Annotated in this window: 51 protein-coding genes (2 of these 51 only partly in view); 36 read left to right on the forward strand and 15 right to left on the reverse strand. The window is 71.5% G+C overall.

From position 1 onward, the window contains the following. Positions 1-371, reverse strand: partial view of an ATP-binding cassette domain-containing protein gene (locus tag IE140_RS08735; protein WP_150192943.1) — the 5' portion only. 460 nt of this gene lie to the left of the window's left edge; the window shows 371 of its 831 coding nt (coding positions 1-371); the start codon lies at positions 369-371; its stop codon lies beyond the left edge, outside the window. Positions 372-539: 168 nt separating this feature from the next. Between IE140_RS08735 and IE140_RS08740 the strand changes: the two genes are divergently transcribed. The 3 genes from IE140_RS08740 (at position 540) to IE140_RS08750 (ending at position 2,583) form a co-directional block, all read left to right on the forward strand. Beyond that, positions 540-1,067: an SAV_6107 family HEPN domain-containing protein gene (locus IE140_RS08740; RefSeq protein ID WP_032761626.1), complete on the forward strand. Its 528-nt coding sequence runs from the start codon at positions 540-542 to the stop codon at positions 1,065-1,067. 105 nt (positions 1,068-1,172) lie between these two features. Continuing rightward, on the forward strand, positions 1,173-1,931 hold the full coding sequence (locus IE140_RS08745; RefSeq protein ID WP_088574131.1) for a methyltransferase: 759 nt from the start codon (positions 1,173-1,175) through the stop codon (positions 1,929-1,931). A 247-nt stretch (positions 1,932-2,178) separates the two neighbouring features. Further along, positions 2,179-2,583, forward strand: coding sequence for an SCO2097 family morphological protein (locus tag IE140_RS08750; RefSeq protein ID WP_006123866.1), 405 nt, complete (start codon positions 2,179-2,181; stop codon positions 2,581-2,583). A 271-nt stretch (positions 2,584-2,854) separates the two neighbouring features. Here the strand turns inward: IE140_RS08750 and IE140_RS08755 are convergent, their stop codons facing one another. The 4 genes from IE140_RS08755 to IE140_RS08770 all read right to left on the reverse strand — a co-directional run bounded on the left by IE140_RS08755 (position 2,855) and on the right by IE140_RS08770 (position 8,494). Beyond that, positions 2,855-5,272 (reverse strand): transglutaminase TgpA family protein, encoded by a 2,418-nt coding sequence (locus tag IE140_RS08755; RefSeq protein ID WP_150192942.1) that lies wholly within the window; start codon positions 5,270-5,272, stop codon positions 2,855-2,857. Then, positions 5,269-6,636, reverse strand: coding sequence for a DUF58 domain-containing protein (locus tag IE140_RS08760; protein ID WP_093440794.1), 1,368 nt, complete (start codon positions 6,634-6,636; stop codon positions 5,269-5,271). The genes IE140_RS08755 and IE140_RS08760 overlap by 4 nt, the downstream gene beginning before the upstream one ends. Next, complete coding sequence (locus IE140_RS08765; RefSeq protein WP_032761623.1) at positions 6,636-7,679, reverse strand: AAA family ATPase; 1,044 nt, start codon at positions 7,677-7,679, stop codon at positions 6,636-6,638. The genes IE140_RS08760 and IE140_RS08765 overlap by 1 nt, the downstream gene beginning before the upstream one ends. Positions 7,680-7,930: 251 nt before the next feature. Beyond that, on the reverse strand, positions 7,931-8,494 hold the full coding sequence (locus IE140_RS08770) for a beta-class carbonic anhydrase (protein ID WP_032761621.1): 564 nt from the start codon (positions 8,492-8,494) through the stop codon (positions 7,931-7,933). 429 nt (positions 8,495-8,923) lie between these two features. Here IE140_RS08770 and rsmH point away from each other — a divergent pair, with 429 nt between their 5' ends. The 16 genes from rsmH (at position 8,924) to IE140_RS08850 (ending at position 26,939) form a co-directional block, all read left to right on the forward strand. Beyond that, positions 8,924-9,889, forward strand: coding sequence for a 16S rRNA (cytosine(1402)-N(4))-methyltransferase RsmH (gene rsmH / locus IE140_RS08775; RefSeq protein ID WP_032761620.1), 966 nt, complete (start codon positions 8,924-8,926; stop codon positions 9,887-9,889). Positions 9,890-9,926: 37 nt separating this feature from the next. Continuing rightward, the gene (gene ftsL / locus IE140_RS08780; RefSeq protein WP_189460242.1) at positions 9,927-10,493 is read left to right on the forward strand and encodes a cell division protein FtsL; all 567 of its coding nucleotides are present in this window, start codon (positions 9,927-9,929) and stop codon (positions 10,491-10,493) included. A gap of 4 nt (positions 10,494-10,497) precedes the next feature. After that, the gene (locus IE140_RS08785) at positions 10,498-12,486 is read left to right on the forward strand and encodes a peptidoglycan D,D-transpeptidase FtsI family protein (protein WP_189460244.1); all 1,989 of its coding nucleotides are present in this window, start codon (positions 10,498-10,500) and stop codon (positions 12,484-12,486) included. A 40-nt stretch (positions 12,487-12,526) separates the two neighbouring features. Further along, positions 12,527-14,242, forward strand: a complete 1,716-nt coding sequence (locus IE140_RS08790) for a UDP-N-acetylmuramoyl-L-alanyl-D-glutamate--2,6-diaminopimelate ligase (RefSeq protein WP_150197730.1) — start codon at positions 12,527-12,529, stop codon at positions 14,240-14,242. Between the two features lie 4 nt (positions 14,243-14,246). Further along, positions 14,247-15,668 (forward strand): UDP-N-acetylmuramoyl-tripeptide--D-alanyl-D-alanine ligase, encoded by a 1,422-nt coding sequence (locus IE140_RS08795; protein WP_010057887.1) that lies wholly within the window; start codon positions 14,247-14,249, stop codon positions 15,666-15,668. After that, positions 15,665-16,735, forward strand: coding sequence for a phospho-N-acetylmuramoyl-pentapeptide-transferase (gene mraY / locus IE140_RS08800; protein ID WP_032761615.1), 1,071 nt, complete (start codon positions 15,665-15,667; stop codon positions 16,733-16,735). Before IE140_RS08795 ends, mraY begins: the two co-directional genes overlap by 4 nt. Continuing rightward, positions 16,717-18,159, forward strand: coding sequence for a UDP-N-acetylmuramoyl-L-alanine--D-glutamate ligase (murD, locus tag IE140_RS08805; RefSeq protein WP_189460248.1), 1,443 nt, complete (start codon positions 16,717-16,719; stop codon positions 18,157-18,159). Before mraY ends, murD begins: the two co-directional genes overlap by 19 nt. Before the next feature lie 63 nt (positions 18,160-18,222). After that, on the forward strand, positions 18,223-19,683 hold the full coding sequence (gene ftsW / locus IE140_RS08810) for a putative lipid II flippase FtsW (protein ID WP_006123854.1): 1,461 nt from the start codon (positions 18,223-18,225) through the stop codon (positions 19,681-19,683). A 6-nt stretch (positions 19,684-19,689) separates the two neighbouring features. Then, positions 19,690-20,778 (forward strand): undecaprenyldiphospho-muramoylpentapeptide beta-N-acetylglucosaminyltransferase, encoded by a 1,089-nt coding sequence (gene murG, locus IE140_RS08815; RefSeq protein ID WP_032761613.1) that lies wholly within the window; start codon positions 19,690-19,692, stop codon positions 20,776-20,778. A 62-nt stretch (positions 20,779-20,840) separates the two neighbouring features. Next, positions 20,841-21,635, forward strand: a complete 795-nt coding sequence (locus IE140_RS08820; RefSeq protein WP_150194602.1) for a cell division protein FtsQ/DivIB — start codon at positions 20,841-20,843, stop codon at positions 21,633-21,635. Between the two features lie 276 nt (positions 21,636-21,911). Further along, positions 21,912-23,135, forward strand: a complete 1,224-nt coding sequence (ftsZ, locus tag IE140_RS08825; RefSeq protein ID WP_032761609.1) for a cell division protein FtsZ — start codon at positions 21,912-21,914, stop codon at positions 23,133-23,135. Further along, positions 23,132-23,875, forward strand: coding sequence for a peptidoglycan editing factor PgeF (pgeF, locus tag IE140_RS08830; protein WP_150194604.1), 744 nt, complete (start codon positions 23,132-23,134; stop codon positions 23,873-23,875). Before ftsZ ends, pgeF begins: the two co-directional genes overlap by 4 nt. 3 nt (positions 23,876-23,878) lie before the next feature. Further along, positions 23,879-24,598 (forward strand): YggS family pyridoxal phosphate-dependent enzyme, encoded by a 720-nt coding sequence (locus IE140_RS08835; protein WP_150194606.1) that lies wholly within the window; start codon positions 23,879-23,881, stop codon positions 24,596-24,598. Positions 24,599-24,723: 125 nt separating this feature from the next. Further along, on the forward strand, positions 24,724-25,365 hold the full coding sequence (locus tag IE140_RS08840) for a cell division protein SepF (protein WP_006123847.1): 642 nt from the start codon (positions 24,724-24,726) through the stop codon (positions 25,363-25,365). Positions 25,366-25,456: 91 nt separating this feature from the next. Continuing rightward, positions 25,457-25,741 (forward strand): YggT family protein, encoded by a 285-nt coding sequence (locus IE140_RS08845; RefSeq protein WP_006123846.1) that lies wholly within the window; start codon positions 25,457-25,459, stop codon positions 25,739-25,741. 49 nt (positions 25,742-25,790) lie between these two features. Next, positions 25,791-26,939 (forward strand): DivIVA domain-containing protein, encoded by a 1,149-nt coding sequence (locus tag IE140_RS08850; protein ID WP_032780336.1) that lies wholly within the window; start codon positions 25,791-25,793, stop codon positions 26,937-26,939. Between the two features lie 348 nt (positions 26,940-27,287). Here the strand turns inward: IE140_RS08850 and ileS are convergent, their stop codons facing one another. Next, positions 27,288-30,431, reverse strand: a complete 3,144-nt coding sequence (gene ileS / locus IE140_RS08855; RefSeq protein WP_150194608.1) for an isoleucine--tRNA ligase — start codon at positions 30,429-30,431, stop codon at positions 27,288-27,290. A 564-nt stretch (positions 30,432-30,995) separates the two neighbouring features. Here ileS and IE140_RS08860 point away from each other — a divergent pair. From IE140_RS08860 to IE140_RS08880, 5 genes are all read left to right on the forward strand, one after another. After that, on the forward strand, positions 30,996-31,676 hold the full coding sequence (locus IE140_RS08860; RefSeq protein WP_150194612.1) for a TraR/DksA family transcriptional regulator: 681 nt from the start codon (positions 30,996-30,998) through the stop codon (positions 31,674-31,676). Between the two features lie 59 nt (positions 31,677-31,735). After that, entirely contained in the window at positions 31,736-32,326 is a 591-nt protein-coding gene (gene lspA, locus IE140_RS08865) for a signal peptidase II (RefSeq protein ID WP_093442785.1), read from the forward strand. Positions 32,327-32,369: 43 nt separating this feature from the next. Then, positions 32,370-33,311: an RluA family pseudouridine synthase gene (locus tag IE140_RS08870; RefSeq protein WP_006123838.1), complete on the forward strand. Its 942-nt coding sequence runs from the start codon at positions 32,370-32,372 to the stop codon at positions 33,309-33,311. 38 nt (positions 33,312-33,349) lie between these two features. Next, positions 33,350-33,796: a GNAT family N-acetyltransferase gene (locus IE140_RS08875; protein WP_150194628.1), complete on the forward strand. Its 447-nt coding sequence runs from the start codon at positions 33,350-33,352 to the stop codon at positions 33,794-33,796. A gap of 130 nt (positions 33,797-33,926) precedes the next feature. Next, entirely contained in the window at positions 33,927-35,513 is a 1,587-nt protein-coding gene (locus IE140_RS08880) for a Na+/H+ antiporter (protein ID WP_109178216.1), read from the forward strand. 27 nt (positions 35,514-35,540) lie between these two features. On the opposite strand, the gene IE140_RS08885 is transcribed toward IE140_RS08880, so the two are convergent. Further along, entirely contained in the window at positions 35,541-36,704 is a 1,164-nt protein-coding gene (locus IE140_RS08885; RefSeq protein WP_150194614.1) for a mechanosensitive ion channel family protein, read from the reverse strand. A gap of 53 nt (positions 36,705-36,757) precedes the next feature. Between IE140_RS08885 and IE140_RS08890 the strand changes: the two genes are divergently transcribed. Further along, positions 36,758-37,336 (forward strand): dienelactone hydrolase family protein, encoded by a 579-nt coding sequence (locus tag IE140_RS08890; RefSeq protein WP_093442790.1) that lies wholly within the window; start codon positions 36,758-36,760, stop codon positions 37,334-37,336. 95 nt (positions 37,337-37,431) lie between these two features. On the opposite strand, the gene IE140_RS08895 is transcribed toward IE140_RS08890, so the two are convergent. The 3 genes from IE140_RS08895 to IE140_RS08905 form a co-directional block, all read right to left on the reverse strand. Beyond that, complete coding sequence (locus IE140_RS08895; protein WP_100560113.1) at positions 37,432-38,247, reverse strand: DsbA family protein; 816 nt, start codon at positions 38,245-38,247, stop codon at positions 37,432-37,434. A gap of 64 nt (positions 38,248-38,311) precedes the next feature. After that, a complete protein-coding gene (locus IE140_RS08900) occupies positions 38,312-39,040 on the reverse strand; it encodes a hypothetical protein (protein WP_109178214.1) in 729 nt (242 codons plus the stop codon). Between the two features lie 85 nt (positions 39,041-39,125). Next, positions 39,126-40,451 carry a DUF2252 domain-containing protein gene (locus tag IE140_RS08905; protein ID WP_093439041.1) on the reverse strand — a complete coding sequence of 442 codons (1,326 nt, stop codon included), beginning with the start codon at positions 40,449-40,451 and terminating at the stop codon, positions 39,126-39,128. 203 nt (positions 40,452-40,654) lie between these two features. Here IE140_RS08905 and dnaE point away from each other — a divergent pair, with 203 nt between their 5' ends. Next, complete coding sequence (gene dnaE / locus IE140_RS08910) at positions 40,655-44,191, forward strand: DNA polymerase III subunit alpha (RefSeq protein ID WP_150194616.1); 3,537 nt, start codon at positions 40,655-40,657, stop codon at positions 44,189-44,191. Between the two features lie 107 nt (positions 44,192-44,298). Here dnaE and IE140_RS08915 read toward each other — a convergent pair whose 3' ends face one another. After that, the gene (locus tag IE140_RS08915; RefSeq protein WP_032761592.1) at positions 44,299-44,478 is read right to left on the reverse strand and encodes a hypothetical protein; all 180 of its coding nucleotides are present in this window, start codon (positions 44,476-44,478) and stop codon (positions 44,299-44,301) included. Between the two features lie 303 nt (positions 44,479-44,781). Here IE140_RS08915 and IE140_RS08920 point away from each other — a divergent pair, with 303 nt between their 5' ends. The 4 genes from IE140_RS08920 to IE140_RS08935 all read left to right on the forward strand — a co-directional run bounded on the left by IE140_RS08920 (position 44,782) and on the right by IE140_RS08935 (position 48,995). After that, positions 44,782-46,044 (forward strand): NYN domain-containing protein, encoded by a 1,263-nt coding sequence (locus IE140_RS08920; RefSeq protein WP_176741705.1) that lies wholly within the window; start codon positions 44,782-44,784, stop codon positions 46,042-46,044. A gap of 138 nt (positions 46,045-46,182) precedes the next feature. Then, positions 46,183-47,166, forward strand: a complete 984-nt coding sequence (locus IE140_RS08925) for an ABC transporter ATP-binding protein (protein ID WP_032761590.1) — start codon at positions 46,183-46,185, stop codon at positions 47,164-47,166. A 160-nt stretch (positions 47,167-47,326) separates the two neighbouring features. Continuing rightward, a complete protein-coding gene (locus IE140_RS08930; RefSeq protein ID WP_093439038.1) occupies positions 47,327-48,169 on the forward strand; it encodes an ABC transporter permease in 843 nt (280 codons plus the stop codon). A 91-nt stretch (positions 48,170-48,260) separates the two neighbouring features. After that, on the forward strand, positions 48,261-48,995 hold the full coding sequence (locus IE140_RS08935; RefSeq protein WP_189460252.1) for an ABC transporter permease: 735 nt from the start codon (positions 48,261-48,263) through the stop codon (positions 48,993-48,995). A 126-nt stretch (positions 48,996-49,121) separates the two neighbouring features. Here IE140_RS08935 and ybaK read toward each other — a convergent pair whose 3' ends face one another. From ybaK to IE140_RS08955, 4 genes are all read right to left on the reverse strand, one after another. Further along, complete coding sequence (gene ybaK / locus IE140_RS08940; protein WP_150194619.1) at positions 49,122-49,622, reverse strand: Cys-tRNA(Pro) deacylase; 501 nt, start codon at positions 49,620-49,622, stop codon at positions 49,122-49,124. A 15-nt stretch (positions 49,623-49,637) separates the two neighbouring features. Then, positions 49,638-50,402, reverse strand: coding sequence for an LON peptidase substrate-binding domain-containing protein (locus tag IE140_RS08945; RefSeq protein ID WP_006123818.1), 765 nt, complete (start codon positions 50,400-50,402; stop codon positions 49,638-49,640). Positions 50,403-50,407: 5 nt separating this feature from the next. Continuing rightward, positions 50,408-51,445 carry a hypothetical protein gene (locus IE140_RS08950; protein WP_150194621.1) on the reverse strand — a complete coding sequence of 346 codons (1,038 nt, stop codon included), beginning with the start codon at positions 51,443-51,445 and terminating at the stop codon, positions 50,408-50,410. 256 nt (positions 51,446-51,701) lie between these two features. Beyond that, positions 51,702-53,303 (reverse strand): oxidoreductase, encoded by a 1,602-nt coding sequence (locus IE140_RS08955; protein WP_093439028.1) that lies wholly within the window; start codon positions 53,301-53,303, stop codon positions 51,702-51,704. A gap of 219 nt (positions 53,304-53,522) precedes the next feature. Between IE140_RS08955 and hisD the strand changes: the two genes are divergently transcribed. The 6 genes in view from hisD to priA are tightly spaced (at most 10 nt apart) and all read left to right on the forward strand, a layout consistent with a single transcriptional unit that may run on beyond the window. Then, positions 53,523-54,872 (forward strand): histidinol dehydrogenase, encoded by a 1,350-nt coding sequence (gene hisD / locus IE140_RS08960; protein ID WP_150194623.1) that lies wholly within the window; start codon positions 53,523-53,525, stop codon positions 54,870-54,872. Continuing rightward, the gene (locus tag IE140_RS08965; RefSeq protein ID WP_150194625.1) at positions 54,869-55,999 is read left to right on the forward strand and encodes a histidinol-phosphate transaminase; all 1,131 of its coding nucleotides are present in this window, start codon (positions 54,869-54,871) and stop codon (positions 55,997-55,999) included. Before hisD ends, IE140_RS08965 begins: the two co-directional genes overlap by 4 nt. Continuing rightward, positions 55,996-56,592 (forward strand): imidazoleglycerol-phosphate dehydratase HisB, encoded by a 597-nt coding sequence (hisB, locus tag IE140_RS08970; protein ID WP_003969740.1) that lies wholly within the window; start codon positions 55,996-55,998, stop codon positions 56,590-56,592. The genes IE140_RS08965 and hisB overlap by 4 nt, the downstream gene beginning before the upstream one ends. Beyond that, the gene (locus IE140_RS08975) at positions 56,589-56,756 is read left to right on the forward strand and encodes a CG2302 family histidine operon protein (RefSeq protein WP_010070421.1); all 168 of its coding nucleotides are present in this window, start codon (positions 56,589-56,591) and stop codon (positions 56,754-56,756) included. Before hisB ends, IE140_RS08975 begins: the two co-directional genes overlap by 4 nt. Positions 56,757-56,766: 10 nt before the next feature. Further along, positions 56,767-57,408: an imidazole glycerol phosphate synthase subunit HisH gene (gene hisH / locus IE140_RS08980; RefSeq protein ID WP_010070420.1), complete on the forward strand. Its 642-nt coding sequence runs from the start codon at positions 56,767-56,769 to the stop codon at positions 57,406-57,408. Continuing rightward, on the forward strand, positions 57,408-57,671 hold the 5' portion of the coding sequence (priA, locus tag IE140_RS08985) for a bifunctional 1-(5-phosphoribosyl)-5-((5-phosphoribosylamino)methylideneamino)imidazole-4-carboxamide isomerase/phosphoribosylanthranilate isomerase PriA (RefSeq protein WP_010064537.1). 462 nt of this gene lie beyond the right edge of the window; the window shows 264 of its 726 coding nt (coding positions 1-264); the start codon lies at positions 57,408-57,410; its stop codon lies off the right edge, out of view. Before hisH ends, priA begins: the two co-directional genes overlap by 1 nt.

Here is a 57,671-nt window from a genome sequence, read left to right on the forward strand (position 1 = left end):
GGGCGCAGCAGGGCGCGCAGGGGCGATCCGTAACGGCCCTGGAGGAGGGCGCGTTCGCCCAGGTGCTCGGCGACGGTGAAGGCGGGGTCCAGCTCACTGACGCCCGGCACCGGGCCCAGGGCGGCGATCCTGCGGACGGCGGCGGCCTGCTTCGGCAGACGCAGCCCGCCGGTCTCCGCGTTGCCCTCGGTGGTGCGCATCCGGCCGGTGAGGGCGAGCAGCAGACAGGTGCGGCCCGACCCCGACGGGCCCTCGATGGCCACCAGTTCCCCCGGCTCGGCACTGAACGTCACGTTCCGGAAGACCCGGCCGCGCGGTCCTTCCAGTCCGAAGTCCTCGGCGCTGACAGCCGCGCCGTGCGGGCTCTCCACAGAGACCCTCCCCTATTTGAACTGACCAGTCAGTGCAAAAAGGTAGTCCGAACTCGCGCTCGAAGCAAAACAGCAGGTCAGGGTCGACTTCGGGTCGATTGTCAGTGGTGCCCGCCACCATGGACACAGACGGCCACGGAGCCGTCACACGACGACAGGAGGTTCGTCATGGCCAGCTCGTCCGCAGCCGCCGCCCCGCGGCGCCGCGCAGGCAGCCCTGCCCCCTCACTGACCGGTCCGGCCGCCGATGTCCACCCCGTCCTGCGCCGCGCCGCGGCGCCGCCCGCCGCCCTGGATCTGCTCGCCAAGGCCCGCTCCGGCCTCGACGAGGCCGCCGTGCTCCACGAGCCCAACGAGCGGTACGCCACCGCCCACCTCGCCGCCCTGCGCATCGCGGCGGCCGTGCTGGCCGCCCGCGGGCGCCCCGAGACGAACAAGCGCCGCCGCGACCGGATCCGCAGCGCCTGGGAAGTCCTCCCGGAGATAGCCCCGGAGCTGACCGAATGGAGCGCCCTCTTCGCCTCGGGCGCCGACCGGCGGGCCCGCGCGGAGGCCGGTATGCCGGGAGCCGCCAGCGGGCGTGACGCCGACGATCTGCTGCGCGACGCGGCCATGTTCCTGCGCCTGGTGGAACGGCTCCTGGTGCTCCAGCCGATCCTTCCGCAGCCCCGCCCGGAGCGCCCGGGCGGCGGGTGAGCTGTCCAGGGGCGCGAGGCAATAGGGTGGTGACCGCTCGCATCACCACCCGCACTGTTCACGCTCCGCCGTACCCGGCGGCACCGTGCTGAGGAGTCATCTGCCGTGTCGGACCAGCCGCGCCCCCGCGCCTCCCTCCGTACCGCCGTGGTCTGGGAGGTCCTCAAGGAAGCTCTGGACCGTCAGGTCAAGGCGACCGGCAGGGACGCCCTGGACGTCCTGGACACCGGCGGCGGCACCGGCAACTTCGCCGTGCCCGCGGCCAGGCTCGGCCACCGGGTCACCGTCGTCGACCCCAGCCCCAACGCGCTCTTCGCGCTGGAGCGCCGCGCCGCCGAGGCCGGGGTCGCCGACCGGGTCCGGGGCGTCCAGGGCGACATCCTCGGCCTGTTCGACGTCGTCGAGCGCCACGGCTTCGACGCGGTGCTCTGCCACGGCGTCCTGGAGTACGTCGACGAGCCCGCCGAGGGCGTACGCAACGCGGTCGAGGCGCTGCGCCCCTCCGGCGCGCTCAGCCTGCTCGCCGCCGGTCTCGGCGGAGCCGTTCTGGCCCGCGCCCTCGCCGGACACTTCACCGAGGCCCGGCAGGCGCTCACCGACCCGGCGGGCCGCTGGGGCGAGGGTGACCCGGTGCCCCGCAGGTTCACCGCCGACCAGCTCTCCGACCTGGTCTCCGACGCCGGGATGGAGATCGCCGCGGTGCACGGGGTCCGGGTCTTCGCCGACCTCGTGCCGGGCGTCCTGGTGGACACCGAACCCGGCGCCGTGGAGGCGCTCCTCAAGCTCGAAGCGGCCGCCGCCGAGCAGCCCGCGTTCCACTCGGTCGCCACCCAGCTGCACGTTCTGGGCGAGAAGCGCCGCTGATCAGCAACGAAGCTGCGGACGGAGTGGGACTCAGGACCCCCGTACGAGGCGTAAGCCCCGTATGATCGGGTGACACCATCCGGCATGGCGGATCGGTCGTCGGGGAATCTACGCCTCAACAGCCGAGCCGACATAGCGGTCCGGACTGGCTGAACGCTAGAGGGCGGGTTTCACGGGGGCGAATCCCTGCCTATCCTGGAAGGGCCGCATACCGGTCGCCCCCGCGGCCGACGACGAGGAGGATCCCGTGCCGCTCTCGGAGCACGAGCAGCGCATGCTCGAGCAGATGGAGCGAGCGCTGTACGCCGAAGATCCCAAGTTCGCGACAGCGCTCGAGGGAAGCGGGCTGCGTACGTACACCCGCAAAAGGGTCTACCAGGCGGTCGCAGGCTTCCTGGTGGGTATCGCGCTCCTCATGGCCGGAATGGTCGCCCAGCAGATCTGGATCAGCGTGGTGGGGTTCCTCGTCATGCTCGGCTGTGCCGTGCTCGCGGTCACCGGCTGGCGCAAAGCGCCCAAGCCCGGTGAGCAGCAGCCGGCCGCCGCAGGTGGCGGGGACAGCGGCGCACGCCGCCGACCGAGACAACGCCGGTCGATGATGAACCGCATCGAGCAGCGGTGGCAGCGCCGCCGCGACGAACAGGGCCAGTAAGCAGTAGGCGTCGCCCTGTTCTTCCCACAGAACCGGGCGACGGCACCACGCAGGACACCGATGGGTGAGGGGCGGCCGCATTTCCGCGGCCGCCCCTCAGCCGTTGCCGGACGGCTCCCTGGGCGGTAGAGCCCGCTGAGCCTCCGCGGCAGGGCCGACAGAGCCACCGGCAGAGTCGGCACGGCCTCCCGGCGGAGCCGCGAAAGCCTCCGGTCCGGACCCCGCCGCGGGGTCCGGACCGGAGGCTTTCCAGTGCGGGGCTTGACCCGCCTCAGCCGTGCTGGCGCGTGAGGCGGCGCAGCCGGGCCGTCCAGCGACCGGCCCCGGCGCGGCTCGACCACCGCTCCGCGAGCGCCGTCCGGCGGTCGGCGACGGCCCACACCACCCGGACGGACGAGCGGGGCAGAAGCGTTGCCCGCAGCCGGGTGCCCCGGCCCGCCGTGGCCCGCAGTCCCGCCCGCACCGCGGCCGCGTCCTCCGCGAGACCGTCCGCCGGTCGTGGCTCGGGGGCGTACAGCACCTGCTCCACCGAGCCCGCGATCCGGTGCACCGCCTCGGCCGCGGTGGAGTCGAGCCGGCCCAGCCGCACGATCCGGGCCGCCGCCTTGCGGGGCGTCAGCGAGTCGTCCGGTGCGATGCCGTGATCCCAGGCCGTGTCCGTGATCTCCCGCCAGGCGGCCAGCGTCCGCGCGGCGGCGTCGGCGGGCGTCCGGCCCCCGGAGCCCAGCCGGCGGTTCCGCGCCCGGGTCCGCCACAGCAGCGGCGACAACGGCAGCGCGAGCACCAGGACCGCCGCGAGGACCACCAGCAGCACCGTCCCGAGCGGGGTGCCCCGATCGGTCGGCGCCGCCGCCCCCGCCTCCTGCGACGGCCCGCACCCGCCTTCCTGGCGCAGCTGCGGCGGGCAGCTGTCGTCGGCGGAGGGGAGGGCGGACGGCGCGGTGGAGGTGTCGGCGGAGGGCTCGGCCGCGTCGCTCGGGGTGCCCGTGGGAACCTCGGGCCGGGTCCACGAGGGCGTGCTGCCCCGGCTCGGGGTGGGCTCGAACCGGGTCCAGCCGACACCCTCGAAATACAGCTCGGGCCAGGCGTGCGCGTCACGCAGCCCGACCGAGATCGCCCCGTTCGACTTCATGGTGCCCGGGGTGAAACCCACCGCGACCCGGGCCGGGATGCCCAGCGTCCGGGCCATCGCGGCCATCGAGAACGAGAAGTGGACGCAGAAGCCCTCCTTGTCACGGAGGAACCGGGCGATGGCGGACGACCCCGTGCCCGAGGTGACCGTCGTGTCGTAGGTGAAGCCGCCCTCGGAGGCGAACCAGTCCTGGAGCTTCACGGCCTGTTCGTAGGCGTTGGCCGAGCCCTCCGTGACCTGCGCCGCGGTCTCGGCGACCACCTCCGGCAGCGAGCCGGGGAGCTGGGTGTACTCACGGAACAGCTCCTCGGGCGGCGAACCCGCGGTCGCGAGCTGCTGTGCCGTGGGCTCGACGACCAGGCTGCCGACCTCGTACTGCGCGCCGCGCGTCGTCTGCCCGTCGTCGCCGACCAGGGTGCGGCCCTCGGGCTCGAACCTCCAGCGGCCGTCGACACGGACCTCGCTCGCCGGGTAGGGGAGCGGCAGATACGTCTGCTGGTAGGAGCGCGAGGCGGAGATGTTCGTCCGGACCTCCGTGACCGAGACGTCCCCGCCGAGCCCCGCGGGCCGGGGGAGCCGGTCGGGCACGTCCGTCAGCCGCCGGGTGGAGGAACGCCACTCGCTGCCGTTGAACTCGTCCAGGGCCAGGATCCGGAGATAGAGGTTCTGCGGGTTCTCGATGTTGCTGCGGTACGTCATCACCTCCCGGTTCTCCGGCTGGTTGAGGTTGTTCTGCAACGAGACCAGCGGATTCACCGCGGAGATCGTGCCGCCGCCGCTGCCCTTGCCGTTCCCCGGGCCGTTGCCGCCGAGCAGACCGCTGTCCAGCGCGGGCAGGGCGAGGGGCGCCACCAGGGCGATGCCGAGCGCCAGCACGCCGATCCGCCGCCCGGTCCGCACGGGGGAGGACCCGCCGCCCGTACCGGACAGCCCTTCGGCCAGACCGCCCCTGGTCCGCGAAGCCCCGCCGAAGACACGGCCCCACTGGGAGAGCCGGTCCCGGCCCTCCGCCAGCAGGAGCAGCAGATAGCCGGAGGCGGCCGGCAGGAACCACACCCAGCCCGCCCCGCCGTCGGAGAGACCGGCGGCCACCGAATACAGGGCGAGGAGCGGCAGCCCCGCCGGGGCCGCGCTGCGGAAGGTCACCGCCATGGCGTCCACCAGGAGGCCGATCAGGATCACCCCGCCGACCACCATCAGCTCGATGCCGTCGGTCAGCGGTGCGGGGGCGGAGAACGTACCGACGTCCTCGCCGCCCGCCACCAGCAGCTCGCCGAGACGCATCACGGCCTGCGGTCCCGGCAGTACCCCCAGCAGGGCGTGGTCCCGCGCGAACACCAGCGTCAGCAGCACCAGCGTGACCAGCGCCTGGGCGGCGACGGTCAGCGTCCGGGCCAGCGGGACCCGGCGCGCGAGGGCGCCCACTCCGCTCTGGACGCCGAGCAGCACCGCCGCCTGCACCAGCCAGCCGGCCCCCTCCACCAGCGGGATCAGCGCCCCCGCCGCCAGCAGTGTCGCCGCATAGGCGCTCAGCGCCAGCCTGGCCCGCCCGCTCATGACCATCCCCCCGCGAAACCGTTCGAGCCGCCGCTCGGGGCGGACGGCGTGTCCGTGCGCATCCCGCCGGCCAGCTGCCACAGCTCGGGCAGCTCGTCACCCGGCTCCACCGGCACCGCCGTCCAGCCGGACTCGCGCAGCCGTCGCAGCCGGTCCTCGGCCGCGCCCGCCGCGCTCTCGTCGCCGGCCCACGCGGCGCTGTCCAGGACGAACGCGACCCCGGCCCCGGCGCGCTGCCGCATCCGGGCCGCGACCGCGGTCTGCTCCTCGTCCAGATCGCCGAAGAAGGCGATGAGCAGCCCCTCGTTGCCGCCGCGCAGCACGTCGTGGGCGCGGCTGAGACCCCCGCCGTCCGAGTGGCCGACGACGGCGAGCGTGTCGAGCATCAGTCCCGCCGAGTCCGCGGACTCCTGGGTCGAACCCGCGTATCCGTCGGTCCCCTCGCCGGGCACCGCGTTCCCGTCGTCGGTGAGCAGCCGGACGGCGAAGCCGCGCTCCAGCATGTGCACCAGGGCGGAGGCCGCCCCCGAGACCGCCCATTCGAACGCCGAGTCGGGCCCGGCGCCCTGGTAGCCGATCTGCCGGGTGTCCAGCAGGACCGTGCATCTGGCCCGCTGCGGCTGTTCCTCACGGCGCACCATCAGCTCGCCGTGCCGCGCGGTGGAGCGCCAGTGGACCCGGCGCAGATCGTCGCCGTGCCGGTAGCCGCGCGGAATGATGTCGTCCTCACCGGCGAGCGCGAGCGATCGCTGCCGCCCGTCGCCGTACCCGGAGGCCTCGCCCGCCAGTCGCAGCGCGGGCAGCGGCACCGTACGCGGGATGACGACGAGGGTGTCGTACGCACTGAAGGAACGCGTCAGCTCGCACATGCCGAAGGGGTCGCTGAGCCGCAGCTGCAACGGGCCCAGCGGATAGCGGCCGCGCAGATCGGAGCGGACCCGGTAGGACACCTCGCGCCGGCCGCCCGCCTCCACCCGGTCCAGGACGAAGCGGGGCCGCGGGCCCAGCACGTACGGCACGCGGTCCTGGAGCATCAGCAGACCGGTGGGCAGCCGCGAGACGTTCTCCATCCGCAGGTGCACCCGGGCCTCCGCGCCCGCGGGGACCCGGGACGGCGAGAGCCGCCGGGTGCCCGTGACCCGGTAGCGGGTGCGGTAGAGCACGGTCACACAGACCAGGGGCAGCACGGCGAGCAGCAGCCCGACCCGCAGCAGGTCGCCCTGGCCCAGGACGTACGCGCAGACGGCGGCGGCGAGACCGGCGGCCAGGAACGAGCGCCCCCGGGTGGTCAGTCCGCCCAGGGCCGCCCGGAGGCCGCCCCTCCGCCCGCCGTCCTCCACGGCGCCGGGCTCGCCGGCCGCCATCACAGCCGCCGTGCCCCGGGCTGCTGCTGGTGGTACAGCGGGCGGCCCGGCTCCCGCGCGGGCGGCGCGGTGCCGCCGGCCGAGGTCGGTACGGGGGTGCGCTGGATGATCTCCCCGACCACCTGCTCCGCCGTGCGGCGGTTCAGCTGGGCCTGGGCGGTGGGCAGCAGCCGGTGCGCCAGCACCGGCGTGGCCAGCGCCTGGACGTCGTCCGGCAGGGCGTAGTCGCGCCCGCTGAGCGCGGCGGACGCCTTCGCGGCGCGCAGCAGATGCAGCGTCGCGCGCGGGGAGGCGCCGAGCCGGAGGTCGGGGTGGGTACGGGTGGCCGCGACCAGCTCCACGGCGTACCGCCGCACGGCGTCGGCGACATGGACCGTACGGACGGCGTCGATCAGCTTCACGATGTCGTGGGCGTGGGCCACCGGCTGGAGATCGTCCAGCGGGGAGAGGCCCCCGTGCACATCGAGCATCTGGAGCTCGGCCTCCGGGCTCGGGTAGCCGATGGAGACCCGGGCCATGAAGCGGTCGCGCTGGGCCTCGGGCAGCGGGTAGGTGCCCTCCATCTCGACCGGGTTCTGCGTGGCGACCACCATGAACGGGTCGGGCAGCTCGTAGGTGTGCCCGTCGATGGTGACCTGACGTTCCTCCATCGACTCCAGCAGCGCCGACTGCGTCTTCGGCGAGGCGCGGTTGATCTCGTCGCCGATCACGATCTGGGCGAAGATCGCGCCCGGCTTGAACTCGAAGTCCCGCCGTTGCTGGTCGAAGATCGACACGCCGGTGATGTCCGAGGGCAGCAGGTCCGGCGTGAACTGGATCCGTCGCACCGAACAGTCGATGGACCGCGCCAGCGCCTTGGCCAGCATGGTCTTGCCGACCCCGGGCACGTCCTCGATGAGGAGATGCCCCTCGGCGAGCAGCACGGTCAGCGATAGCCGTACGACCTCGGGCTTGCCCTCGATCACACCCTCCACCGACCTGCGCACCCGCTCTGCGGTGGTGGTCAGATCAGTGAGGCTCGCTCGATCGTCATAGGTCGTCACCCGGCCCTCCTCGGCCCTTTTGCGCAGGGGCCGTCGCGCGTACCCGCGCGGCCCACCCCGAAAAATCGGACACTCCTCCGGAGGACCCGGGGGATGTCACACCCGCATTCTTGTTGCCGTTACCGCTTCGTGTCACTCGCCTGTGGATAAGTGGGTGTGAAAAGGCAGTGTCTGTCATGATTCCGGTGCCGCAGGGCACGGCGATGCGTGTGTGAGGTGCAGCGGAGGGCCGGGAAGCGACGGGAGTCCGTTCAGGAAACGGAGTCGATCTCCCGCAGCAGACCGGTGGTCACGTCGAAGACGAACCCGCGCACATCGTCGGTGTGCAGCAGGAACGGCGAGGTCCGCACCCGCTGCATCGACTGGCGCACATCCTGGTCGGCGTCCGTGTAGGCCTCCACGGCCCAGGCCGGACGCTGGCCCACCTCGCGCTCCAGGTCCTGCCGGAAGTCCTCGGTGAGGGACTCCAGACCGCAGTTGGTGTGGTGGATGAGAACGATGCTGCGGGTGCCGAGCGCCCGCTGGCTGATGGTGAGCGAGCGGATCACGTCCTCGGTGACCACGCCGCCCGCGTTGCGGATGGTGTGGCAGTCGCCGAGCTCCAGGCCGAGCGCGGCGTGCAGGTCGAGACGGGCGTCCATGCAGGCGACCACGGCGACCTGGAGGACGGGGCGGGCGTCCATGCCCGGGTCGCGGAAGTCCTTCGCGTACTCGGAGTTCAGCGCGACGAGGCGGTCGGTGACCTGGCCCCCCTCGCGGACCGCCGCAGCGGTGGACGTGACGGACTCGGCGGGGGAGTGAGCAGAAGTCGACATGGCTACGACGTTAGCCTTCCCACCTGGCCCGGGAGGGCTGTGAGAGCGGACAAAGAACGTCAACACGGCTTGTTGTGAGCTAACCCACAGGCCCCTGTGGACGCACCCGTTCGGGTGAGTTCACCGCATCCGGTCGGGTGGCGCGACGCGCTGCGCGGTTCGTTGATCGCGAATCGATCGAATGGCAGGGTGGACTAAAGTAACGCGAAGTCAACACCCGAATTCCCGCCCCACTGCCCCATCGCACCTCCCCGCACCTCCTGCATATTCCGTATTTCCCCCGTGATGTGCGGCGTACGTGCGACCCGGCCCTCTCCCGCTCTCGGTCGGCCGACGCCCCTTCCCCGGCGCCGGCGGGCCTCCCCTTCAGAGCGGGCGGGGACCAGGACGTACGTGCCGGCCGCGCGGGACAGAGCCTGAGAGGGCGCATTGAGCCAGACCCGACACGTCCCGGTGATGCTCCAGAGGTGTCTGGACCTGCTGGCCCCGGCTCTCCAGGACCCGGCCCACCCGGAGCCCGTGGTCGTCGACTGCACCCTCGGCCTCGGCGGCCACAGCGAGGCCCTGCTCGCCGCCTTCCCCACCGCCCGGCTGATCGCCCTCGACCGCGACAAGGAAGCCCTCCGCCTCTCCGGCGAACGGCTCGCCCCCTACGGCGACCGGGCCACCCTCGTCCACGCGGTCTACGACGAGCTCCCCGACGTCCTCGCCCGGCTCGGGATCCCGAAGGTCCAGGGCGTCCTGTTCGACCTCGGCGTCTCCTCCATGCAGCTGGACGAGGCCGACCGCGGCTTCGCCTACGCCCAGGACGCCCCCCTCGACATGCGCATGGACCAGTCCACCGGGATGGGCGCCGCCGAGGTGCTCAACACCTACCCGCCCGGCGAGCTCGTGCGGATCCTGCGCGCGTACGGCGAGGAGAAGCAGGCCAAGCGGATCGTCTCCGCGATCGTGCGCGAGCGCGAGAAGGAGCCGTTCAGCAACAGCGCCCGGCTCGTCGAGCTGATCCGCGACGCGCTGCCCCAGGCCGCCAAGCGCACCGGCGGCAACCCCGCCAAGCGGACCTTCCAGGCCCTGCGCATCGAGGTCAACGGCGAGCTGAGTGTCCTGGAGAGGGCCATTCCGGCCGCCGTCGACAGCCTCGCCGTCGGCGGCCGGATCGCGGTGCTCTCGTACCACTCGCTGGAGGACCGGCTGGTCAAGCAGGTCTTCGCGGCCGGCGCCGCCAACACCGCGCCCCCCGGTCTGCCCGTCGTCCCCGAGCGCTACCAGCCCCGGCTGAAGCAGCTCACCCGGGGCGCCGAGCTGCCCACCGAGGAGGAGGTCGCCGAGAACCGGCGCGCCGCCCCCGCCCGGCTGCGCGGCGCCCAGCGCATCCGCGAGGAGGAGCGATGAGCACCCGGGCCGGACGCCGCAGCGGGGGAGTCGCGGGGTGAGCAAACCGGCCGCACCGCTGAAGGGGCGGGCCGCCCGGCTCGCCCGGCTGATGCCGTCCACCGGGCCCAGCACCGCGGCCCGCACCCCCTTCGTCCTGCTGGTCGTCCTGCTCCTGGGCGGCGGACTCATCACCCTGCTCCTGCTGAACTCCGCCCTCAACGAGGGATCGTTCCGGCTCAGCGAGCTGAAGCGGGACACCACCGAGCTCACCGACGAGCAGCAGGCCCTCCAGCGCGACGTCGACAGCCGGTCCCAGCCCGACGCCCTGGAGAAGCGCGCCCGGGAGCTGGGCATGGTCCCCGGCGGCAGCCCCGCCTTCCTGAACCCCGACGGCACGGTCCGCGGCAGGCCGACGGAGGCGACCGCCCCGCCCAGCCCGAGCCCCAGCCCCAGCCCCACCCCGAGCCCCACCGCCTCACCCGACGCCGACGCCCCGGCGGCCGGACCCCCCGCCTCCGGTACGTCGGCCGGCCCCTCCGGCTCCCCCTCGCCCTCCGCATCCGTGCCCCAGCCCGACCCCGCGGCGGAGAACAGCCCGCCCCCGACGAGCCCCGGCAGGTGACGCAGTGCCGCCCAAGGAACCGCCGCGCCGCCGCGTACCCGGTCCGGCCCGCCCCCGTAACGGGGCATCCGGATCCGGCCGCCCCGGCGCGCGCCCACCGGCCCGCCGCCCCCGCCCCGCCCCGGGGAGCACCACCCGGCGCGGCACCGCACCCCGCTCCCTGCGCCTCGGCAGCCCGCGTCCCCGGCTGCGGCTCGTCAGCCTCGGGCTGACGCTGGTCATGCTGGCCTTCGTGGCCCGGCTGCTCCAGGTCCAGGCCGTCGACGCCAGCGCGTACGCGGCCAAGGCCGAGAAGAACCGCTACCAGGAGTACACGGTCGCCGCCGAGCGCGGCGAGATCACCGACCGCAACGGCGTCGCGCTCGCCACCAGCGTGGACGCGCACAACATCACGGCCGACCCCAAGCTCTTCACACCCGAGGAGAGCAAGGCGCCCGATGCCCCGCAGCAGGCCGCGGCGCTGCTCGCCCCGATCCTCGGCAAGGACGTCGACGAGCTGGTCGAGAAGCTCTCGGCGCCCAAGAGCCGCTACACCGTCCTCGCCTACCGGCAGACCCCCCAGGTCTGGAAGCAGATCAAGGACCTCAAGGCCGTCTTCGCCGAGAAGGCGTCCGAGGACAAGCTGAAGGGCGGGCCGGGAGCCAACGTCCTGGCCGGTGTCCTCCAGGAGCCGACCACCAAGCGGGTCTACCCCAACGGGGATCTCGCCGCCGGGATACTGGGCTTCGTCAGCGCCGACGGCAAGGGCGGCGGCGGCCTCGAATCGCAGCTGAACAAGGAACTCGCGGGCGAGGACGGCAAGATCCGCTACGCCCAGGCCGGCGGCCGTCGGGTCCCCACCGCGGGCGGCAGCGAGATCCCGGCCGTGCCCGGCTCCGACATCGAGCTGACCATCGACCGCGATATCCAGTGGGCCGCGCAGAAGGCCATCAGCGACCAGGTCGCCGAGTCCAAGGCCGACCGCGGCTACGTCATCGTGCAGAACACGCGGACCGGCGAGCTGCTGGCCATGGCCAACTCACCCGGCTACGACCCCAACGACCTCTCCCAGGCCACCTCGGCCCAGCTCGGCAACGCGGCCCTCCAGGACGTGTACGAGCCCGGCTCCACCAGCAAGGTCATGTCGATCGCGGCCGTGCTGGAGGAGGGGGCCGCGACCCCCGGCACCCATGTCACCGTCCCCAACCGGCTGCACCGGGGTGACCGGCTCTTCAAGGACGACGTCGACCACCCCACCTGGTACCTCACGCTCAACGGGGTCCTCGCCAAGTCCAGCAACATCGGCACCATCCTGGCGACCGGTCAGCTCGGCAGGACCCAGGCCGAGTCGAACCAGGTCCTCTACGACTACCTGCGGAAGTTCGGCCTCGGCAAGAAGACCGGGCTCGGCTACCCCGGCGAGTCACCCGGCCTGCTGGCCCACCCGAAGGACTGGTCGACCTCGCAGCAGTACACGATCCCCTTCGGCCAGGGCCTCTCCATCAACGCCGTCCAGGCCGCCTCCGTATACTCCACGGTCGCCAACGGAGGCGTACGGGTCGCCCCCACCCTCGTACGCGGAACCAAGGGGGCCGACGGCCGGTTCACCCCGGCCGAGGCCCCCGAGGAGAACCGGGTGGTCAGCGAGAAGACCGCCAAGACCCTGGCGACCATGCTGGAGTCCGTCGTCGACGACAGCGAGGGGACCGGAACCAAGGCCGCCATCCCCGGCTACCGGGTCGCGGGCAAGACCGGGACCGCCAACCGGGTCGACCCCGAACGCGGCGTCTACAAGGGCTACACCGCCTCCTTCGCGGGCTTCGCCCCCGCCGACAACCCGCAGGTCACCGTCTACTGCGCGATCCAGAACCCCACCAAGGGAAGCTACTTCGGCGGCCAGATCTGCGGCCCGATCTACAAGAAGGTCATGGAGTTCGCGCTCAAGACGCTCCAGACCCCACCGTCCGGCAGCGAGCCGCCCCGGCTGCCGGTGTCCTTCAAACCCGGCGAGTGAACACGGGGATGCGCGAGCATCTCCTCCAAGGGAACCCTCAGTGACAACGATCACCCCCGACCCCGGGAACCGGAACGAGAACCGCCGGAACCAGGGTCCCTCGCTTCGCGAGAGCCCGCACCGGCCCGGTACGCTCACCGCCGTGCCCCACGCTGATCAGTCCCAAACCTCTCAGAAGGACGCGCCTGTGACCTACCCGGGAGCGCCCCGACCGGACCGGCTCCGGCCCACCCCCCTCGGCGAGCTGGCCGACCGGCTCGGCGTCGAGACCGCCGGGAGCGGCGACGTCACCGGCATCACGCACGACTCACGGGCCGTGCGACCCGGAGACGTGTACGCGGCCCTGCCCGGCGCCCGTATGCACGGCGCCGACTTCGCGGCCCAGGCCGCGGGCCTGGGCGCCGTGGCCGTCCTCACCGACCCCGCAGGCGGCGATCGCGCCGCCGCCACCGGCCTCCCGGTCCTGGTCACCGAGAACCCGCGGGCCGTGATGGGCGAGCTGGCCGCCGACATCTACGGGCGGCCCGGCATCGGCCTGCTCCAGATCGGCATCACCGGAACCTCCGGCAAGACCACCACTGCGTACCTCGTCGAGGGCGGACTGCGCGCCGCCGGACGCCCCACCGGGCTGATCGGCACCGTCGAGATGCGGATCGGCGACGAGCGCATCAAGTCCGAGCGCACCACCCCCGAAGCCACCGACCTCCAGGCCCTCTTCGCCGTCATGCGCGAACGCGGTGTCGAGGCCGTCGCGATGGAGGTCTCCAGCCACGCCCTGGTGCTCGGCCGGGTCGACGGCTGTGTCTTCGACGTCGCCGTCTTCAACAACCTCAGCCCGGAGCACATGGAGTTCCACTCCGGCATGGAGGACTACTTCCAGGCCAAGGCCCAGCTCTTCACCCCCGAGCGCAGCCACCGCGGCGTGGTCAACTTCGACGACGAGTACGGCCGCAGGCTCATCACCGAGTCCGGCGTCCCCGTCACGACCTTCTCCGCCGAGGGCCACCCGGACGCCGACTGGCACGCCGAGGACGTCGAGGTCGGACCGCAGGACAGCACCTTCACCGCCGTCGGCCCCAAGGGCGAGCGGATCACCGCCCGCGCCCCGCTGCCCGGCCCGTTCAACGTCGCCAACACCCTCGCCGCGATCGTCACGCTGGCCGTCGCGGGCGTCGACCCGCAGATCGCCGCCGACGGCGTCGCCGCCGTCCCCGGGGTCCCGGGCCGGCTGGAGCGGGTGGACGCCGGACAGCCCTACCTCGCCGTCGTCGACTACGCGCACAAGACCGATGCCGTCGAGTCCGTCCTGCGCTCCCTGCGCAAGGTCACCGAGGGCAAGGTGCACATCGTCCTCGGCTGCGGCGGCGACCGCGACACCACCAAACGCGGCCCGATGGGCGCCGCCGCGGCCCGGCTCGCCGACACCGCCGTACTGACCTCCGACAACCCCCGCTCCGAGGACCCCCTCGCGATCCTCGCCGCGATGCTCTCCGGCGCCGCCGAGGTCCCCGTCCACGAACGCGGCGACGTGCTCGTCGACGCCGACCGGGCCGCCGCCATCGCCGCCGCCGTCGCCCGCGCCGAGCCGGGCGACACCGTCCTGGTGGCGGGCAAGGGCCACGAGCAGGGCCAGGACGTCCACGGAGTGGTCCGCGCCTTCGACGACCGCAAGGTCCTGCACGCAGCCATCGAACGGTCCCTGGCGCACCCCGGCGCCGACCGTGCCCCTCACCACGAGAACAACAGTCAGGGATGACCAAGTGATCACCCTTTCCCTCGCCGAGATCGCCGAAATCGTCGGCGGGCAGCCGCACGACATACCGGACCCGGCAGTCACCGTGACCGGACCCGTCGTCATCGACTCCCGCGAGGTCGCGCCCGGCAGCCTGTTCGCCGCGTTCGCCGGCGAGCGGGTCGACGGCCACGACTACGCCCAGCGCGCCGTCGAGGCGGGCGCGGCAGCCGTGCTGGCGGCCCGCCCCGTCGGCGTTCCGGCGATCGTCGTGGACGATGTCGTCGGCGCGCTCGGAGCCCTCGCCCGGGCCGCCGTGGAACGCCTCGGCACCAGCGTCGTCGCCCTCACCGGCTCGGCGGGCAAGACGTCCACCAAGGACCTGATCGCGCAGCTCCTCCAGCGCCACGGCCCGACCGTCTGGACGCCCGGCTCCCTCAACAACGAGATCGGGCTGCCGCTCACCGCGCTGAGCGCCACCGCCGAGACCGAGCACCTGGTCCTGGAGATGGGCGCCCGCGGCATCGGCCACATCCGCTACCTCACCGAGCTGACCCCGCCCCGGATCGGCCTGGTCCTCAACGTCGGCTCCGCCCACCTCGGCGAGTTCGGCAGCCGGGAGGCCATCGCCCAGGCCAAGGGCGAGATGGTCGAGGGCCTGCCCGAGGACGGCTGCGCCGTGCTCAACGCCGACGACCCGCTCGTCCGCGCCATGGCCTCGCGCACCAAGGCCCGCGTCCTGCTCTTCGGAGAAGCCCCCGAAGCGGACGTACGGGGCGAGAAGGTCCGGATGACCCCCGACGGGCGGCCCGCGTTCGAGCTCCACACACCCACCGGGTGCAGCGACGTGACCATGCGCCTGTACGGTGAGCACCACGTGTCGAACGCGCTCGCCGCGGCCGCCGTCGCCCATGAGTTGGGCATGTCCGTGACCGAGATCGCCGATGCGCTCTCGGAGGCGGGCACCCTCTCCCGCTGGCGCATGGAGGTCACCGAGCGCGGGGACGGTGTGACGGTTGTCAACGACGCCTACAACGCGAACCCCGAATCCATGAGAGCCGCACTGCGTGCGCTGGCCGCCATGGGCCAGGCCCGAGGGGCCGACGGGGGGCGCACCTGGGCGGTGCTCGGTCAGATGGCCGAGCTCGGTGACGCGTCGCTCGCCGAGCACGACGCGGTCGGACGGCTCGCCGTCCGGCTCAACGTCAGCAAGCTCGTCGCTGTCGGGGGGACAGAAGCCTCCTGGCTGCAACTGGGCGCATATAACGAGGGTTCGTGGGGTGAGGAGTCGGTGCACGTGTCCGACGCGCAGGCGGCCGTCGACCTGTTGCGCAGTGAACTGCGCCCGGGAGACGTCGTGCTGGTGAAGGCGTCCCGGTCGGTCGGCCTGGAGAAGGTCGCCCAGGCACTGCTGGAGAACTCGACCGAGGGCGAGGTCGCCGGCCGATGAGGCAGATCCTCTTCGCGGGGGCCATCGGGCTCTTCCTGACCCTGGTCGGTACCCCGCTGCTGATCAAGCTGCTGGCCCGCAAGGGCTACGGGCAGTTCATCCGGGACGACGGCCCGCGCACCCACGGCAGCAAGAAGGGCACGCCCACGATGGGCGGCATCGCCTTCATCCTGGCGACGATCATCGCGTACCTCCTCGCGAAGATCATCACGGGTGAGGACATCCGCTACTCCGGTGTCCTCGTGCTCTTCCTCATGGCGGGCATGGGCCTCGTCGGCTTCCTCGACGACTACATCAAGATCGTCAAGCAGCGTTCGCTGGGTCTGCGGGCCAAGGCGAAGATGGCCGGACAGCTGATCGTCGGCATCGCGTTCGCGGTGCTCTCGCTCCAGTTCCCCAACTCCATGAACCAGACCCCGGCCTCCACCCGGCTCTCGTTCGTCGAGGACTTCGGCTGGTCGATCGGCCCGGTGCTGTTCTGCGTCTGGGCGCTGTTCATGATCCTCGCCATGTCCAACGGCGTGAACCTCACCGACGGCCTCGACGGTCTGGCCACCGGCGCCTCGGTGATGGTCTTCGGCGCCTACACCTTCATCGGCCTCTGGCAGTTCCAGGAGTCCTGCGCCAACGCGGACAACCTGACCAACCCCAGCGCCTGTTTCGAGGTCCGCGACCCGCTCGACCTCGCCGTCGTCGCAGCGGCCCTGATGGGCGCCTGCTTCGGCTTCCTGTGGTGGAACACCTCACCCGCCAAGATCTTCATGGGCGACACCGGTTCGCTCGCCCTCGGCGGCGCGCTCGCGGGCCTCGCGATCCTGTCGCGCACCGAGTTCCTGCTCGCCATCCTCGGCGGCCTCTTCGTGATGATCACCATGTCCGTGGTCATCCAGGTCGGTTCGTTCAAGATGACCGGCAAGCGCGTGTTCCGCATGGCGCCGCTCCAGCACCACTTCGAACTCAAGGGCTGGTCCGAAGTCCTGGTCGTGGTCCGGTTCTGGATCATCCAGGGCATGTGCGTGATCGTCGGACTCGGCCTCTTCTACGCGGGATGGGCAGCCAAGAAGTGAGCACCGTGGACTGGCAGGGCAAGTACGTCACCGTCGCCGGGCTCGGCGTCAGCGGAATCCCCGCCGCCCGCGCCCTGCACGAGCGCGGCGCGCTCGTCACCGTCGTCAACGACGGCGACGACGAACGCGCCCGCGCGCAGGCGGCCGAACTGGAGGCGCTCGGCATCGCCGTGCGCCTCGGCGACGGCGCGACCCTGCCGCCGTCCACGGAACTCGTCGTCACCGCCCCCGGCTGGCAGCCGGACAAGCCGCTCTTCCTGGCTGCCGCCGAGGCGGGCGTCCCGGTCTGGGGCGACGTCGAACTGGCCTGGCGCCTGCGCGGCGACAACGGCAGGAAGGCCGCGCCCTGGCTCGCGGTCACCGGTACCAACGGCAAGACCACGACCGTGCGCATGCTGGCCTCCATCCTGGAGGCGGTGGGCCTGCGCACCGCGGCCGTCGGCAACATCGGCGTATCGCTGCTGGACGCGGTGCTCGGCGATACGGAGTACGACGTCCTCGCCGTCGAACTCTCCAGCTACCAGCTGCACTGGGCGCCCTCCCTGCGCGCCCACTCCGCCGCCGTCCTCAACCTGGCCCCCGACCACCTCGACTGGCACGGCTCGATGGAGGCGTACGCCGCCGACAAGGGCCGCGTCTACGAGGGCAACACCGTGGCCTGCGTCTACAACGTGGCCGACCCGGCCACCGAGGACCTGGTCCGCGAGGCCGACGTCGAAGAGGGCTGCCGCGCCATCGGCTTCACCCTCGGCGCCCCCGGCCCCTCGCAGCTCGGCGTGGTCGACGGGATCCTCGTCGACCGGGCGTTCGTCGCCAACCGCCAGAAGCAGGCGCAGGAACTGGCCGAGGTCTCCGACGTGGACCCGCCCGCCCCGCACAACATCGCCAACGCCCTCGCGGCCGCCGCCCTCGCCCGCGCCTTCGGCGTGGAGCCGGCCGCCGTACGGGACGGGCTGCGCGCGTTCCGGCCGGACGCCCACCGCATCGAACACGTGGCGGACATCGGCGAAGTCGCCTACGTGGACGACTCCAAGGCCACCAACACCCACGCCACCGAGGCCTCGCTGGCCGCCTACGACTCCATCGTCTGGATCGCGGGCGGCCTGGCCAAGGGCGCCACCTTCGACGAGCTGGTCATCGGCGCGGCGAAGCGGCTGCGCGGCGTCGTGCTGATGGGCGCCGACCGCGCGCTGATCCACGAAGCCCTCACGCGACACGCCCCGGAAGTCCCGGTGGTCGACCTCGACCGGACCGACACTGGGGCGATGTCCGAAGCGGTCGCGCGGGCCGCCGAGCTCGCCCGGCCGGGCGATACGGTACTGCTGGCCCCGGCCTGTGCCTCGATGGACATGTTCACCAACTACAACAAGCGGGGCGAGGCGTTCGCGGACGCGGTCCGCGCACGCGCCGACGAGAGCGCCTGACCGACCGGGCTCCGCGCCCGGGGTCAGGGGCCCCGGGCACGAGCAGTGGAGGGGACAGCGACAATGCCGGCCGACGAGAGATTCGCCGTACGGCGGGAGAGCGCGCGGGCCTCGGTACCCCGACCCCTCACCGCGGCGCCCGCCCCCGCCGGCGTACCCCTGCCCCCCGGGCTCGCCCTGCGCGGCCGGCTCGCCACCGGCGCCCGGCGGCCCGAGACGCCGCGCGGCTCCGGACGCGGTGGCTCCGGACGTGGCGGGTCCGGCTCCCGCACCCCGCGCTCCGGGCGCGGCGGCGGACCGCGCCGGGCCTACGAGCGTGCGCGGCGGGCCTGGGACCGCCCCCTGACCGCCTATTACGTGATCCTCGGCTCCAGCCTCCTGATCACCGTGCTGGGCCTGGTGATGGTGTACTCCGCCTCGATGATCAAGGCGCTGGACATCAGCAAGCCCGCGACGTACTTCTTCGGCAAGCAGTTCCTCGCCGCCGTCATCGGGGGCGGGCTGATGCTGATCGCCGCCAGGATGCCCGTCAAACTCCACCGCGGACTGGCCTACCCGATACTGATGGTCACCGTCTTCCTGATGATCCTGGTCCAGGTGCCGGGGATAGGGATGTCGGTCAACGGCAACCAGAACTGGCTCTACCTGGGTGGCCCGTTCCAGCTCCAGCCCAGCGAGTTCGGCAAACTGGCGCTGATCCTGTGGGGGGCGGACCTGCTGGCCCGCAAGCAGGACAAGCGGTTGCTGACGCAGTGGAAGCACATGCTCGTGCCGCTCGTCCCGGTCGCCTTCATGCTGCTCGGGCTCATCATGCTCGGCGGCGACATGGGAACAGCGATCATTCTCACGGCGATCCTGTTCGGACTGCTCTGGCTGGCCGGCGCCCCCACCCGCCTCTTCGCCGGGGTCCTCGGCTTCGCCGCCGTCCTGGCGTTCCTGCTGATCAGGACCAGCCCCAACCGGATGTCCCGGCTCGCCTGCATGGGCGTGAGCGAACCCGATCCGGAGGGCGGCTGCTGGCAGGCCGCCCACGGAATCTATGCTCTGGCGTCCGGCGGATGGTTCGGTTCCGGGCTGGGTGCGAGTGTGGAAAAATGGGGCCAACTCCCGGAACCCCACACCGACTTCATCTTCGCGATCACCGGTGAGGAACTGGGTCTGGCGGGGACGCTGTCCGTGCTCGCCCTCTTCGCGGCTCTAGGCTATGCGGGTATCCGCGTGGCCGGACGCACGGAGGACCCCTTCGTGAGGTATGCCGCGGGAGGCGTGACCACGTGGATCACGGCCCAGGCCGTGATCAACATCGGTGCGGTGCTCGGCCTGTTGCCGATCGCCGGGGTCCCGCTCCCGCTGTTCTCCTACGGGGGGTCGGCCCTGCTGCCGACGATGTTCGCGGTCGGGCTGATGATCGCCTTCGCACGGGAGGACCCCGCGGCGAAGGCGGCCCTGGCCATGCGGAGGCCCGGGGTGAGATGGAAGACGATGAGACGGCGCGTCAAGAAGCGTTCGTCCGGAGAGCGGTGAATTTCGGTGCATGTCGTACTCGCCGGCGGGGGGACCGCCGGACACATCGAGCCCGCGCTTGCCCTCGCAGACGCCCTGCGCAGGCAGGACCCGACCGTGGGAATCACTGCCCTCGGCACGGAACGCGGCCTCGAGACCAGGCTCGTACCCGAGCGGGGGTACGAGCTGGCGCTCATCCCCGCCGTACCGCTGCCCCGTAAGCCCACGCCCGAACTGATCACCGTCCCGGGCCGGCTGCGCGGCACGATCAAGGCCGCCGAGCAGGTCCTGGAGCGCACCAAGGCGGACTGCGTGGTCGGCTTCGGCGGCTATGTGGCCCTGCCCGGCTACCTGGCCGCCAAGCGGGCCGGGGTGCCGATCGTGGTCCACGAGGCCAACGCCCGCCCGGGCCTGGCCAACAAGATCGGCTCGCGGTACGCCCACGGGGTCGCCGTCTCCACCCCGGACAGCAAGCTGCGCGGCGCCCGCTACATCGGCATCCCGCTGCGCCGCACCATCGCCACCCTGGACCGCGCCCGGGTCCGCCCGGAGGCCCGCGCCTCCTTCGGCCTCGACCCCAACCTGCCCACGCTGCTGGTCTCCGGCGGCTCGCAGGGCGCGCGCCATCTCAACGAGGTGGTCCAGCGGGTCGCGCCGCTGCTCCAGCGCTCAGGGATCCAGATCCTCCATGTGGTGGGCCCGAAGAACGAATTGCCGCGAATCGACAACATGCCCGGGATGCCGCCGTACATCCCGGTACCGTACGTGGACAGGATGGACCTCGCGTACGCCGCGGCCGACATGATGCTCTGCCGCGCGGGCGCGATGACCGTCGCCGAACTCTCCGCCGTCGGGCTCCCCGCCGCCTACGTCCCGCTGCCCATCGGCAACGGCGAACAGCGGCTCAACGCCCAGCCGGTGGTCAACGCCGGCGGCGGTCTGCTGGTGGACGACGCGGCGCTCACCCCGGAGTGGGTGCAGTCCAACGTCCTGCCGGTGCTGTCGGACCCCCACCGGCTGTACGAAATGTCCCGTGCCGCCGCGGAGTTCGGCCGGCGCGACGCCGACGACCTGCTCGTCGGCATGGTGTACGAAGCGATTGCCGCGCGCCGTTAGGCGTACGGCGCGATGCGGTGCGGACCCGGGGCGGGCGTCCCGGGTCCGGCGAAGGAGCGAGCGTGGCCGGACCGACCACCGCCCAGCGCGGCGCACCCGGGCGGGCGGACACCTCCGCCCGCCCGCCGCACACCGGCCCCGAGGGGCCCCGGATCAGCCGTCGTCTGCTGCTGATCCTGATCGGCGCCGCGGCCGCCCTGCTCGCCGCGTTCGTGATCTGGGCGCTCTACGGCTCCTCCTGGCTCCGCGTCGAGAAGGTCACCACGAGCGGCGTCGAGGTTCTGACCCGCGAAGAAGTGGAAGCGGTTGCCGCGACACCGATCGGCGCCCCGCTGGTCTCCGTGGACACCGACGCGATGGAACGCCGGTTGCGCCAGAAGTTGCCTCGTATCGACAGAGTTGATGTCGTTCGGTCCTGGCCGGACGGCATCAGCCTTAAGGTGACGGAGCGAAAGCCGGTCGTTCTGGTCGAAAAGGGCGGGAAGTTCGTGGAAGTGGACGCCAAGGGCGTGCGCTACGCCACCGTGGACAGGGCCCCGAGAGGTGTGCCCCTGCTGGAACTGAAGCCCGAACCGTCCGCGAGCCTTCGCCGCTTCGGAAGTGACCGTCTGTTGCGGGAAGCGGTCCGGGTCGCCGGCGACCTTCCGGCGGCCGTCGCCAAGGACACCGAGGTCGTCCGGGTCGCCTCGTTCGACGCGATCTCCCTGCAGCTCACCCGGGACCGCGAGGTGATCTGGGGCAGCGGCGAGAACGGCACGGCGAAGGCGCTCATCCTCGCCGCGCTCATGAAGGCGGCGCCCAAAGCGGGACAGTTCGACGTAAGCGCTCCCACCGCCCCGGCGGTATCGGGGAGTTGACGGGCATTTGTGCTGGCCAGCACCCTGGTTGGTCAGCGCTACGGGTGATCACATAGGGTGAAAAGAAAAACGGGAGGTTCGGCGTGTTCGTTGAACGTGCGCCACTTGTCGACTTAGTGTCCTGTTCGGAAGAGTCCAGGAAGCAGACACACTGGTAACCCTAAACTTCAGCGTTAGGGTTTGGGTCGGCGTTCGGACCGTCCCCATCGACATCAGTCGTCGCCGCGGGGCCACCGCAGAGCGACGACACGTAACTCGAGGCGAGAGGCCTTCGACGTGGCAGCACCGCAGAACTACCTCGCAGTCATCAAGGTCATCGGTGTCGGCGGCGGTGGTGTCAATGCCATCAACCGAATGATCGAGGTCGGTCTCAAGGGCGTCGAGTTCATCGCGATCAACACGGACGCACAAGCCCTGTTGATGAGCGACGCCGACGTCAAGCTCGACGTCGGCCGCGAACTCACCCGGGGCCTCGGCGCCGGGGCGAACCCGGCCGTCGGTCGTAAGGCGGCAGAGGACCACCGTGAGGAGATCGAGGAGGTCCTCAAGGGGGCCGACATGGTCTTCGTCACCGCCGGAGAAGGCGGCGGCACCGGCACCGGCGGCGCACCCGTCGTCGCCAACATCGCCCGCTCGCTCGGCGCCCTGACGATCGGCGTGGTCACCCGCCCGTTCACCTTCGAGGGCCGGCGGCGCGCGAACCAGGCGGAGGACGGCATCGCCGAACTCCGCGAAGAGGTCGACACCCTCATCGTCATCCCCAACGACCGCCTGCTGTCCATCTCGGACCGCCAGGTCAGCGTGCTCGACGCGTTCAAGTCGGCCGACCAGGTGCTGCTCTCGGGTGTCCAGGGCATCACCGACCTCATCACCACGCCGGGTCTGATCAACCTCGACTTCGCCGACGTCAAGTCGGTCATGTCCGAGGCCGGATCGGCGCTCATGGGCATCGGCTCGGCGCGCGGCGACGACCGCGCGGTGGCGGCGGCGGAGATGGCTATTTCCTCGCCTCTCCTGGAAGCCTCCATCGACGGCGCCCGCGGCGTCCTGCTCTCCATCTCCGGCGGCAGCGACCTCGGTCTCTTCGAGATCAACGAGGCCGCCCAGCTGGTGAGCGAGGCGGCCCACCCCGAGGCCAACATCATCTTCGGCGCCGTCATCGACGACGCCCTGGGCGACGAGGTCCGGGTCACCGTGATCGCCGCGGGCTTCGACGGCGGACAGCCGCCGGCCCGCCGGGAGAACGTCCTCGGCGCGAACAGCACCAAGCGCGAGGAACCGGCCGCCCCGGTCAGGTCCGCCCCCGAGCCCGCGCGCCCGGCCGGCGGACTCGGGTCCGTACCTCCGCGCGAGGAGAGCCCGGCCCCGGCCGAGCCCGCCCCCGCGTCGGCTTCGAGCGAGAGCGCGCTCCCGCCCGTCTCCCCGCCGCACGTCCCGCCGGCCCGTCCCTACCAGGACACCCAGGCCGAAGAGCTGGACGTACCGGACTTCTTGAAGTGATAGATCAGCACCAGGCGGCAACCGTCACGGGCAGCGCTCATTTCGCCTTCACCGACCGGTGGGGCGGAGTGAGCGCCGCTCCGTACGGCGAACTCAACCTCGGCGGCGCGGTCGGAGACGACCCCGCCGCCGTCGGCGCGAACCGGGAGCGTGCAGCGAGCGACCTCGGCATCGACCCGGCGCTCGTCGTCTGGATGAACCAGGTGCACGGCCGGGACGTCGCGGTGGTGGACGGACCCTGGGGTGCGGACACGGAGATTCCGGCCGTCGACGCGGTGGTGACCGCCCGGCGCGGGCTGCCGCTCGCGGTCCTCACCGCGGACTGCACCCCCGTTCTCCTCGCCGACCCGGTCGCCGGAGTCGTCGGGGCGGCGCACGCCGGGCGGCCGGGGCTGGTCGCCGGAGTCGTACCGGCTGCGGTCGAGACCATGATCGCGCTCGGCGCACACCCCTCCCGGATCATCGCCCACACCGGACCGGCCGTCTGCGGACGGTGCTACGAGGTGCCGGAGGCGATGCGGGCCGAGGTGGCCGAGGCCGTTCCCGGCACCTGGTCCGAGACCAGCTGGGGAACGCCTGCGGTGGACGTCACCGGCGGAGTGCACGCCCAGCTCGCCGCTCTCGGAGTGACCGACCGGCACCGTTCGCCGGTCTGCACCCGTGAATCGGGCGACCACTTCTCGTACCGTCGCGACCGCACCACCGGGCGGCTCGCCGGATATGTCTGGTTGGACGGATAGGGCATGACGGACCGTAAGGCTCAACTCGCGGCGAATCTCGCACAGGTGGAGGAAAGGATCGCCTCCGCCTGTGCCGCCGCAGGGCGCAAGCGGGAGGAAGTGACCCTGATCGTGGTCACCAAGACCTACCCCGCGAGCGATGTGCGGATCCTGCGTCAACTCGGTGTGCGCCATGTCGCGGAGAATCGTGACCAGGACGCGGCCCCCAAAGCCACCGCTTGTGCGGATCTTTCGCTGACATGGCACTTTGTCGGACAATTGCAGACGAACAAGGTTCGCTCTGTGACCAGTTATGCCGATGTGGTGCAGTCGGTGGACCGCGCCAAGCTGGTCACCGCTCTCTCCGCCGCCGCGGTGCGCGGGGAGCGCGAGCTCGGCTGTCTGATCCAGGTCGCCCTGGACGCGGAGAGCGGCGAGCGCGGTGAGCGCGGCGGTGTCGCGCCGGACGGGGTCGAGGAGTTGGCAGCCGCGATCGACTCGGCTCCCGGGCTCCGGCTCGACGGGCTGATGACCGTGGCGCCGCTGGCCGGGGAGTACGCCGGCCGGCAACGGGCCGCGTTCGACCGGCTGATGGAAATCTCATCCCGCCTGCGCGCCGGTCATCCGGCTGCGAACATGGTCTCCGCAGGTATGAGCGGGGATCTGGAGGACGCGGTGGCGGCCGGAGCGACACATGTACGCGTCGGTACGGCGGTACTCGGAGTCCGACCCCGGCTCGGGTAACGTCGCGAAGCAAGTCGGACCACAGCAGAAAATATGGTCATTCCCACTTCTAGCGGGCAGACCACAGTGGATCGCTGGCACTTGGTGACGAATGCCGATCCACCACAGAGCGGAGGACTCGGAGCATGGCCGGCGCGATGCGCAAGATGGCGGTCTACCTCGGCCTCGTGGAGGACGATGGGTACGACGGTCCGGGGTTCGACCCCGACGACGAATTCGAACCTGAGCCGGAGCCCGAGCGCGACCGGCGGCGGCACCAGCCCCCGCACCAGGTGGACCGGGACCGGGAGCGCGACCGTGAGCGGGAGCGCGAAAGGGACGAACCGGTGCGAGTAGTGCAGCCGCCCGCCCAACGTGAGCCGGTTCAGCTCCCCGCCGAAAGCGTGCGACCCGCCCGGATCGCACCCGTGGCATCCATCACACCTGAACGCCCGAACATGGAGAAGAACGCACCGGTGATCATGCCCAAGGTCGTGTCCGAGCGGGAGCCGTACCGCATCACCACGCTGCACCCCAGGACCTACAACGAGGCCCGTACCATCGGGGAACACTTCCGTGAGGGCACTCCGGTGATCATGAATCTCACGGAGATGGACGATACGGACGCGAAGCGACTTGTCGACTTTGCCGCAGGACTCGTCTTCGGTCTCCATGGCAGCATTGAACGCGTGACGCAGAAGGTGTTCCTGTTGTCGCCTGCTAACGTCGATGTCACGGCGGAGGACAAGGCCCGCATCGCAGAGGGCGGATTCTTCAACCAGAGCTGAGAACACGACACCGGGAACGACCCGGCCGCAAGGCCGGTGCCGGCCGCGAGGCCGGAGCTGACGAGAGCCAGGGGAGAGGGAAGCGCGAGACATGGGCGTCGCACTGGATGTGGTCTATATCGCGCTGATGTGTTTCCTCATCGTGCTGATCTTCCGGCTGGTCATGGACTACGTCTTCCAGTTCGCACGTTCATGGCAACCCGGCAAGGCGATGGTGGTCGTACTTGAGGCCACCTACACTGTCACCGATCCACCGCTCAAGCTTCTGCGGCGGTTCATCCCGCCGCTGCGTCTCGGGGGCGTGGCACTCGACCTGTCCTTCTTCGTTCTGATGATCATCGTCTACATCCTGATCAGCGTTGTGGTCAGGTTGTGAGCGATACGGTCTTGCCGACTGCCGACGACTACGTAGAGGTGAAGAAGAGATGCCGTTGACCCCCGAGGACGTGCGGAACAAGCAGTTCACGACCGTCCGCCTCCGAGAAGGCTATGACGAGGATGAGGTCGATGCCTTTCTCGACGAGGTCGAAGCGGAGCTGACCCGTCTGCTCCGTGAGAACGAGGACCTGCGCGCCAAACTGGCCGCTGCGACGCGCGCCGCCGCGCAGAACCAGCAGCAGCAACAGCAGCAGGGCATGCGCAAGCCCCCGGAGCAGCAGGACCGCCCCGGTGCGCCCGTTCCCGCCGCCATATCTGGACCGCCGCAGCAGCAGCAGCCCCCGCAGATGGGTCCGCCCCAGCTGCCCGGTGGCGCGCCGCAGCTGCCCGCAGGTCCCAGCGGCCATGGCCCCCAGGGCGGCCACGGTCCCGGTCCGCAGGGCCCGCACGGCCCCGGCCCGATGCAGGGCGGTCCCATGGGTGGCCCGATGGGCGGCCCCATGGGTCAGCACCCCCAGCAGCAGATGCAGCAGATGCAGCCGCCGCAGATGCAGCAGCAGGGGCAGGGCCCCGGTGGCGACAGCGCCGCCCGTGTCCTCTCGCTCGCGCAGCAGACCGCCGACCAGGCGATCGCAGAGGCCCGTTCCGAGGCCAACAAGATCGTCGGCGAGGCGCGCAGCCGCGCCGAGGGTCTGGAGCGCGACGCGCGTGCCAAGGCCGACGCCCTGGAGCGGGACGCGCAGGAGAAGCACCGCGTGGCGATGGGCTCGCTGGAGTCGGCCCGCGCGACGCTGGAGCGCAAGGTCGAGGACCTGCGTGGCTTCGAGCGCGAGTACCGCACGCGGCTGAAGTCCTACCTGGAGAGCCAGCTGCGTCAGCTGGAGACCCAGGCGGACGACTCGCTCGCCCCGCCGCGGACGCCGGCCGCCGCTTCGCTGCCGCCGTCCCCCTCGCTGGCCCCGGCCGGTGCGGGTGCGATGGGTCACTCCATGGGCGGCTCCAACCACGGTGGCCATGGCGGCCAGCAGATGGGTGGCGGTCAGTCGATGGGCAGCGGACCGTCCTACGGTGGCCAGCAGCAGATGTCGCCGGCCATGACGCAGCCGATGGCGCCGGTGCGGCCGCAGGCGCCGCAGCCGATGCAGCAGGCTCCGTCGCCGATGCGTGGGTTCCTGATCGACGAGGACGACAACTGAGCGGTGCGCGCTCGCTGAGCGCGTAGCCGTCGGCAGGCTGAGGGCCGGGCCCCGGGTTTTCCCGGGGCCCGGCCCTTTGCCGTGGGCGGGAGCCCGGTGGGGTGCGCCTGCGGCGGGCCTGCTCCCCTACCCGCCCCTTCCCGAAACCGGGGCTCCGCCCCGGACCCCGCTCCTCAAACGCCGGAGAGGCTGGATATGCCTGGCCTCGGCTTCTCGGGCGCGGGAGGGTAAATCCAGCCCGTCCGGCGATTGAGGCGCGGGGGTTCGGGGGCGGAGCCCCTGAGCGGGAACGCGGAAGGGCCCGCCGGAATCGTTCCGGCGGGCCCTTCCCCTTCGTGCGGGCTACCGCTACCGCTTGCGCAGGCGGAACGTCAGCGCCAGTCCCTCGTCCTCGAACGACGTGCCGTACGTCTCGTCCGCCTCGCCCTCCGCGTAGTCCACGGCCAGGACCTCCTCCGAGATGAGGGGCGCGTGCTCCGTCAGGGCCTCCTTCGTGGCCTCGGACGTCGTCGTCCAGCGGACGGCGATGCGGTCCGCCACGTCCAGGCCGCTGTTCTTGCGGGCCTCCTGGATCAGGCGGATCGCGTCACGGGCCAGGCCCGCCCGGCGCAGCTCGGGGGTGATCTCCAGGTCCAGGGCCACCGTCGCGCCCGAGTCCGAGGCGACCGACCAGCCCTCGCGCGGGGTCTCCGTGATGATCACCTCGTCGGGGGAGAGCGTGATCTGCTCGCCCTCCACCTCCACCGACGCCGTGCCTTCGCGCAGGGCGAGGGAGAGCGCGGCCGCGTCCGCGTTCGCCACCGCCTTGGCCACCGCCTGCACGCCCTTGCCGAACCGCTTGCCCAGCGCCCGGAAGTTCGCCTTCGCCGTCGTGTCGACCAGCGAGCCGCCAACCTCGGAGAGCGAGGCCAGCGATGTGACGTTCAGCTCTTCCGTGATCTGCGCCCGAAGGTCGGGGGAGAGGGACTCGAAGCCGTTCGCCGCCACCAGGGCCCGGGACAGCGGCTGGCGCGTCTTCACGCCCGACTCGGCTCGCGTCGCCCGGCCCAACTCCACCAGGCGGCGCACCAGCGCCATCTGGGAGGAGAGGGCCGGGTCGATCGCCGAAACCTCCGCCTTGGGCCACGAGGACAGGTGCACCGACTCCGGGGCGTCCGGTGTGACCGGGGCGATCAGGTCCTGCCAGACCCGCTCCGTGATGAACGGGACCAGCGGGGCCATCAGCCGGGTCACCGTCTCGACGACCTCGTGCAGCGTGCGCAGCGCCGACTTGTCGCCCTGCCAGAAGCGGCGGCGCGAGCGGCGCACGTACCAGTTGGAGAGGTCGTCCACGAACGCCGAGAGCAGCTTGCCGGCGCGCTGGGTGTCGTAGCCCTCCATCGCGACGGTCATCTGGTCGACCAGTGCGTTGAGTTCGCTCAGCAGCCAGCGGTCCAGGACCGTGCGGTCCGCCGGGGCCGGGTCGGCCGCCGACGGGGCCCAGCCCGACGTGCGGGCGTACAGGGCCTGGAAAGCCACCGTGTTCCAGTACGTCAGGAGCGTCTTGCGGACCACCTCTTGGATCGTTCCGTGGCCCACCCTGCGTGCGGCCCACGGGGAGCCGCCCGCCGCCATGAACCACCGCACCGCGTCCGCCCCGTGCTGGTCCATCAGCGGGATCGGCTGGAGGATGTTGCCCAGGTGCTTGGACATCTTGCGGCCGTCCTCGGCGAGGATGTGGCCCAGGCAGACCACGTTCTCGTACGACGACTTGTCGAAGACCAGCGTGCCGACCGCCATCATCGTGTAGAACCAGCCGCGGGTCTGGTCGATGGCCTCCGAGATGAACTGCGCCGGGTAGCGGCTCTCGAAGATCTCCTTGTTCTTGTACGGGTAGCCCCACTGCGCGAACGGCATCGAACCCGAGTCGTACCAGGCGTCGATGACCTCCGGGACGCGGTACGCCTCCAGCTGGCAGTTCTCGTGCGTGCAGGTGAAGGTGATCTCGTCGATGAACGGGCGGTGGGGGTCGAGCGATGACTGGTCCCGGCCGGTGAGTTCGCTCAGCTCGGCTCGCGAGCCCACGCACGTCAGGTGGTTGTCCTCGCAGCGCCAGATCGGCAGCGGCGTGCCCCAGTAGCGGTTACGGGACAGCGCCCAGTCGACGTTGTTGTTCAGCCAGTCGCCGAAGCGGCCGTTCTTGACCGAGTCCGGGAACCAGTTGGTCTTCTCGTTCTCCTGGAGCAGGCGGTCCTTGATCGCTGTCGTACGGATGTACCAGGACGGCTGCGCGTAGTAGAGCAGCGCCGTGTGGCAGCGCCAGCAGTGCGGGTAGCTGTGCTCGTACGGGACGTGGCGGAAGAGCTTGCCGCGCTCGTCCAGGTCCGCGGTGAGCGCTTCGTCGGCCTTCTTGAAGAAGACGCCGCCGACCAGGGGGAGGTCTTCCTCGAACGTGCCGTCCGGGCGGACCGGGTTGACCACCGGGAGGCCGTAGGAGCGGCAGACCAGGAGGTCGTCGGCGCCGAACGCGGGGGACTGGTGGACCAGACCCGTACCGTCCTCGGTGGTGACGTACTCGGCGTTGACCACATAGTGGGCCTCCGCCGGGAAGTCGACCAGGGTGAACGGGCGTTCGTAGGTCCAGCGCTCCATCTCGGCGCCCGTGAACGACTGGCCCGTCACCTCCCAGCCCTCGCCCAGCGCCTTCTCCACCAGGGGTTCGGCGACGACGAGCTTCTCCTCGCCGTCCGTCGCGACGACGTAGCGGACCTCGGGGTGCGCGGCGACCGCTGTGTTGGAGACCAGCGTCCACGGCGTGGTCGTCCAGACCAGGAGCGCCGCCTCGCCGGCCAGCGGGCCGGAGGTCAGGGGGAAGCGGACGAAGACCGAGGGGTCGACGACCGTCTCGTAGCCCTGGGCCAGCTCGTGGTCGGACAGGCCGGTGCCGCAGCGGGGGCACCAGGGGGCGACCCGGTGGTCCTGGACCAGCAGGTCCTTGTTGAAGATCTCCTTGAGCGACCACCACACGGAGTCCACGTACTCCGGGTCCATCGTGCGGTAGGCGTCGTCCAGGTCGACCCAGTAGCCCATGCGGGTCGTCAGCTCGGCGAACGCGTCGGTGTGCCGGGTCACCGAGTCACGGCACTTGGCGTTGAACTCGGCGATGCCGAACGCCTCGATGTCCTTCTTGCCGTTGAAGCCCAGTTCCTTCTCCACGGCGAGTTCGACGGGCAGGCCGTGACAGTCCCAGCCGGCCTTCCGGCCGACGTGGTAGCCCTGCATCGTACGGAAGCGGGGGAAGACGTCCTTGAAGACGCGGGCCTCGATGTGGTGGGCGCCCGGCATGCCGTTGGCGGTGGGCGGGCCCTCGTAGAAGACCCACTCGGGGCGGCCCTCGGACTGCTCCAGGCTCTTGGCGAAGACCTTGTTGTCCCGCCAGAAGTCGAGCACGGCGTGCTCCAGCGCGGGCAGGTCTACCTGGGCGGGTACCTGGCGGTACTGCGGCGATGTCATGTGCGGCTTCCTCCGGCGGATGTCTTCCACTTCCGTCGGAGGGACGAGAGCGCCTCGGCTCCCGCGGTACCACCCTCCTTGGCCCCGGGCGCAGCCCGTGGCCCCCTCATTGGGGTCGCGATGCCGGGTCTAGTGGCCTGGTGCCCGTGGGCGGAACCCACGTGTCCCGGGCGTTCTTCCGGCGGCTCAGGGGTGATCTTCACATCGCGCTCGCCCCCGGGCTCCCACCGTCCCCGGGTCGCTGCTGGCTGCGTACGGCGCTACTCGTCCCGTCGATGCCTCTCGCTGAGGCCAGTGTACGGGCCCGTACGGGCGACGGCCGACCGGTTTACCGGGGGCGCCGGGGCGTGACCCGAGTGGCGGGACGGGGTACAAGCACTTCCCGGCGGGACCCGGGGGCGGATTACCGGGCGGGGAGCTGGGAACAACGGAGGCAGGCGCGCGCCACGACCGGACACGGGGGAGGCGAGAGGGCGGCGTGCCCCGTTGCCGCGGGGCTGGAGTCGATTTATCGTCCCAGCACGATTCGCGAGCAAGATCACCATATGTGAAGGGGCCGCGGCCATGGTGGCGAAGAAGGCAGCGAAGAAGACGGTGAAGAAGGCCGCCCCCAAGAAGACCGCGGCCAAGAAGGCGGCGGCCGGCGACAAGCCCGCCGCCAAGAAGAGCACGGCCAAGAAGAGCACCGCCAAGAAGACCGCGAAAAAGGCCGCACCGGCGGCCACGGAGGCGGCCCGGGCCGCCGAGCAGACGGGAGCCCCCACGGTGGTAGCCAAGAAGAGCGCGAGTCGTCCCGCAGCAGGCGCACAGGCCACGGCCCCCGTGCCGCCCGCCCGTGCCGCCGCCCCGGACGAGCTGGCCGTCCGGCCCGGGGAGGACCCCTGGACGCCCGAGGAGGTCACCGAGGCCCGCACTCTGCTGACCAGCGAGATCCTGCGGCTCCGCAGTGAGCTGGAGGCCTCCGGCGCGGCCCTCGCCGGACTGATGCGGGACTCCGGGGACGGCGCGGGCGACGACGAGGCCGACACCGGCACCAAGAACATCACCCGCGAGCACGAGCTGTCGCTGGCCGCCAACGCCCAGGAGATGCTGGAGCAGACCGAGCGGGCGCTCGCCCGGCTGGAGGCGGGTACGTACGGGCTCTGCGAGATCTGCGGCAAGCCGATCGGCAAGGCGCGCATGCAGGCCTTCCCCCGGGCCACCCTGTGCGTCGAGGACAAGCAGAAGCAGGAGCGGCGCGGCTGATCCGCACAGGTGTGTCGTACCCTCGTCCGAAGGCAGGCACCTAGGGTTGAGGGACTTACGTGGCAGAGGCGGAGCGCATCATCGGTACGCCGGACAATCCCGAGGCCGAAGGCACGGACGAAGGCGGCAGCACGGCCGCCGACGCCGCCGTCAACGCCGGCCGGGGCAAGCGGAAGGTCCTCGTTCTCCTGAGCGTGGCCGTCGTGGCCTATCTGCTCGACCTGGTCACGAAGATGATCGTGGTCGCGAAGCTGGAGCACCAGCCGCCGATCGACGTCATCGGCGACTGGCTGCAGTTCCGGGCGATCCGGAACGCGGGCGCCGCGTTCGGGTTCGGCGAGGCGTTCACGGTGATCTTCACCATCATCGCCGCGGGTGTGATCGTGGTCATCGTCCGGCTGGCCCGCAAGCTCTACAGCCTGCCGTGGGCCATCGCCCTGGGCCTTCTCCTGGGCGGTGCGCTCGGCAACCTCACCGACCGGCTCTTCCGGGCGCCCGGCGTCTTCGAGGGCGCAGTGGTCGACTTCATCGCCCCCAAGCACTTCGCCGTCTTCAACCTCGCCGACTCCGCCATCGTCTGCGGCGGCATCCTCATCGTGATCCTGTCCTTCAAGGGCCTGGACCCCGACGGGACCGTCCACAAGGACTGACCGGGCGGCACGGGGAGCGGGTCGCGCAAGGCATACTCGACTGGTGAGTACGCACCCCGAGATCCGCACCCTGCCCGTTCCCGACGGCCTGGAGGGCGAGCGCGTCGACGCCGCCATCTCCCGGATGTTCGGTTTCTCCCGCACCAAGGCCGCCGAGCTGGCCGCCGCCGGGAAGGTCCAGGTGGACGGATCGGTCGCCGGGAAGTCCGAGCGGGTCCACGGCGGTGCCTGGCTGGAGGTCGAGATGCCGGGGGCGCCCGCTCCCGTCCAGATCGTCGCCGAGCCCGTCGAGGGCATGGAGATCGTCCACGACGACGACGACATCGTCGTCATCATGAAGCCGGTCGGCGTCGCCGCCCACCCCAGCCCCGGCTGGACCGGCACCACCGTCATCGGCGGCCTCGCCGCCGCCGGCTACCGGATCTCGACGTCCGGCGCCGCCGAGCGCCAGGGCATCGTGCACCGCCTCGACGTCGGCACCTCCGGCCTGATGGTCGTCGCCAAGTCCGAGCGCGCCTACACCCTGCTCAAGGCCCAGTTCCGCGACCGGGTCGTCGACAAGAGGTACCACGCCCTCGTCCAGGGCCACCCGGACCCGATGAGCGGCACCATCGACGCCCCCATCGGCCGCCACCCCAACCACGACTACAAGTGGGCGGTCACCGCCGAGGGCAAGCCGTCGGTGACCCACTACGACCTGATCGAGGCCTACCGCGCCGCCAGCCTCCTCGACATCAAGCTGGAGACGGGCCGCACCCACCAGATCCGGGTCCACATGTCCGCCCACCGCCACCCCTGCGTCGGCGACCTCACCTACGGCGCCGATCCGACGCTGGCCAAGCGCCTGGGGCTGACCCGGCAGTGGCTGCACGCCGTCCGCCTGGGCTTCGAGCACCCGGCCGACGGGAGCTGGGTGGAGTTCTCCTCCACCTACCCGGCCGACCTCCAGCACGCCCTCGACACCATCTCCGCGGAGAGCCAGTGACCGCCGGGCCCACCACCCCGTACAGCACGCGCCGGGCCATGGAGGAGAGTGACCTCCAGGCCTGCTTCCAGGTCCGCAAGGACGTCTTCGTCGGCGAGCAGAACGTGCCCGAGGACCTGGAGTACGACGCCTACGACGCGACCGCCGTGCATGTCCTTGCCGTCGCCGCGGACGGCACCGCCCTCGGCACCGGACGGCTGCTGCACGGCGCCGACGCGGCCGGGAAGACCGGCGGCGACCCTGCCGTCGGCTCGCTGGGCCGGCTCGCCGTGAGCCGCGAGGCCCGCGGCCTCGGCGTCGGCGCGGCCCTCGTCCGGGCCATCGAGGAGGAGGCGCGGGCGCTCGGCCTGGCCGCCGTCGACCTGCACGCCCAGACGCACGCCCTCGGCTTCTACGAGCGGCTCGGTTACGTCGCGTACGGCCCCGAGTTCCCCGACGCGGGCATGCCGCACCGGGCCATGCGGCGGGAGATCCGCCCGGCCTGAGCACGGCGGAATCCGGGGGATCGGCCGGGTCCCGGGGGGTATCCGCGGAAACGCGCACCCGCGTGGCAGGGTGGAGGCCCTGTTCGGCCGCTCGTGACCTGCCGGACCCGCACGCTCCGGAAGGTCCCCCGTGGAACAGATGGCCCTGCTGCTCCTGCTGCTGCTCGGAGCCGTGGTCACGGTGCCGCTCGGCGACCGGCTGGGACTGCCCGCGCCGGTGCTGATGACCCTCGCGGGCATCGCGATGGCGTTCGCGCCGTTCGTCCCGAACGTGGACATCCCGCCGGAGATCATCCTCCCCGCGCTGCTCCCGCCGCTGCTCTACGCCACCGTCCAGCGCACCTCCTGGCGGCAGTTCGCCGCCAACAGACGGCCGATCTTCCTGCTGGCCGTGGCCCTCGTCTTCGTCACCACGGCCGCCGTCGCCGCGGTCGCGAACTCGATCGTGCCGGGGCTGCCGATCGCCGCCGCCGTGGCGCTCGGCGCGCTCGTCGCCCCGCCCGACCCGGTCGCGGCGACGGCCGTCGCGGGCTCGGTGGGGCTGCCGCGGCGGCTGGTGTCGATCCTGGAGGGCGAGGGGCTCTTCAACGACGTGACCGCCATCGTCCTCTACCACGTGGCCATCGCCGCCGCCGTCAGCGGCACCTTCTCGCTCCCCGAGGCCTTCGGGCTGCTGGTCCTCTCCGCCGTCGTCGCGGTCGCCGTCGGCCTCGCGATCGGCTGGCTCACGATCAAGCTGATGAACCTGCTCGGCGACGCCACGCTCCAGGTCGGGCTGACCCTGCTGGTGCCCTTCGTCGCCTACGTCCTCGCGGAGGAGCTGGAAGGCTCCGGTGTGCTGGCCGTCCTGACCGTCGCGCTGTTCCTCGCCGAGCACACCGCCGACGCCGACGACGTGCTGGGCCGGCTCACCGGACGTACCTTCTGGGACATCGTCGACACCCTCGTCACCGGGGTCGCCTTCGGGCTGATCGGCCTGGAGCTGCACAGCGTGTTCGGCACCGCCGACGGGCACGCCCTGGAGATGGTCGCCTGGGGGCTCGCGATCGTCGCCGTCGTCGTCGGCGTCCGGCTGCTGTGGCTGCTCCCCGCGACCTGGCTGGCCAAGCGGCTGCACACGCGGCGGGACGTCAGCGAGGAGATCCCGACCAGCTGGCGGGAGACCGTCGTGATGTGGTGGGCGGGGATGCGGGGGGTGGCCTCCGTCGCCCTGGCGCTGGCGATCCCGCTGGAGACCGACGACGGGCAGCCCTTCCCCGGCCGCGAGGAGATCATCTTCATCGCGTTCGCCGTGATCATGGCCACCCTGGTCTTCCAGGGGCTCACCCTGCCCTGGCTGGTACGGAAGCTGAAGGTCCGGGCCGACACCGCCGCCGAGGGTGCCCTGGAGCGGGACCTCGCGATCCGGGCCGCCAAGGCCGCCAAGTACCGGCTCAAGGAGATCCAGGAGGTCGAGGAGTTCCCCGAGGAGGTCCTGGAGCGGCTCCAGCGTGCCGCGTACGACATCGGCGCCCGGATCAGCCCCGAGATGGTCGACGAGGAGCGGCGCGAGGCCTACGCGCAGCGGGCGAAGCGCTTCAAGGAGATCAGCCGGGTCCAGCGCGAGATGATGTCGGCCGCCCGCCACGAGGTGCTCTCCGCACGCAGCGAGCCCGGCTCCGACCCGGAGGTCGTGGACCGGGTGCTGCGGTATCTGGACTTCCGCTCGCTGCGGTGAGCCGGTGAGCCGGCGGGCGGTTGTTTCTCAGCCGCGGCCCGTGCGTGGGGCCTTGGAGTCGCCCCGGTCGGCGGGCGGGGCGGATCCGTTGTGGCCCGCCCGCCCGGCCCGGCCCGCCTTCGCGCCCGTCAGCTCCGCCCACTGCTCGCCCGGCGGCAGCGCGGCGGGCGCGGTGGAGACCCGCGGCAGCGCGTACGGATGGTGGTCGCGCAGCCAGCCGATCAGCTGCTCGCGCACCGCGCAGCGCGCCGTCCAGATGTCATCGGCGTCCTTCGCCGTGACCACCGCGCGCACCTCGATCGTCGTCGGCGTGGTGTCGGTGACCGCCAGCGACCAGTCCCGGCCGTCCCAGGCGGCGATGTCCCCGAGAATCTCCCGCAGTTTCTCGCGCATCGCGGCGATCGGGGCGGAGTGGTCGAGGTGGAAGTAGACCGTGCCGGTCATCTGCACCCCGCCCCGCGACCAGTTCTCGAACGGCTGGCTGGTGAAGTACGAGACCGGCATCGTGATCCGCCGCTCGTCCCAGGTCCGTACCGCCAGGAACGTCAGGGTGATCTCGTCGATCGTGCCCCACTCGCCGTCCACCACCACGGTGTCGCCGATCCGCACCATGTCCCCGAACGCGATCTGCAGCCCGGCGAAGAGATTGCCCAGCGTCGACTGGGCGGCGACACCCGCGACGATGCCGAGCAGACCGGCCGAGGCCAGCATCGACGTACCGACCGCCCGCATCGGGGGGAACGTCAGCAGCATCGCGGCGATCGCGACCACCGTCACGACCGCTATGACGACCCGCTGGATCAGCGTCACCTGCGTCCGGACCCGGCGGACCCGGGCGGGATCGCGGGTGGCCGTGGCGTAACGCGAGTAGCTCGCCTCGACGACCGTCGCCGCGATCCGCACGACCAGCCAGGCCGAGGCGCCGATGAGCACCAGGGTGAGCACCTGACCGATCCCGGCGCGGTGGTCCCGCACCCAGTCGATCTTCGTCGCCCGGTAGCTGCCGCGCAGCAGCGCCGTGATGACGACCACCTGCAAAGGAGGCCGGCATCGCCGCAGCAGGCCCCAGAGCGGGGTCTCGTGATGCCGGCTGTCGGCCCGCCTCAGCAGCAGGTCGACCAGCCAGCCGACCAGCAGCGTGATCACCACGGATCCGCCGATGACGATCAGCGGGCGCAGCACGCTCTCCATTCCCTCGTCCTCCCAAGCCTTCGAGCGGCCCTCGGCAGGTGCGAACTGGCACCATGGGGCCCATGAACATCATGCTTTTCCACTCGACGTACGGGCTCACGCCCGCCGTGCACGCCGCGGCCGCGCGCCTCACGGACGCCGGCCATGAGGTGCGCGTGCCCGATCTGTTCGAGGGGCACACCTTCGACACGGTGGAAGAGGGCATGGCCTACAAGGAAGAGGTCGGCAAGGACGAACTGCTCAAGCGCGCCGTGCTGGCCGCCGCGCCCTACTCCGACCAGGGGCTCGTCTACGCCGGTTTCTCCCTCGGCGCGGCGACCGCGCAGACCCTGGCGCTCGGCGACGCGAAGGCCCGGGGGCTGCTGCTGTTCCACGGCACCTCGGACATCGCCGAGAACGCCACGGTGGACGAGCTCCCCGTCCAGCTGCACGTCGCGGACCCGGACCCCTTCGAGTCCCACGACTGGCTGAACAGCTGGTATCTCCAGATGCAGCGCACCGGCGCGGACGTGGAGATCTACCGCTACCCGGGGGCCGGGCACCTGTTCACCGACCCCGATCTGCACGACTACGACCAGGCGGCCGCCGAGCAGACCTGGAAGGTCGCGCTCGGCTTCCTGGCCACCCTGTAGTCCGTCTCCCGGTTACCCGGTGAAACGCGTGGAACCCGGTGTTCCCGGGCGGCTCGACCGCCCGGGAACACCGGGTTCCACAGAGCTGTGAGGCGTTACGCCTTGAGCGCCTTGTCGATGGCCTTCGTGAACTCGTCGGCCGTCATCGGGGCGTTCTCGCTGCCCTCGGCCGTGATCTTCTTGTCGTCCATCTTCAGCGTCGGCGTGCCCTGAACCCCGCTGTTGTCGAAGGTCTTCGACATCTTCATCGCCCAGGCGTCGTACGTGCCGTCCTCGACGTTCTTCTGGAAGTCCTTGTTGCCCTTCAGCGCGTCCACGGAGTTCGCGACCTCGATGAGGTAGCTGTCCTTGGCGAACTTGTCGTCGCTCTCCTCGGGGTGGAACTCCGCCGAGTACAGCGCGGCCTTGTACTCCAGGAAGGCCTCGGGGCTCACGTCCAGCGCCGCACCGAGCGCGCTCAGGGCGTTCTTGGAGCCCTGGCCGTTGTCGGTGTTGTCGATGAAGGTCGCGCCGACGTACTGGACCTTGTACTTGCCGGCCTCGACGTCCTTCGAGACGGTCTCGCCGACGCCCTGCTCGAACGTGGCGCAGACCGGGCAGCGCGAGTCCTCGTACAGCTCCAGCGTCTTCTTCGCGCTCGACTTGCCGACGACCACGGTGGTGCCGTCCTTGCCCGAGGTGTTCTTCGGCGCGGTGACGTTCTTCGCGTCGGCGGCGGCCTCCCAGGCGTCCGGCTTGTTCAGCTGCATCACGCCGTAGCTGATGCCGCCGACCACGGCGAGGGCGGCGACGACCGACACCGCCACGACGACCTGCTTGCGGGTCTTGTCCTTCTTGGCCTGGCGCTCGCGCTCGGCCCGCAGCCGCTCGCGGGCCGCCGCCTTGTTCGCCTGGCTGTTGCGCTTGCTCATGTTCGTTTCTCCGTGCGTACGTGTGTGGGGAGTGGTCTGCCGTGCGTCGCGGGTCGCCGTGCCCTCAGGCAGCGGCGTACAGCGCGGGCGGCGGGCCCCTGCGTCCCACACAGTGCACGAGGAAACGTGCGGTCAGCGGCGGGTGCGGACGCCCGGCGGGCCGGGAGCGGCGGGCCGCGGCCCGCACCCCCGCGCTGACCACGGCGACCGCCGTCAGCAGCGGCCGGAACGCCAGCAGGGCCGCCGCGCGCACCAGCCCGGCGAGGGCCGCCTCGCCGCGCCGCAGCCAGGCCGCGGCGAGCAGCCCGACCGCCACATGGGCGACGAGCAGCAGCCACGGCACCGCGGGCCCCGGCTGGGCGAGGAGCGCCGCCGCGCGGTCACCGGCACCGGCCACATCGGCCAGCGGGGTGCCCACCGCGCCGACGCCCGCGATCCGGGCCCCGCCCGTGCCGACCTCGCCGCCGCCGCACAGGACGTCGAAGCCCACCGCGCGCAGCGGACCGGCGACCGGGCCGCCGGCCGCCCCGTAACAGAGATGCTGGCCCGTGGTGAACAGCGTGTCGGCGGCCAGCTCCAGCGGGACCAGCAGCCCCGCGATCGCCCCGAAGCCACGCTCCCGGCCCGCCAGCGCGTACGCCACGGCGAAGACCGCGGCGGCCAGCAGGGCCACCGCGGTCAGGGGCAGCGGCACTCCGGAGAGCAGCACGTGGGACGCCGTGGACAGGGTGACGACGAGCGCGGTGAAGACCGCCGCGCGCGCGACCCTGAGCTGCGTCCCTGAGATGTCCATTGCCGGAAAGTGTGTCATGCGTGGAGGTAAGCGGACCTTAAAAGAGGCTGAGAGTCTCGCCCGGCAGGCAGTTCGACGACCGGCCCTACAGGCCCGGGATCCTCCCGTTGCGGAAGAGGTCCACGAAGATCTGGTGGTCCGCCCGGGCCCGTGCCCCGTAGCTGTGGGCGAAGTCGACCAGCAGCGGTGCGAAGCCCTCCTCGTCGGCCGCGATGGCCGCGTCGATCGCCCGCTCGGTGGAGAACGGCACCAGTGAGTGGCCGCTCTCGTCGTCCGCCGCCCCGTGCATCGTGGCCGTCGCCCGGCCCAGATCCGCCACGACCGCCGCGATCTCCTCCACCTCGTCGATGTCGGACCAGTCCAGGTCGACCGCGTACGGCGAGACCTCGGCGACCAGCTGGCCCGCCCCGTCCAGCTCGGTCCAGCCCAGCCACGGGTCCGCGTGGGCCTGGAGCGCGCGCTGCGAGATCACCGTGCGGTGGCCCTCGTGCTGGAAGTACTCCCGCACCGCGGCGTCCGTGATGTGCCGGGAGACCGCCGGGGTCTGCGCCTGCTTGAGGTAGATCACCACATCGTTCTCCAGGGCGTCGCTGTTGCCCTCCAGAAGGATGTTGTACGAGGGCAGCCCGGCCGATCCGATGCCGATGCCCCTGCGGCCCACGACGTCCTTGACCCGGTAGGAGTCGGGGCGGGCCAGGCTCGACTCCGGCAGCGTCTCCAGATAGCCGTCGAACGCGGCGAGCACCTTGTAGCGCGTCGCGGCGTCCAGGTCGATCGACCCGCCGCCGTCCGCGAACCGGCGCTCGAAGTCCCGGATCACCGTCATCGAGTCCAGCAGCGAGAACCGGGTGCGCGAGCGGGCGGCGCGCAGCGCGCCCAGCAGCGGGCCGTCCGCGGTGTCCAGCGTGAACGGCGGCACCTCGTCGTTCTTCGCGCCCGTCGCCAGGGCGCGGATCCGCTCGCGGTAGGACGTGGCGAAGATCCGGACCAGCTCGGTGATCTGCTCGTCGGAGAGCGCCTTCGCGTAGCCGATCAGCGCCACGGAGGCGGCGAACCGCTTCAGGTCCCAGGTGAAGGGGCCCACGTACGCCTCGTCGAAGTCGTTGACGTTGAAGACGAGGCGGCCGTTGGCGTCCATGTAGGTGCCGAAGTTCTCCGCGTGCAGATCGCCGTGGATCCACACCCGGCCCGTGCGCTCGTCCAGGAACGGGCCGCCGTGCCGCTCCCGCTCCAGGTCGCTGTAGAAGAGGCAGGCCGTGCCCCGGTAGAAGGCGAAGGCCGAGCCCGCCATCTTGCGGAACTTGACCCGGAAGGCGGCCGGGTCGGCGGCCAGCAGCTCCCCGAAGGCGGTGTCGAAAACGGCGAGAATCTGCTCCCCGCGCTGCGCTGCGCCGGTCTGCGTTTCCGACATTTCTTACTGCCTCCTGCGGTAGCTGGCGTACGGGACCGAACCCTGGATCCACGTGACCGAGTGCATGACAAAACGGACACGTGTTCCGCCCTCTCCAACGCTCGGCGGAAGCCGGGAGTGCCCGTCGTTCGACTCCGTCACGTCGTAGACTTCCACGCTGTCCCCCCGTCCGTCATCGCCCGACTTCCCGGAGGCCCGACGCCGTGACCAAGCCGCCCTTCACGCACCTGCACGTTCACACCCAGTACTCGCTGCTGGACGGTGCGGCGCGGCTCAAGGACATGTTCGAGGCGGCCAACGAGATGGGCATGACGCACATCGCGATGACCGACCACGGCAACCTGCACGGTGCCTACGACTTCTTCCACTCGGCGAAGAAGGCGGACGTCGTCCCGATCATCGGCATCGAGGCGTACGTCGCCCCCGAGTCGCGCAAGCACAAGCGCAAGGTGCAGTGGGGACAGCCGCACCAGAAGCGCGACGACGTGTCCGGTTCCGGTGGTTACACCCACAAGACGATCTGGGCGTCCAACAAGACCGGGCTGCACAACCTCTTCCGGCTCTCCTCCGACGCGTACGCCGAGGGCTGGCTCCAGAAGTGGCCCCGGATGGACAAGGAGACCATCTCCCAGTGGTCCGAGGGGCTCATCGCCTCCACCGGCTGCCCCTCGGGCGAGGTGCAGACCCGGCTGCGGCTCGGCCAGTTCGACGAGGCGGTGCAGGCGGCCTCCGACTACAAGGACATCTTCGGCGAGGGCAAGTACTTCCTGGAGCTGATGGACCACGGCATCGAGATCGAGCGCCGGGTCCGCGACGGGCTGCTGGAGATCGGCAAGAAGCTGAACATCCCGCCGCTCGTCACCAACGACTCCCACTACACGTACGCGCACGAGGCCACCGCCCACGACGCCCTGCTCTGCATCCAGACCGGCAAGAACCTCTCGGACCCCGACCGCTTCCGCTTCGACGGCACCGGCTACTACCTGAAGACGACGGACGAGATGTACGCCGTCGACTCCTCCGACGCCTGGCAGGAGGGGTGCCGCAACACCCTCCTGGTCGCCCAGCAGATCGACACCACCGGCATGTTCGAGGCGAAGAACCTCATGCCGAAGTTCGAGATCCCCGAGGGCTTCACGGAGATCACCTGGTTCCAGGAGGAGGTCCGGGTCGGCATGGGCCGCCGCTTCCCGAACGGGGTCCCCGACGACCGGCAGAAGCAGGTCGAGTACGAGATGGACATCATCATCCAGATGGGGTTCCCGGGGTACTTCCTGGTCGTCGCCGACTTCATCATGTGGGCCAAGAACAACGGCATCGCGGTCGGCCCCGGCCGTGGCTCGGCGGCCGGTTCGATCGTGGCGTACGCCATGGGCATCACCGACCTCGACCCGATCGAGCACGGGCTGATCTTCGAGCGGTTCCTCAACCCGGAGCGCGTCTCCATGCCCGATGTCGACATCGACTTCGACGAGCGTCGGCGCGTCGAGGTGATCCGGTACGTGACCGAGAAGTACGGCGCCGACAAGGTCGCCATGATCGGTACGTACGGCAAGATCAAGGCGAAGAACGCCATCAAGGACTCCGCCCGCGTACTGGGCTACCCGTACGCGATGGGCGACCGGCTCACCAAGGCCATGCCCGCCGACGTCCTCGGCAAGGGCATCGACCTCAACGGCATCACCGACCCCAAGCACCCGCGCTACAGCGAGGCGGGCGAGATCCGGGGGATGTACGAGAACGAGCCGGACGTCAAGAAGGTCATCGACACCGCGAAGGGCGTCGAGGGCCTGGTCCGGCAGATGGGTGTGCACGCCGCCGGCGTCATCATGTCCAGCGAGCCGATCGTCGACCACGCACCCGTCTGGGTCCGGCACACCGACGGCGTCACCATCACGCAGTGGGACTACCCGCAGTGCGAGTCGCTCGGCCTGCTGAAGATGGACTTCCTCGGCCTGCGCAACCTGACGATCATGGACGACGCCATCAAGATGGTGAAGTCCAACAAGGGCATCGACCTGGAGATGCTCTCCCTGCCGCTGGACGACCCCAAGACGTACGAACTGCTCTGCCGCGGTGACACGCTCGGCGTCTTCCAGTTCGACGGCGGGCCCATGCGCTCCCTGCTCCGCCAGATGCAGCCCGACAACTTCGAGGACATCTCCGCCGTCTCGGCCCTCTACCGGCCGGGCCCGATGGGCATGAACTCGCACACGAACTACGCGGAGCGCAAGAACGGCCGCCAGGAGATCACTCCGATCCACCCGGAGCTGGAGGAGCCCCTCAAGGAGGTCCTCGGCCTCACCTACGGCCTGATCGTCTACCAGGAGCAGGTCCAGAAGGCCGCCCAGATCGTCGCCGGGTACTCGCTCGGCGAGGCCGACATCCTGCGCCGCGTGATGGGCAAGAAGAAGCCCGAGGAGCTGGCGAAGAACTTCGTCCTCTTCGAGAAGGGCGCCAAGGAGAAGGGATTCTCCGACGCGGCGATCAAGGCGCTGTGGGACGTCCTGGTGCCGTTCGCCGGATACGCGTTCAACAAGGCGCACTCCTCGGCGTACGGCCTGGTCACCTACTGGACCGCCTACCTCAAGGCGAACTACCCCGCCGAGTACATGGCCGCCCTGCTGACCTCGGTCAAGGACGACAAGGACAAGTCCGCGGTCTACCTCAACGAGTGCCGCCGTATGCGCATCAAGGTGCTCCCGCCGAACGTCAACGAGTCGCTGTCCAACTTCGCCGCCCAGGGCGACGACGTGATCCTCTTCGGCCTCACCGCCGTCCGCAACGTCGGCCAGAACGTCGTCGACTCGATCATCCGGTCCCGCAAGGCGAAGGGGAAGTACAGCTCCTTCCCCGACTTCCTGGACAAGGTCGAGGCGGTCGTCTGCAACAAGCGCACCATCGAATCGCTGATCAAGGCCGGCGCCTTCGACGAGATGGGCCACACCCGCAAGGGGCTCGTCGCCCACCACGAGCCGATGATCGACAACGTGGTGCAGGTCAAGCGCAAGGAGGCCGAGGGGCAGTTCGACCTCTTCGGCGGCGGCGAGGAGGAGAGCGGCGAGCCGGGCTTCGGGCTGGACGTGGAGTTCTCCGACGTCGAGTGGGAGAAGGCATACCTGCTCGCCCAGGAGCGGGAGATGCTCGGCCTCTACGTCTCCGACCACCCGCTCTTCGGGCTGGAGCACGTGCTCTCCGACAAGGCCGACGCCTCGATCTCCCAGCTCACCGGCGGGGACTACTCGGACGGCTCCGTCGTCACCGTCGGCGGCATCATCTCCGGCCTCCAGCGCAAGATGACCAAGCAGGGCAACGCCTGGGCCATCGCCACCGTGGAGGACCTGGCCGGCTCCATCGAGTGCATGTTCTTCCCCGCCACCTACCAGCTGGTCTCCACCCAGCTCGTCGAGGACACCGTCGTCTTCGTCAAGGGACGGCTCGACAAGCGCGAGGACGTGCCCCGGCTGGTCGCCATGGAGATGCAGGTCCCCGACATCTCCAACGCCGGGACCAACGCGCCGGTCGTCCTCACCATCCCCACCGTGAAGATCACCCCGCCCATGGTGACCCGGCTCGGCGAGGTGCTCAGCCACCACCGGGGCGACACCGAGGTCCGCATCAAGCTCCAGGGCCCCCGCAAGACCACCGTCCTGCGCCTGGACCGGCACCGGGTCAAGGCCGACTCCGCGCTCTTCGGCGACCTGAAGGTGCTGCTCGGCCCGGCCTGCCTGGCCGGCTGAGCCCCGGCGCGACACGGCACGACGAGAGGGGCGCCCCGCCTGCGCGGGACGCCCCTCTCGCTGTCTTCAACGCCTGTCACTACTCACTACCGCAAGCGGCCGACGGGTCAGTTGTGGCCGAAGCGTCGCTGATGCTTGCGCGCCACGTCGGACGGGCTGCCCTGGGCCTGTGCCTGCGCCTGGTTCTGGGACTCGAACGCCGACGACTTGGCCTGCTCCGCGCTACGCTCCGACGCGGACGCGCGGTCGTGCTGGCTGCCCTGCTTGCGGTTCTTGTTCTTGGCCATGGTGAATGCCTCCTGTGGGGAATCCTGGGGGGCCAGGACCGCTGTCAGACTCACATAGCGCCGCAAACACCGCATGTTGGATCATTACCGTGCGTAGCGGTTTCCTCGGTGGCCCCCGATTCCGCGCACCTTCTTCCTTCCTGCCTCCTTCCTTTTCCGGTTCCTTTCCGGATCCGCCACGCCGATGATCCAGTTCCGGCCGTTAACCCCTGCGTGGTCGGGCAGACTCGAAGGAAACCCTGGGTAAGCGGACCCGGTCATCGAGGAACGGGCCGCTGAACCGTTCCCGAGTTCTGGAAGAGGGTGGAACGCGTGGACCGTTGCGTCGTCCTGGTGGACGCCGGCTACTTGCTGGGCGCAGCCGCGAGTCTGCTGGCCGGAGAGCCCGCCCGGTCCCGTATCACCGTCGACCACGCAGCCCTCATCCAGGGACTGCGCGAGCGGGCCGAGGCCGACACCCAGCAGCCCCTCCTGCGCATCTACTGGTTCGACGGCGCCCCCGACCGGGTGCCCCAGCCCGAGCACCGCAGGCTCCGCGTGATGCCCCGGGTGACCGTCCGGCTGGGCGCCCTGACCCGCTCCGACGGACGCTGGGCCCAGAAGGGCGTCGACGCCGCCATGCACGCCGAGCTCACCGAACTGGCCAGGAACCGGGCCTGCTCGGACGTGGTCCTGGTGACCGGCGACGGCGATCTGCTGCCCGGCCTGATGTCCGCCAAGGAACACGGGGTCGCCGTCCACCTCTGGGCCGTACAGGCCGCCGACGGCGACTACAACCAGTCCGAGGACCTCGTCGCCGAGGCCGACGAACGGCGCGTCCTCGACCGGGCCTGGATCACCAAGGCCGTACGCGCCAAGGACCTCGGCGGCGCCTGCGCCCCGCAGCCCGCCACCCGCCCCGAGATCGCCGCGATCCTCTCCGCACCGCTGCCCGAGGCCGCCATCGCCGCCTCCGCCGAACGCGCCTCCGAGGCAGCCCAGGCCGCCGCCGCCCGGCCGAGCCCACCGGAGCCGTCCGAGAGCGCGCCCGCCGCCACCGGCACGCCCACGACCGGCCACAAGGGCGTGCCGACCCCCAAGGACCTGGCCGCACTGCGCGCCCACGCCACCCACCCGGACCGCCAGCAGCCGGCCCAGCCCGCGGGCGCCACGCTGCGCTGGTCCTCCGACAAGGGGTGGGTGGAGCGCGGCGGCGCGCTCGGCGAGCCGGCCGAGACCGCGTCCCTGCCGACCCTCGCCCAGGTCACCAGCGCCGAACAGCGCTGGGCCGACCGCGAGGAGGACATCACCACCGTCGGCGGCGACCCCTTCGAAGTCGGCCAGGTCTTCGCCCGCCGCTGGATGGAGCGCCTCCCGGAAAGTGTCCACCTGCAGAAACTCTCCACCATGTACCCGCGCATTCCGCACCGGATCGACGGCGAACTCCTGCGGTACGCGGCTCGCTTCGGGCTCCTCGCCCACAAGGACGACCAGATCGACGAGCACGACCGCTACGCGATCCGGGCCGGCTTCTGGCGGGAGATCGACGTACGGGCCGCCGCCGAGCACGTACCGGCGGGGGAGTAGGCGGGGAGCGGACGCGGGAGTGCCGTCCGCCCGGGCGGCGACGCGGGGTGGCCCCGGGCGCGAACCGGGGCATGTGACCCCGTACCCTCATACCTCGTGAGTACGGGCACAGCACAGGCGCAGCGGGACACCGGCACCGTGTGCGCGGTGCGCGATCTGGTCAAGACCTACCCCGCGACCCGGGGCCGCCGGGGCGCACCCGCGACACCCGAGGTCCGCGCCACGGACGGCATCAGCCTGGACGTCGAGCGCGGCGAGATCTTCGGACTGCTCGGCCCCAACGGAGCCGGCAAGTCGACCCTGGTCCGCCAGCTCACCGGGCTGATGCGGCCCGACTCCGGCAGCGTCGAGGTGCTGGGCCACGACCTCGTACGCCACCCCGAGCGGGCCTCCCGGCTGATCGGCTACCTGGGGCAGGAGTCCACCGCCCTCGACGAACTGACCGTCTCCCTCGCCGCCGAGACCACCGGCCGGCTGCGCGGCCTGCCCGTCCAGGAGGCCCGTGCCGAGCGCGACGCCGTCCTGGAGGAGCTGGGCCTCACCTCGATCGCCGGTCGGCCCCTGAAGAAGCTCTCCGGCGGTCAGCGCCGGCTCGCCTGCTTCGCCGCCACTCTGGTCGGCGACCGGCCCGTCCTGGTCCTCGACGAACCGACCACCGGCATGGACCCGGTCGCCCGCCGCGCCGTCTGGGCCGCCGTCGACCGCCGCCGGGCGGAGCGCGGGGCCACGGTCCTGCTGGTCACCCACAACGTGATCGAGGCCGAGACCGTCCTCGACCGGGTCGCCGTCCTCGAACGCGGCCGGGTCATCGCCTGCGACACCCCCGCCGGACTCAAGGAACGGGTCGCCGGGGAGGTCCGCGTCGAGCTGGTCTGGCGCGAACGGGCCCCGCTGGACGTCCCCGAGGTGGCGGCGCTGCGGGCGTCCGCCCAGGAGTCCGGACGACGCTGGGTGCTGCGGCTCGGGCCGGACGAGGCTCGGGCCGCGGTCGCCGCGGTGACGGGCGGCGCGGCCTTCGCCGCGCTCGACGATTTCACCCTGGCCACCCCCAGCCTGGAAGATGTCTACCTCGCGCTCGGGGGAGACGCCGGCGACGCGACCGAGGGGCTGGTGAAGGCGTGAGAGGCGTACGTGTTGCCGGGAACGTGAACGCGCAGGGCGCGGGGGACGTACTCGACGGGTGGGGCGGATTCCCCGGACCGGACGTGCTGGATGCGCTGAACGTGCTGGGCGTGCCGAACGGGTTTGACGTGGTGGATGTGTCTAAGGGGAGCGGCCTCAGGTGACGAGCATCATTCCGGCCAGGACCGCGACGACGCGTACCCGGCCCGCGCCCGGCTCCTCGGGCCCCGACCCCGTCCGTACCGTCACGGCGCCCCTCGCGCCACGCGCCCGGCTGCTGCCCTCGCTGGCCGCCGTCTACCGCGCCCAGCTCTCCAGGGCGCGCGTCGCCCGGATTCCGCTGCTCTTCGTGGCGACCTTCCAGTCCGTCGGGATCATGATCCTGATGCGGGGCGTCGTGGACGGGGGCGCGGAGGCGCGCGCGGTGGTCGCGGGGTCCAGCGTCCTGGTCGTCGCGTTCGTCGCGCTCAACCTGCTCGCCCAGTACTTCGGGCAGCTGCGGGCGAGCGGCGGACTCGACCACTACGCCACGCTGCCCGTGCCGCCCGCCGCGGTGGTGCTCGGGGCGGCCGCCGCGTACGCCTCGTTCACCGTGCCCGGCACGGTCTTCACCGCGATCACCGGCAGCGTGCTGTTCCAGCTGCCGATGACGCACCTGTGGGTCCTGGTCGCCGTCGTCCCGCTCTCCGGCGCCGCCCTGGCCGGGCTCGGCGCGGCCCTCGGGCTGCTCGCCCCGCGCCCGGAGCTGGCGACCCTGCTGGGGCAGCTGGGCATGTCCGCCGCCCTGCTGCTCGGGGTGCTGCCGGCCGAGCGGCTGCCGGAGCCGGTGGGGTGGGCGCGCGACCTGCTGCCCTCCACGTACGGGGTCGAGGCGCTGGCCCGGTCCTTCGACGCCCGCCCGGACTGGGGGATCATCGCCTTCTTCCTCGCGATCTGCGCGGCGGTGGGGGTGCTCTCGCTGGCCGTCGCGACGTGGGCGTACCGGCGGGCCGCCGTACGGTAGGGCCCGCGAGCCCGACCTGATCCAAACGAAAGGCCCTGGCTTCCCGGGGCCGGCGAGCACGGGTGCGGCATCCGGTGAGGCGCCGCACAGGGTGGCCTGGCACGATGGCACGGTGACCGCACCTCTGACGCCGCCTCACCAGCCCGGCCCCCACGATCCGTGGCAGGCCCCGCCCTCGGGCTCCCACCTCGCGCCCTACTCGAGTGCGCCGGACGACCCGGACACGGCCACGGAGCTCCGTCAGGCCGCTGTCGTCGCCGTCCTGGTCGCGGTCTCGGGCATCGCGCTCGGGCTGCTGTGGCTGTGGCTCGCGCCGCGCGTTCCTCTGGTCTCCGACGACACGGCGGTCTTCCTCAAGAACAGCGAGGGCGAGGAGGCGATCGGGGCGGACGGCACCTTCGTCCTGCTGGCGATCGGCTTCGGTGTGCTCTCGGCGGCCCTCGTCTTCTGGCGGCTGCGGCGCGGGGGCGTTCTCGTGGTCGCCGGTCTGGCGCTGGGCGCGGTGCTCGCCTCGCTGATCGCGTGGCGGGTCGGCGTCTGGCTGGGGCCGTCCTCCGACGTGGTGGGGCGGGCCCGGGAGGCGGGGCAGGGCGTGACGTTCGACGCCCCGCTGGAGCTGCACACGGTGTGGGTGGCGGTGCTGGCGTGGCCGTTCGCGGCGATGGGGATCCATCTGCTGCTGACTGCGGCGTTCGGGCCGCGGGATGTGGAGCCGGACTGGTCGGGGTATTCGGGGTACTACGACGGGCCGGTGCAGGGGCCCCTGGCGGGGCCGGGGTCCGGGGGGTCGCCGTCGTCGCCTGCGGGTGAGGGCGGGGCGGCGTAGGGGCGCCTGCAGCGGGCCTGTTCCCCTACCCGCCCCTTCCCGAAACCGGGGCTCTGCCCCGGACCCCGCTCCTCAATCGCCGGAGGGGCTGGAAAATCCAGCCCCTCCGGCGATTGAGGAGATCCTTTAGCCGCGCGCGATCTCCGCGAACACCGCCCCCGTCAGCTCCGCCAGGTCCGTCGCCGACAGTTCCACCTCCAGGCCCCGGCGGCCCGCCGAGACGCAGATCGTGGTGTGTGTCCGTGCCGATGCGTCCACGACCGTGCGCAGGCGTTTGCGCTGGCCCAGCGGTGAGATGCCGCCCCGGACGTAGCCCGTCGTGCGTTCCGCTGCCGCCGGGTCCGCCATCGTGGCGCGTTTGCCGCCCACCGCGGACGCCAGGGCCTTCAGGTCCAGGGAGCCGGCCACCGGGACCACCGCGACCGTCAGGGTGCCGTCCACGTCCGCGACCAGGGTCTTGAAGACGCGGTCGGGGGAGACGCCCAGGGCCTCGGCGGCCTCGTCGCCGTAGGACGGGGACGCCGGGTCGTGGTCGTAGGCGTGGACCGTGAACGCGGTGCCCGCCGCGGTCAGAGCGACCGTGGCGGGGGTGCCGCCCGGCTGGTGCTTCTTGGACTTCTTCGCCACCGGGGCCGGTCCTCGTCAGTTGGGGTGGGTGGGGGCGCGCGTCAGGTCCGCCGCGGGCAGCGAGGGCAGATGGCGGATGACCGCCGTCTCCTTGCGCAGCAGCGTCAGTTCCTCGCGCAGCCGGGTCGCGGTGTCCGGGGCCTGGAGCAGGCGCTGTTTGGTGGGGATGTCCAGGACCGTGGCCGCCGCGACCAGGTAGGAGATCACGGACGGGTCGTCGGGGAGCTCCGCGCCGGTGGCGAGGGAGCGTTCGCTCGCCCCGGCCAGCCGCTTCTGGTAGGAGCGGAAAGCCCGCAGGACACCCTCCGCCAGGGCTCCGGCCTCGTCGGCCTCGTCCCCGGCGGGCGGCTCCTCGGCCAGGTCCTCGACCTCGGCGGTCAGATAGGGGCCGTCCGCCTCGACGGACAGCAGCCTGACCCGGGTGGTGCCGGTGGCCAGCACCTCGAAGCTGCCGTCGGCGCGCTCGCGGATCGTCGCCGCGTCGGCGACACAGCCCACCCGGTGGAAGGTCTGGATCGGATCGGGGCCGAAGCCGTCCGCCGGGGCGCGCTCGGCGGACGGGGCCGCCGCGACCGTGTCCGGCATGCCGGTGGCCGTCGGGGCGATCTCGCGGCCGTCGCGGATCGCGACCACGACGAAGCGGCGAGGTTCGTCCTCGTCGCTCTTCAGCAGCTCCCGCATCATGGCGCGGTAGCGCTCCTCGAAGACGTTGAGCGGCAGCACGAGGCCCGGGAACAGCACCGTGTTGAGCGGGAAAAGGGGGAGACGGGCGGTGGTCACAACGCTCAAGCGTAATGGCCCCTGGGGCGGCCGTGACCGGCCCGGTCGCGCAGCGGGGTCAGGGAGGCCACCTGGAGGCGTGCGCCGTCCCGCGCGTCCAGGAACCGGCCGAGCGCGTCCTCGGACACCGACGACCACGGGAAGGACGTCGCGTGCAGCCCGATCAGGTTGAACTGGTGCAGCGCCTCCGCCCAGCGGCCCCGGGCGAGCAGGACGTACGCGAGGAGGTTGCGGACCTCGGCCGGCCACGGATCGCCGGGTCGGTAGGCCACGGAGAGCTTGATCGCCAGATCGGCCGCGGCGTCGATCCGCTCCTCCAGGACGGACGTGGTCCGGCCCGCCGCCTGGTTGTCCAGGAGCAGGTCGAAGGCCGCCCGGACCGGCAGGGCCTGCACCAGCGAGTCGGGCAGCGCGTCCGCCGCCTGCTCGGCGAAGTCGAAGCACTCGCGGTGCGAGCCGTACCAGGCGGCGGAGAGATAGCGCAGCGCCGCCACATGGCAGCCGTAGTGGTGCGCGGAGCGCCGTACGGCCTGCTCCCACAGCGACTCGAAGGCGGTGTGCGTGGCGTGGGTGCCGCGCGCGTGGTCCAGGGCGAGCCGCCACGGCACGGGGTCGCGCGGGTCCGCGTCGGCGGCCGCGGTGATCAGCGGGCCGACCTCGCGGAGCCGCTCCGCGCGGGCGGGCGACTCCCAGGCCCGGCGTACCGACAGCTCGGCCTTGACCAGCAGCGCGTCCGGATCGCGGGGGGCGGCGGCCAGCCAGTCGACGAGCCAGCCGTCCCGGCCGCGGGCGAAGGCGACGAGCCGGCCGAGGTAACGGTCCCGGTTCTCCCAGTCGGCGGAGTCCCGGGTGGCGGCGAGCAGTTCGGCGGCCGGTTCGTACTCCCCCAGGGCAGCGGCGACCAGCGCGGGAGAGAGCCGCTCGTCGGGGGCGTCGAGCAGCACCGCGTCATCCGCGGACAGTCCGGCGGACAGCGGAGGGCTGTGCCGGATCATGCGCGCGGTACTGAGCAGAGCGCGAAGGAGAGCCATGGTGCAGACCATTGAAAAGCGCTGGTGAGGGCCGCGCCAGAGGCGTGCTGTGAAGCTTCTGTGCCGAGTGAATGGGTTGTATCGGGCACGGTCAAGAATAGGCAAAGGAAATGCCTGTCATTGGCTTGATTGCATCTGCACGGGGGCCTCGTTCGTCCCCGTGGTCACCGGGGCCGAGGGCGCCCGGGGCCGAGTGCCCGGCCGCCCCGGACCGTACGGGAAGGGCCCCTGAACCGGCCCCCGCACGGCATCCGTCCCGTCTCCCGGGTCAGCCCCTGCGCAGTGTCCGGGTCGCCCCGGCCGCCACCGTGGTGGCCAGAACCCATCCCACCAGCACCAGACCGGCCGCGGCCCACTGCCAGGCGTCCTCCATCCGCCAGTAGCCGTCCTGCCCGAGGTTGATCACCGGGATCAGCAGATCCAGCGCGTACAGGGCGGGATTCCACTGCGGATGCTCCTCGCCCTTGATCGAGGGCGGGGCGTGCTGTGCGAACGCCGCCGTGCCCGCCGCCCACAGCACCGCCATCCACACCGCGGCCCGCCCCGGCCGGTAGCCGTACGCCACCGTCCAGTCCTGGAGGTACCCCCAGGCCTTCGCCGCCGGCGGCAGCGTCTCGCGACGGCGGCGCTGCTTGGCGAGCAGCACCTCGCGGGCGTCCGCGTCCTCCCCGCAGCTGCGCATCACCGTGGCGAGGCGCTCGTACGGCTCGGGGACGTACTCCGGGGTCGCGGCCTGCACCCACTCCAGCCGCCGGGAGAGCGGGAAGTGGCCGTAGGGGACGAGGTTCTCGTAGACGAAGCCGCCCATCGCCAGGCCTCCGGGGCCCGGCCAGCTCGTCGACAGGTCGATCAGGGTCACCACCTTCGCGCCGTTCAGCACGACCCGCCCCTCCTCCGGGCGCTCCGCGTTGAACCGCAGCTCCGGTGTGACGATCCGGCGCAGCGACAGTTCCTCCTGCCGGGTCATGGTGAACCGGGCCTTGTGCAGGTCCACCGCGTCCCCGAACCGGCCGTCGTCCAGGCGCACCCCGCCCCGGCTCTCGAAGTTCTGCGAGCGGGTGCCGCGCGCCGGGGTCGGGGCGTAGACCACGCCGTACGGGGGAGTGGTGCCCTGGTTCCCCGTGTCGACGCTCACCCACGCCTCGGTCATGTAGAGCGTGCGCTCCACCGTCAGCTGCGGGGCGTTGAGCGCGCGCCGGTCCTCCGCGGCGCGCAGCCGGCTGCCGCGCAGGCTCAGCGAACCGCCCACCTTCGTCCCGCGCAGGCTCAGCTCGCCCAGCGTCTCGATCATCTCGGCCTGGAGGTCCTGCGCGACCGTCATACCGTCCCCGACGATGGCCCGCCCGTGCCGGTCGGGGCCCACGCTGAGCTGGTTGATCAGCAGATCCGTGCCGATCTGGGCGTCGGTCAGCCGGATGCCCCGGTCGACCCGGCAGCGCGGCAGATGCAGATCGCCCTCGGTCTGCAGCCGTGCCGCCTCCAGCCGGGGCAGCGCGCAGCCCACCAGCCGCAGCGTCGTGAAGTGGCACTCGGGAAGCACCACCTCCTGCTCGAAACGGCAGCCGGTCAGCTCCACGTACGGAGAGACCCGGCCGCCCGCCAGATCCAGCTTCCCGGTGATCCGCACCCCCCGGAGCTTCAGCGCCGCCACTCGGCCGGGCCGGGCGGGCGGTCCGTCCAGCAGCAGCCGCGCCACCGTGCGCGCGCCGACGCTCCGCTCCGGCCCCCAGGTGTGCGGGGTGAACGGGTCGTTGCGGGTCGTGTCGTAGGTACGTAAGTCGTAGGTGGTCCCGTTGCGGAAGGACTGCCACATGCCCAGCTCCGCTGCGCTGAGGCCGTCCGGGATATCGCCTTCGTGCGGCTCGGTCACGGCCGCTCCCTCCGTGCACACATGCTGTCGCGCTGCCCATGCCCTCGTGGGCACACATGCCGTAGAGCCGTTATGCCCCTGTGTGACGCGGTGAAAGCCAGCGGTCAGCAGTGACAGCCGGACATGGCCGAGACACGTATCAGCCAGTGGTGCGGACGACCGGTATCAGCCAGTGATACGGGCGACCGGCCGTCCGGAACGGTCTGAGAGAATTGCCGTGTGATCTCTCGAATCGACCTGCGCGGCGACGCCCTCCCCGAGGGCGGAGCTCTGCGCGACCTGCTGCCCCGTGCCGAGTTCGACGTGGAAGCCGCCCTGGAGACGGTGCGGCCCATCTGCGAGGACGTACGCCATCGTGGCTCCGCGGCAGTGATCGACTGGGGAGAGAAGCTCGACGGCGTCCGGATCGAGTCGGTCCGGGTGCCCGCCGAGGCCCTGACGAAGGCTCTCCAGGAGCTGGACCCCGCCGTCCGCGCCGCGCTGGAGGAGTCGATCCGCCGCGCCCGCCTCGTCCACCGCGAGCAGCGCCGCACCACGCACACCACCCAGGTCGTCCCCGGCGGCACCGTCACCGAGAAGTGGGTCCCCGTCGAGCGTGTCGGGCTCTACGTCCCCGGCGGCCGCTCGGTCTACCCCTCCTCCGTCGTGATGAACGTCGTCCCGGCCCAGGAGGCGGGTGTCGAGGGTGTCGCCGTCGCCTCCCCGCCGCAGAAGGACTTCGGCGGCCTCCCGCACCCCACGATCCTCGCCGCCTGCGCCCTGCTCGGCGTCGACGAGGTGTACGCGGCCGGCGGCGCCCAGGCCGTCGCGATGTTCGCGTACGGTACCGAGGACTGCTCCCCGGTCAACCTGGTCACGGGCCCCGGCAACATCTACGTCGCCGCCGCCAAGCGCCTCCTCAAGGGCCGTATCGGCATCGACGCCGAGGCCGGTCCCACCGAGATCGCGATCCTCGCCGACGCCACCGCCGACCCGGCGCACGTCGCCGCCGACCTGATCAGCCAGGCCGAGCACGACCCGATGGCCGCCGCCGTCCTGGTCACCGACTCCGAGGAGCTGGCCGCCGCCACCGAGGCGGAGCTGGTCGGGCAGGTCGCCGCCACCAAGCACATCACCGACCGGATCGAGCCCGCGCTCGCCGGCCGCCAGTCCGCGATCGTCCTGGTCTCCTCGGTCGAGGACGGCCTCAAGGTCGTCGACGCGTACGGCGCCGAGCACCTGGAGATCCAGACCGCCGACGCCGCCGCCGTCGCCGACCGGGTCCGCAACGCCGGAGCGATCTTCGTCGGCCCCTGGGCCCCGGTCTCGCTCGGCGACTACTGCGCCGGCTCCAACCACGTCCTGCCCACCGGCGGCTGCGCCTGCCACTCCTCGGGCCTCTCCGTGCAGTCCTTCCTGCGCGGCATCCACATCGTCGACTACACCCGCGACGCGCTCGCCGAGGTCACCCACCATGTCGTGACCCTCGCCGAGGCGGAGGACCTCCCCGCCCACGGCGCCGCCCTCAAGGCACGTTTTGCCGAAGGCGAACTCGACGAACACAGTGGCTGGAAGGTCCCGCAGCAGTGACGAACGGCAGCACCACCCCCCGTAAACCCTGGGACGAGCTCCCCATCCGCGACGAACTGCGCGGCCAGTCCCCGTACGGAGCACCCCAGCTCGACGTCCCCGTACGCCTCAACACCAACGAGAACCCCTACCCGCTCCCCGAAGCCCTGGTCGAGCGGATCGCCGAGCGGGTCCGCGAGGCCGCCCGCGGCCTCAACCGCTACCCCGACCGGGACGCCGTCGAGCTCCGCACCGAGCTGGCCCGCTATCTCACCCGCACCGCCGGACACGAGGTGACGGCGGCCGGCGTCTGGGCCGCCAACGGCTCCAACGAGGTCCTCCAGCAGCTGCTGCAGACCTTCGGCGGGCCCGGCCGCACCGCGATCGGCTTCGAACCCTCGTACTCCATGCACGCCCTGATCTCCCGGGGCACCGGCACCGGCTGGATCTCCGGGCCGCGCAACGACGACTTCACCATCGACGTGGCCGCCGCCCGCGCCGCCATCGCCGAGCACCGGCCCGAGGTCGTCTTCATCACCTCGCCCAACAACCCCACCGGCACCGCCGTCGAGGCCGAGACCGTCCTCGCCCTGTACGACGCCGCCCAGGCCGCCGGACCCTCGATCGTCGTCGTCGACGAGGCGTACGGAGAGTTCAGCCACCGGCCCTCGCTGCTCCCGCTGATCGAGGGCCGCCGCAACCTGATCGTCTCCCGGACCATGTCCAAGGCGTTCGGCGCTGCCGGGCTGCGCCTCGGCTACCTCGCCGCCGACCCGGCCGTCGTCGACGCCGTCCAGCTGGTGCGGCTGCCGTACCACCTCTCCTCGGTCACCCAGGCCACCGCGCTCGCCGCCCTGGAGCACACCGATACGCTGCTGGGGTACGTCGCGCAACTCAAGAGCGAGCGCGACCGGCTGGTCGCCGAGCTGCGCGCCACCGGCTACGAGGTCACCGACTCGGACGCCAACTTCGTCCAGTTCGGCCGCTTCGACGACAGCCACGCCGTCTGGCAGCGGATCCTCGACAAGGGCGTCCTGGTCCGGGACAACGGCGTACCGGGCTGGCTGCGGGTCACCGCGGGCACCCCGGCAGAGAACGACGCGTTCCTCGATGCGGTACGCGAACTCAAGAAGGAGCACGACGCATGAGCCCCCGCGTAGGCCGCGTGGAACGCACCACCAAGGAAACGTCCGTGCTCGTCGAGATCAACCTCGACGGCACCGGAAAGGTCGATGTCGCCACCGGGGTCGGCTTCTACGACCACATGCTCGACCAGCTCGGCCGCCACGGCCTCTTCGACCTCACGGTCAAGACCGAGGGCGACCTGCACATCGACACCCACCACACCATCGAGGACACCGCCCTCGCGCTCGGCGCCGCCTTCAAGCAGGCCCTCGGCGACAAGGTCGGCATCTACCGCTTCGGCAACTGCACCGTCCCGCTGGACGAGTCGCTCGCCCAGGTCACCGTCGACCTCTCCGGCCGCCCCTACCTGGTGCACACCGAGCCGGAGAACATGGCCCCGATGATCGGGACCTACGACACGACGATGACCCGCCACATCTTCGAGTCCTTCGTCGCCCAGGCGCAGATCGCCCTGCACATCCACGTCCCGTACGGGCGCAACGCCCACCACATCGTGGAGTGCCAGTTCAAGGCGCTCGCCCGCGCCCTGCGGTACGCCTCCGAGCACGACCCGCGGGCCGCCGGCATCCTGCCCTCCACGAAGGGCGCCCTGTGACCGGCCTCAGCACCCTTCTGATCGTCGTCGGCCTCTTCCTGGCCGGCGGCGTCTACTCCTTCGCCAAGCAGGGGATGCCCAAGGGCGTCATCGTGCTGCTGTCGATCGGCTCCGTTATGTGCCTGGTGGCGGGCATCCTGCGGATCCAGGGCCTGTGGGACTGAGGAGCACCCTGTGACTGACACGAAAAAGGTCGTCGTCTTCGACTACGGCTTCGGCAACGTCCGGTCCGCCGAGCGGGCCCTCGCCCGGGTCGGCGCGGACGTCGAGATCACTCGCGACTTCGACCGCGCGATGAACGCCGACGGGCTCCTCGTCCCCGGTGTCGGCGCGTTCTCCGCCTGCATGGACGGGCTGAAGCGGGCCCGCGGCGACTGGATCGTCGGGCGCCGGCTGGCCGGCGGCCGCCCCGTGATGGGCATCTGCGTCGGCATGCAGATCCTCTTCGAGCGCGGCATCGAGCACGGTGTGGAGACCGAGGGCCTGGACGAATGGCCCGGCACGGTCGGCCCCCTGAAGGCCGACGTCGTCCCGCACATGGGCTGGAACACCGTCGACGCCCCCGAGGACTCCCGGCTCTTCGCCGGTCTGGACCCCGAGGCCCGGTACTACTTCGTGCACTCCTACGCGGCGCACGACTGGACCCTCGAAGTCACCAACGCCAAGATCCGTGCGCCCAAGGTCACCTGGTCCACGCACGGCGAACGGTTCGTGGCCGCCGTGGAGAACGGCGCGCTGTGGGCCACCCAGTTCCACCCCGAGAAGTCCGGCGATGCCGGCGCCCAGCTGCTGACCAACTGGATCGAGACGCTGTAATGCCGAAGCTTGAACTGCTCCCCGCCGTCGACGTCCGCGACGGCCAGGCCGTCCGCCTCGTCCACGGCGAGTCCGGCTCCGAGACCTCCTACGGCTCCCCGCTGGAGGCCGCCCTCGCCTGGCAGTCCGCCGGCGCCGAGTGGCTGCACCTCGTCGACCTGGACGCCGCCTTCGGCACGGGCGACAACCGCGCCCTGATCGCCGAGGTCGCCGGGGCCATGGACATCAAGGTCGAACTGTCCGGCGGCATCCGCGACGACGCC

Source organism: Streptomyces parvus, assembly GCF_014648875.1.
Lineage (GTDB): Bacteria > Actinomycetota > Actinomycetes > Streptomycetales > Streptomycetaceae > Streptomyces > Streptomyces parvus.

Coding starts and splice junctions, on each gene's coding strand:
- IE140_RS08740 (WP_032761626.1), top strand. CDS start 540: ATGGCCAGCTCGTCCGCAGCCGCCGCCCCGCGGCGCCGCGCAGGCAGC.
- IE140_RS08755 (WP_150192942.1), bottom strand. CDS start 5,272: ATGAGCGGGCGGGCCAGGCTGGCGCTGAGCGCCTATGCGGCGACACTG.
- IE140_RS08760 (WP_093440794.1), bottom strand. CDS start 6,636: ATGGCGGCCGGCGAGCCCGGCGCCGTGGAGGACGGCGGGCGGAGGGGC.
- IE140_RS08770 (WP_032761621.1), bottom strand. CDS start 8,494: ATGTCGACTTCTGCTCACTCCCCCGCCGAGTCCGTCACGTCCACCGCT.
- mraY (WP_032761615.1), top strand. CDS start 15,665: ATGAGGCAGATCCTCTTCGCGGGGGCCATCGGGCTCTTCCTGACCCTG.
- murD (WP_189460248.1), top strand. CDS start 16,717: ATGGGCAGCCAAGAAGTGAGCACCGTGGACTGGCAGGGCAAGTACGTC.
- ftsW (WP_006123854.1), top strand. CDS start 18,223: ATGCCGGCCGACGAGAGATTCGCCGTACGGCGGGAGAGCGCGCGGGCC.
- IE140_RS08835 (WP_150194606.1), top strand. CDS start 23,879: ATGACGGACCGTAAGGCTCAACTCGCGGCGAATCTCGCACAGGTGGAG.
- IE140_RS08840 (WP_006123847.1), top strand. CDS start 24,724: ATGGCCGGCGCGATGCGCAAGATGGCGGTCTACCTCGGCCTCGTGGAG.
- IE140_RS08845 (WP_006123846.1), top strand. CDS start 25,457: ATGGGCGTCGCACTGGATGTGGTCTATATCGCGCTGATGTGTTTCCTC.
- IE140_RS08850 (WP_032780336.1), top strand. CDS start 25,791: ATGCCGTTGACCCCCGAGGACGTGCGGAACAAGCAGTTCACGACCGTC.
- ileS (WP_150194608.1), bottom strand. CDS start 30,431: ATGACATCGCCGCAGTACCGCCAGGTACCCGCCCAGGTAGACCTGCCC.
- IE140_RS08860 (WP_150194612.1), top strand. CDS start 30,996: ATGGTGGCGAAGAAGGCAGCGAAGAAGACGGTGAAGAAGGCCGCCCCC.
- IE140_RS08875 (WP_150194628.1), top strand. CDS start 33,350: ATGGAGGAGAGTGACCTCCAGGCCTGCTTCCAGGTCCGCAAGGACGTC.
- IE140_RS08885 (WP_150194614.1), bottom strand. CDS start 36,704: ATGGAGAGCGTGCTGCGCCCGCTGATCGTCATCGGCGGATCCGTGGTG.
- IE140_RS08890 (WP_093442790.1), top strand. CDS start 36,758: ATGGGGCCCATGAACATCATGCTTTTCCACTCGACGTACGGGCTCACG.
- IE140_RS08895 (WP_100560113.1), bottom strand. CDS start 38,247: ATGAGCAAGCGCAACAGCCAGGCGAACAAGGCGGCGGCCCGCGAGCGG.
- IE140_RS08900 (WP_109178214.1), bottom strand. CDS start 39,040: ATGGACATCTCAGGGACGCAGCTCAGGGTCGCGCGCGCGGCGGTCTTC.
- IE140_RS08905 (WP_093439041.1), bottom strand. CDS start 40,451: ATGTCGGAAACGCAGACCGGCGCAGCGCAGCGCGGGGAGCAGATTCTC.
- IE140_RS08915 (WP_032761592.1), bottom strand. CDS start 44,478: ATGGCCAAGAACAAGAACCGCAAGCAGGGCAGCCAGCACGACCGCGCG.
- IE140_RS08950 (WP_150194621.1), bottom strand. CDS start 51,445: ATGGTCTGCACCATGGCTCTCCTTCGCGCTCTGCTCAGTACCGCGCGC.
- hisB (WP_003969740.1), top strand. CDS start 55,996: ATGAGCCCCCGCGTAGGCCGCGTGGAACGCACCACCAAGGAAACGTCC.